Annotated in this window: 56 protein-coding genes (1 of these 56 cut by a window edge); 27 read left to right on the top strand and 29 right to left on the bottom strand. The window is 65.3% G+C overall.

Going from position 1 to position 56563, the window contains the following annotated elements; all coding sequences use genetic code 11:
* Together RBA41_RS26360 and RBA41_RS26355 are read right to left on the bottom strand one after the other, a co-directional pair.
* Positions 1 to 92: the 5' portion of a hypothetical protein gene (locus tag RBA41_RS26360; protein ID WP_306627285.1), read on the bottom strand. The gene continues 1141 nt to the left of window position 1, outside the view; only the first 92 of its 1233 coding nucleotides appear in the window; the start codon lies at positions 90 to 92; the stop codon falls past the left edge of the window.
* Complete coding sequence (locus RBA41_RS26355; protein ID WP_306627284.1) at positions 79 to 903, bottom strand: hypothetical protein; 825 nt, start codon at positions 901 to 903, stop codon at positions 79 to 81. Before RBA41_RS26355 ends, RBA41_RS26360 begins: the two co-directional genes overlap by 14 nt.
* Before the next feature lie 317 nt (positions 904 to 1220).
* Between RBA41_RS26355 and RBA41_RS26350 the strand changes: the two genes are divergently transcribed.
* Positions 1221 to 2798, top strand: coding sequence for a sigma 54-interacting transcriptional regulator (locus RBA41_RS26350; protein WP_306627283.1), 1578 nt, complete (start codon positions 1221 to 1223; stop codon positions 2796 to 2798).
* A gap of 10 nt (positions 2799 to 2808) precedes the next feature.
* Here the strand turns inward: RBA41_RS26350 and RBA41_RS26345 are convergent, their stop codons facing one another.
* Together RBA41_RS26345 and RBA41_RS26340 are read right to left on the bottom strand one after the other, a co-directional pair.
* Positions 2809 to 3432 (bottom strand): hypothetical protein, encoded by a 624-nt coding sequence (locus RBA41_RS26345; RefSeq protein ID WP_306627281.1) that lies wholly within the window; start codon positions 3430 to 3432, stop codon positions 2809 to 2811.
* Positions 3429 to 5579 (bottom strand): protein kinase domain-containing protein, encoded by a 2151-nt coding sequence (locus tag RBA41_RS26340; protein ID WP_306627280.1) that lies wholly within the window; start codon positions 5577 to 5579, stop codon positions 3429 to 3431. The genes RBA41_RS26345 and RBA41_RS26340 overlap by 4 nt, the downstream gene beginning before the upstream one ends.
* 177 nt (positions 5580 to 5756) lie before the next feature.
* Between RBA41_RS26340 and RBA41_RS26335 the strand changes: the two genes are divergently transcribed.
* Entirely contained in the window at positions 5757 to 6137 is a 381-nt protein-coding gene (locus RBA41_RS26335) for a hypothetical protein (protein ID WP_306627278.1), read from the top strand.
* Between the two features lie 21 nt (positions 6138 to 6158).
* Here the strand turns inward: RBA41_RS26335 and RBA41_RS26330 are convergent, their stop codons facing one another.
* Complete coding sequence (locus RBA41_RS26330) at positions 6159 to 6557, bottom strand: GFA family protein (protein ID WP_306627276.1); 399 nt, start codon at positions 6555 to 6557, stop codon at positions 6159 to 6161.
* Between the two features lie 130 nt (positions 6558 to 6687).
* Here RBA41_RS26330 and RBA41_RS26325 point away from each other — a divergent pair, with 130 nt between their 5' ends.
* Positions 6688 to 6942, top strand: a complete 255-nt coding sequence (locus RBA41_RS26325) for a hypothetical protein (protein WP_306627274.1) — start codon at positions 6688 to 6690, stop codon at positions 6940 to 6942.
* Between the two features lie 130 nt (positions 6943 to 7072).
* Positions 7073 to 9268 carry a hybrid sensor histidine kinase/response regulator gene (locus RBA41_RS26320; protein WP_306627273.1) on the top strand — a complete coding sequence of 732 codons (2196 nt, stop codon included), beginning with the start codon at positions 7073 to 7075 and terminating at the stop codon, positions 9266 to 9268.
* Here RBA41_RS26320 and RBA41_RS26315 read toward each other — a convergent pair.
* Positions 9234 to 10052, bottom strand: a complete 819-nt coding sequence (locus RBA41_RS26315) for a DUF72 domain-containing protein (RefSeq protein ID WP_306627272.1) — start codon at positions 10050 to 10052, stop codon at positions 9234 to 9236. The genes RBA41_RS26320 and RBA41_RS26315 overlap by 35 nt on opposite strands.
* A gap of 98 nt (positions 10053 to 10150) precedes the next feature.
* On the opposite strand from RBA41_RS26315, the gene trxC reads away from it, so the two are divergent.
* On the top strand, positions 10151 to 10594 hold the full coding sequence (gene trxC, locus RBA41_RS26310) for a thioredoxin TrxC (protein WP_306627270.1): 444 nt from the start codon (positions 10151 to 10153) through the stop codon (positions 10592 to 10594).
* A gap of 75 nt (positions 10595 to 10669) precedes the next feature.
* Entirely contained in the window at positions 10670 to 11047 is a 378-nt protein-coding gene (locus RBA41_RS26305) for a DUF4870 family protein (RefSeq protein ID WP_306627268.1), read from the top strand.
* Positions 11048 to 11128: 81 nt separating this feature from the next.
* On the opposite strand, the gene RBA41_RS26300 is transcribed toward RBA41_RS26305, so the two are convergent.
* From RBA41_RS26300 to phaC, 4 genes are all read right to left on the bottom strand, one after another.
* Positions 11129 to 12289, bottom strand: coding sequence for a cystathionine beta-lyase (locus tag RBA41_RS26300; protein ID WP_306627266.1), 1161 nt, complete (start codon positions 12287 to 12289; stop codon positions 11129 to 11131).
* A 60-nt stretch (positions 12290 to 12349) separates the two neighbouring features.
* The gene (rimO, locus tag RBA41_RS26295) at positions 12350 to 13729 is read right to left on the bottom strand and encodes a 30S ribosomal protein S12 methylthiotransferase RimO (protein ID WP_306627264.1); all 1380 of its coding nucleotides are present in this window, start codon (positions 13727 to 13729) and stop codon (positions 12350 to 12352) included.
* A gap of 183 nt (positions 13730 to 13912) precedes the next feature.
* Positions 13913 to 14467, bottom strand: a complete 555-nt coding sequence (gene phaR / locus RBA41_RS26290; RefSeq protein WP_306627262.1) for a polyhydroxyalkanoate synthesis repressor PhaR — start codon at positions 14465 to 14467, stop codon at positions 13913 to 13915.
* Positions 14468 to 14676: 209 nt separating this feature from the next.
* Positions 14677 to 16434, bottom strand: coding sequence for a class I poly(R)-hydroxyalkanoic acid synthase (phaC, locus tag RBA41_RS26285; RefSeq protein WP_374709601.1), 1758 nt, complete (start codon positions 16432 to 16434; stop codon positions 14677 to 14679).
* Here phaC and RBA41_RS26280 point away from each other — a divergent pair.
* Entirely contained in the window at positions 16433 to 16810 is a 378-nt protein-coding gene (locus RBA41_RS26280; RefSeq protein WP_306627260.1) for a hypothetical protein, read from the top strand. The two genes, phaC and RBA41_RS26280, sit on opposite strands and share 2 nt — an antisense overlap.
* Positions 16811 to 16821: 11 nt before the next feature.
* Here RBA41_RS26280 and pgeF read toward each other — a convergent pair whose 3' ends face one another.
* On the bottom strand, positions 16822 to 17610 hold the full coding sequence (gene pgeF, locus RBA41_RS26275) for a peptidoglycan editing factor PgeF (protein ID WP_306627258.1): 789 nt from the start codon (positions 17608 to 17610) through the stop codon (positions 16822 to 16824).
* On the bottom strand, positions 17610 to 18659 hold the full coding sequence (locus RBA41_RS26270; RefSeq protein WP_099879668.1) for an RluA family pseudouridine synthase: 1050 nt from the start codon (positions 18657 to 18659) through the stop codon (positions 17610 to 17612). Before RBA41_RS26270 ends, pgeF begins: the two co-directional genes overlap by 1 nt.
* Before the next feature lie 65 nt (positions 18660 to 18724).
* On the opposite strand from RBA41_RS26270, the gene RBA41_RS26265 reads away from it, so the two are divergent.
* Positions 18725 to 19555 carry an outer membrane protein assembly factor BamD gene (locus tag RBA41_RS26265; RefSeq protein ID WP_306627256.1) on the top strand — a complete coding sequence of 277 codons (831 nt, stop codon included), beginning with the start codon at positions 18725 to 18727 and terminating at the stop codon, positions 19553 to 19555.
* 71 nt (positions 19556 to 19626) lie between these two features.
* Here the strand turns inward: RBA41_RS26265 and yaaA are convergent, their stop codons facing one another.
* On the bottom strand, positions 19627 to 20397 hold the full coding sequence (gene yaaA / locus RBA41_RS26260) for a peroxide stress protein YaaA (RefSeq protein WP_306627254.1): 771 nt from the start codon (positions 20395 to 20397) through the stop codon (positions 19627 to 19629).
* 37 nt (positions 20398 to 20434) lie between these two features.
* On the opposite strand from yaaA, the gene RBA41_RS26255 reads away from it, so the two are divergent.
* The 3 genes from RBA41_RS26255 to RBA41_RS26245 all read left to right on the top strand — a co-directional run bounded on the left by RBA41_RS26255 (position 20435) and on the right by RBA41_RS26245 (position 23429).
* Positions 20435 to 20896, top strand: coding sequence for a putative toxin-antitoxin system toxin component, PIN family (locus RBA41_RS26255; protein ID WP_306627252.1), 462 nt, complete (start codon positions 20435 to 20437; stop codon positions 20894 to 20896).
* Between the two features lie 255 nt (positions 20897 to 21151).
* Positions 21152 to 22309: a pyridoxal phosphate-dependent aminotransferase gene (locus RBA41_RS26250; protein ID WP_306627250.1), complete on the top strand. Its 1158-nt coding sequence runs from the start codon at positions 21152 to 21154 to the stop codon at positions 22307 to 22309.
* Between the two features lie 22 nt (positions 22310 to 22331).
* Entirely contained in the window at positions 22332 to 23429 is a 1098-nt protein-coding gene (locus tag RBA41_RS26245) for an HD-GYP domain-containing protein (protein WP_306627248.1), read from the top strand.
* A gap of 1 nt (position 23430) precedes the next feature.
* Here RBA41_RS26245 and RBA41_RS26240 read toward each other — a convergent pair whose 3' ends face one another.
* The 16 genes from RBA41_RS26240 to RBA41_RS26165 form a co-directional block, all read right to left on the bottom strand.
* Positions 23431 to 24501 carry a tetratricopeptide repeat protein gene (locus RBA41_RS26240; RefSeq protein WP_306627246.1) on the bottom strand — a complete coding sequence of 357 codons (1071 nt, stop codon included), beginning with the start codon at positions 24499 to 24501 and terminating at the stop codon, positions 23431 to 23433.
* Positions 24498 to 25388 (bottom strand): ExeA family protein, encoded by an 891-nt coding sequence (locus tag RBA41_RS26235; RefSeq protein WP_306627244.1) that lies wholly within the window; start codon positions 25386 to 25388, stop codon positions 24498 to 24500. The genes RBA41_RS26240 and RBA41_RS26235 overlap by 4 nt, the downstream gene beginning before the upstream one ends.
* Before the next feature lies 1 nt (position 25389).
* Positions 25390 to 27177 carry a pilus (MSHA type) biogenesis protein MshL gene (mshL, locus tag RBA41_RS26230; protein WP_306627242.1) on the bottom strand — a complete coding sequence of 596 codons (1788 nt, stop codon included), beginning with the start codon at positions 27175 to 27177 and terminating at the stop codon, positions 25390 to 25392.
* An 8-nt stretch (positions 27178 to 27185) separates the two neighbouring features.
* Positions 27186 to 27566: a hypothetical protein gene (locus RBA41_RS26225; RefSeq protein ID WP_306627240.1), complete on the bottom strand. Its 381-nt coding sequence runs from the start codon at positions 27564 to 27566 to the stop codon at positions 27186 to 27188.
* The gene (locus tag RBA41_RS26220; protein ID WP_306627238.1) at positions 27551 to 28255 is read right to left on the bottom strand and encodes a type II secretion system protein M; all 705 of its coding nucleotides are present in this window, start codon (positions 28253 to 28255) and stop codon (positions 27551 to 27553) included. Before RBA41_RS26220 ends, RBA41_RS26225 begins: the two co-directional genes overlap by 16 nt.
* Entirely contained in the window at positions 28252 to 28971 is a 720-nt protein-coding gene (locus tag RBA41_RS26215; protein ID WP_306627236.1) for a hypothetical protein, read from the bottom strand. The genes RBA41_RS26220 and RBA41_RS26215 overlap by 4 nt, the downstream gene beginning before the upstream one ends.
* Entirely contained in the window at positions 28968 to 29909 is a 942-nt protein-coding gene (locus RBA41_RS26210; protein ID WP_306627234.1) for a type IV pilus biogenesis protein PilM, read from the bottom strand. The genes RBA41_RS26215 and RBA41_RS26210 overlap by 4 nt, the downstream gene beginning before the upstream one ends.
* Before the next feature lie 162 nt (positions 29910 to 30071).
* On the bottom strand, positions 30072 to 32279 hold the full coding sequence (locus RBA41_RS26205; RefSeq protein ID WP_374709609.1) for a DUF6701 domain-containing protein: 2208 nt from the start codon (positions 32277 to 32279) through the stop codon (positions 30072 to 30074).
* Positions 32280 to 33184: 905 nt separating this feature from the next.
* Complete coding sequence (locus tag RBA41_RS26200) at positions 33185 to 33631, bottom strand: agglutinin biogenesis protein MshP (protein WP_306627230.1); 447 nt, start codon at positions 33629 to 33631, stop codon at positions 33185 to 33187.
* Entirely contained in the window at positions 33628 to 34479 is an 852-nt protein-coding gene (locus RBA41_RS26195; RefSeq protein ID WP_306627229.1) for a type II secretion system protein, read from the bottom strand. The genes RBA41_RS26200 and RBA41_RS26195 overlap by 4 nt, the downstream gene beginning before the upstream one ends.
* The gene (locus tag RBA41_RS26190) at positions 34476 to 35090 is read right to left on the bottom strand and encodes a type IV pilus modification PilV family protein (protein ID WP_306627227.1); all 615 of its coding nucleotides are present in this window, start codon (positions 35088 to 35090) and stop codon (positions 34476 to 34478) included. The genes RBA41_RS26195 and RBA41_RS26190 overlap by 4 nt, the downstream gene beginning before the upstream one ends.
* On the bottom strand, positions 35080 to 35718 hold the full coding sequence (locus tag RBA41_RS26185; RefSeq protein ID WP_306627226.1) for a pilus assembly FimT family protein: 639 nt from the start codon (positions 35716 to 35718) through the stop codon (positions 35080 to 35082). Before RBA41_RS26185 ends, RBA41_RS26190 begins: the two co-directional genes overlap by 11 nt.
* Positions 35719 to 35728: 10 nt before the next feature.
* On the bottom strand, positions 35729 to 36253 hold the full coding sequence (locus RBA41_RS26180; protein WP_306627225.1) for a type II secretion system protein: 525 nt from the start codon (positions 36251 to 36253) through the stop codon (positions 35729 to 35731).
* 80 nt (positions 36254 to 36333) lie between these two features.
* The gene (locus tag RBA41_RS26175; protein ID WP_306627224.1) at positions 36334 to 36855 is read right to left on the bottom strand and encodes a type II secretion system protein; all 522 of its coding nucleotides are present in this window, start codon (positions 36853 to 36855) and stop codon (positions 36334 to 36336) included.
* Positions 36852 to 38087, bottom strand: coding sequence for a type II secretion system F family protein (locus tag RBA41_RS26170; protein WP_306627222.1), 1236 nt, complete (start codon positions 38085 to 38087; stop codon positions 36852 to 36854). Before RBA41_RS26170 ends, RBA41_RS26175 begins: the two co-directional genes overlap by 4 nt.
* A gap of 3 nt (positions 38088 to 38090) precedes the next feature.
* On the bottom strand, positions 38091 to 39794 hold the full coding sequence (locus RBA41_RS26165) for a GspE/PulE family protein (protein WP_306627220.1): 1704 nt from the start codon (positions 39792 to 39794) through the stop codon (positions 38091 to 38093).
* Between the two features lie 212 nt (positions 39795 to 40006).
* Here RBA41_RS26165 and RBA41_RS26160 point away from each other — a divergent pair, with 212 nt between their 5' ends.
* The 16 genes from RBA41_RS26160 (at position 40007) to RBA41_RS26085 (ending at position 56454) form a co-directional block, all read left to right on the top strand.
* Positions 40007 to 40723: an ABC transporter ATP-binding protein gene (locus RBA41_RS26160; protein WP_306627218.1), complete on the top strand. Its 717-nt coding sequence runs from the start codon at positions 40007 to 40009 to the stop codon at positions 40721 to 40723.
* Positions 40711 to 41637, top strand: coding sequence for an ExeA family protein (locus RBA41_RS26155; protein ID WP_306627216.1), 927 nt, complete (start codon positions 40711 to 40713; stop codon positions 41635 to 41637). The genes RBA41_RS26160 and RBA41_RS26155 overlap by 13 nt, the downstream gene beginning before the upstream one ends.
* Positions 41638 to 41704: 67 nt before the next feature.
* Positions 41705 to 43546 carry a type II secretion system protein GspD gene (locus RBA41_RS26150; RefSeq protein WP_306627214.1) on the top strand — a complete coding sequence of 614 codons (1842 nt, stop codon included), beginning with the start codon at positions 41705 to 41707 and terminating at the stop codon, positions 43544 to 43546.
* A gap of 2 nt (positions 43547 to 43548) precedes the next feature.
* Positions 43549 to 44883, top strand: a complete 1335-nt coding sequence (locus RBA41_RS26145) for a tetratricopeptide repeat protein (protein ID WP_306627212.1) — start codon at positions 43549 to 43551, stop codon at positions 44881 to 44883.
* Between the two features lie 4 nt (positions 44884 to 44887).
* On the top strand, positions 44888 to 46591 hold the full coding sequence (locus RBA41_RS26140; protein ID WP_306627210.1) for a GspE/PulE family protein: 1704 nt from the start codon (positions 44888 to 44890) through the stop codon (positions 46589 to 46591).
* On the top strand, positions 46591 to 47796 hold the full coding sequence (locus tag RBA41_RS26135; protein WP_306627209.1) for a type II secretion system F family protein: 1206 nt from the start codon (positions 46591 to 46593) through the stop codon (positions 47794 to 47796). The genes RBA41_RS26140 and RBA41_RS26135 overlap by 1 nt, the downstream gene beginning before the upstream one ends.
* 2 nt (positions 47797 to 47798) lie before the next feature.
* Positions 47799 to 49367, top strand: coding sequence for a hypothetical protein (locus RBA41_RS26130; protein ID WP_306627207.1), 1569 nt, complete (start codon positions 47799 to 47801; stop codon positions 49365 to 49367).
* Positions 49355 to 50041: a hypothetical protein gene (locus tag RBA41_RS26125; RefSeq protein WP_306627205.1), complete on the top strand. Its 687-nt coding sequence runs from the start codon at positions 49355 to 49357 to the stop codon at positions 50039 to 50041. The genes RBA41_RS26130 and RBA41_RS26125 overlap by 13 nt, the downstream gene beginning before the upstream one ends.
* A complete protein-coding gene (locus RBA41_RS26120) occupies positions 50038 to 50430 on the top strand; it encodes a hypothetical protein (protein ID WP_306627203.1) in 393 nt (130 codons plus the stop codon). Before RBA41_RS26125 ends, RBA41_RS26120 begins: the two co-directional genes overlap by 4 nt.
* A complete protein-coding gene (locus RBA41_RS26115; protein WP_306627201.1) occupies positions 50427 to 51134 on the top strand; it encodes a type II secretion system protein in 708 nt (235 codons plus the stop codon). Before RBA41_RS26120 ends, RBA41_RS26115 begins: the two co-directional genes overlap by 4 nt.
* A gap of 3 nt (positions 51135 to 51137) precedes the next feature.
* A complete protein-coding gene (locus tag RBA41_RS26110; RefSeq protein ID WP_306627199.1) occupies positions 51138 to 51875 on the top strand; it encodes an ABC transporter permease in 738 nt (245 codons plus the stop codon).
* Entirely contained in the window at positions 51875 to 52570 is a 696-nt protein-coding gene (locus tag RBA41_RS26105) for a hypothetical protein (protein WP_306627197.1), read from the top strand. Before RBA41_RS26110 ends, RBA41_RS26105 begins: the two co-directional genes overlap by 1 nt.
* 45 nt (positions 52571 to 52615) lie before the next feature.
* Positions 52616 to 53167 (top strand): prepilin-type N-terminal cleavage/methylation domain-containing protein, encoded by a 552-nt coding sequence (locus RBA41_RS26100; RefSeq protein ID WP_166881289.1) that lies wholly within the window; start codon positions 52616 to 52618, stop codon positions 53165 to 53167.
* Between the two features lie 17 nt (positions 53168 to 53184).
* Positions 53185 to 53886 (top strand): histidine phosphatase family protein, encoded by a 702-nt coding sequence (locus RBA41_RS26095; RefSeq protein WP_306627195.1) that lies wholly within the window; start codon positions 53185 to 53187, stop codon positions 53884 to 53886.
* Between the two features lie 226 nt (positions 53887 to 54112).
* Positions 54113 to 55198, top strand: coding sequence for a phosphotransferase (locus tag RBA41_RS26090; protein WP_306627193.1), 1086 nt, complete (start codon positions 54113 to 54115; stop codon positions 55196 to 55198).
* Positions 55195 to 56454: an acyl-CoA dehydrogenase family protein gene (locus RBA41_RS26085; RefSeq protein ID WP_306627191.1), complete on the top strand. Its 1260-nt coding sequence runs from the start codon at positions 55195 to 55197 to the stop codon at positions 56452 to 56454. The genes RBA41_RS26090 and RBA41_RS26085 overlap by 4 nt, the downstream gene beginning before the upstream one ends.
* The last annotated feature ends 109 nt before the right edge of the window (positions 56455 to 56563 follow it).

Raw genomic sequence — 56563 nt, 5'->3', positions numbered from 1 at the left:
CTGGCGCCGACCGCGCTGGCGGCGCGCGCCGGCAGGTCCACCGCCATCGCCAGCAGCGCCATGCCGATCAGGATCCAGTCACGCAGCTTCAAGCATGACTCCATACGCGGTAATGCCGCTCGGCGGGGCTGATTTTTGCACCTTGCGGGCGGCGAACCACCCGGTCAGGCGGCCGTCCTGGCTGCTGATGATGGGACACGAGGCGCTCAGCATCGTGCCGCGCCCGTTTTCGCCCACCAGCGCCCCGCCGCCGGCCACCACGGCATTGCCGTGGGGCGCCGCCACCAGCGCGCTCGGGTAGCCGGTCAGCAGGCTGGTGTTCGATACGATGTGGGCTTCCAGCGCCACGTCCGGCCCGGTGCGGATGCCGATCACGAACGCGGTCACGCGGGCCTGGTCGGCCGCGTCGTGGTCGCGCCCGGAAGCGCTCCAGCCGCAGATCTTGCCGTCGGCGCCGATCAGCGGGTAGCTGGCCGTGAGCATGTTGCCGTTGACGGGGGAGGCGTAGTTGTCCTGGGCGCCGCCGCCGGTGCCGATCCAGCCGGCGCCGAGCTTGACGCTCACGCCCGGCTCCGACACCAGCGCGCTGGTGGCAGAAAATACTTGCTGCTCGACCTTGACCGGCACGCCGTCGCGGGTGATGCGGATGCCCACCGCGTACACCGCCAGCGGCACCGGGTCGGCCAGGCCGAAATCGCGGCCGGCCGCGGTCCAGCCGTTGAAGACGCCGGCGTGGTTGCGGGTCGGGTAGCAGGCGGTCAGCGTGTTCGAGGTGCCGCGGCCCATGTCGTAGGCGCCGCCGCCGGTCAGCGTAAAGCCGGGCGGCAGCCATACCTGGGCCGTCGGCCCGGTTGCCCGGGTGGCCACGCCAACAAATGCATAACTCTCGATCACGATACCCATGTTTCCAACTCTCTCCGGCGGTTTAGCCACTTGCAGCCCGACAAGGCCACGCTTAGGTACATAGCAACTCCCGTGCCACACTGATAAGTGCGAAAATGGCATGGCAATTCCCTGATTTACAAGGCAAAACATGTCAACGGGCATGTAAAGCGAGGGTTATTTACATGTTCAGGGGCAAGATGACGCGCATGCGCCCGGAGGGGAGATGACACGAAACGTGTAAAACACGTGTAAAGCGCAGTCCCTTTACATGTCAACAATTGCCGGGCTTGCTCTATAATTGGCAATTACTAAACGCTGTGCCATGGAGCCGAACGGTGAATGATGTTGATAACACGCTGACGACACAGCTTTTCTCGCAGAAAAATGGCATCACCAGTGCCTTGCTGGGCCTGACGATCCTGTGGCACCCGGAAACCGAGCGCATCGGCGAGCAGTTCATCGGACCGGCCGAGGAAGGCGCGATCGAGGTGTGCCGCTACGCTCCGCTGTTTTTCCGTCCCGGCCAGGATGGCATCGCGCTGGGCCACCGGGCGATCGCGCGCGCGCCGCTGATGGTGCGCCGTACCGCCGATGACGGCGTCGAACTGGCCGCGCCCGACAGCCGCATGGCGCTCGAAGTCAATGGCACGCTGCTGAGCGGCACGCGCAGTTTCACCCGCGAGGAGGTGGGCGCCGGCGTGGTGCTGGGCCTGGGCGGCCATGTGCTGCTGTGCCTGCACTGGATGACGAGTTTTCCCCGCCCTAACCTGTTTCCCGGCCTGCTGGGCGTGAGCAGCGGCGCCATCGCCACGCGCGAACTGATCCGCCAGGTGGCGGGCACCGACCTGGCCGTGCTGCTACTGGGCGAAACCGGTACCGGCAAGGATGTGGCCGCGCGCGCGATCCATCAGGCCAGCAAGCGCAGCGCCAATCCGCTGGTGGCGGTGAACATGGCGACCCTGAGCGAGTCGCTGGCCGCGGCCGACCTGTTCGGTGCGGCCAAGGGCGCGTACACGGGCGCGCAGGCGCCGCGCCAGGGACTGTTTGCCGAAGCCGATGGCGGCACCCTGTTCCTCGACGAGCTGGGCGACACGCCGGCCTCGGTGCAGCCGATGCTGCTGCGGGTGCTGGAAACGGGCTGCTACCGCCCGCTCGGCGCGAGCCAGGATGCGCGCACCACGGCGCGCCTGATCGCCGCCACCGACCAGGATCTGGACGCGCGCGGGTTCAACCAGCCTTTGCTGCGCCGCATGGAAGCGTTCGTGATCCGGGTGCCGACCTTGCGCGAGCGGCGCGAAGATATTGGGGTGCTGCTGCTGCACATGCTCAAGGGCTGCGGCTTGAAAGCCGAGGAGCTGGCCGCCTTTCCCCCGGCGCTGGTGAGCGAGATGTGCAATTACGACTGGCCGGGCAATATCCGCCAGCTGGCCAATGTGGCGCGGCGCATGGTGATGGCGCTGCAGGCGGGCGAGCGCCCGCTGCTGTCGCAGTATGTGCAGGCGCCGGCGCCGCTGCGCTCGGCCAGCGCCAGCCTGGCCGCCCCGAACGGGCAGCCGAACGGGCAGCCGCACGAACAGCCGCGCAGCGCCAGCCTGAAAGCGCCGCTCGATACCGCGCCGCGGCGCAAGCTGGCCGAGGTCAGCAACGACGACCTGCTCGGCGCGCTGGAAGAACACGGCTGGCAGATCAGCGGCGCGGCCCAGCAGCTGGGCCTGTCGCGGCCCTCGCTGTACAAGCTCATCGAAGCCCATCCGGCAATCCGCCCGGCGGCCCTGATTCCGCGCGACGAACTCGATGCCGCCCTGCGCGCCCATGGCGGCGACCTGGCCCTGTGCGCATCGCTCCTCAAAACCCCGAGCGAGGCGCTGCGCCGCCACTTGCGGGTGCTGGGCCTGGACGCCGGCACCAGCTAGCTTACCCGGATCAGGCCGGCAAGCTGCCGACCACCTCGCCTTCCGGCATGCACGCGACGACGCCGTCGGTGTCAGCCATGTCCGGCGGGGTGACGCCGGCGCCGACCACGCCTTCCGGATCGAACACGAACACGCGCGTGTCCTGCTTGCCGGAGCGGCGCGTGATCTCGACGGTCAGCACGAACGAGACTTCCCAGCGGCCGGTATCTTCGCCGACGGTGAGGAAGTTGTCCCATTTGCGCGACATCGTGTGGTATTTGCGCCCGTCATCCTCGCTCTCCCTGGCACGGGGCGGGCCGAATTCGTCGGGGGCGATCGCCACGCAGGCGCCGGCCACGCCGTCGAACGGCGACGGGCTGGCGTAGGTGGCCAGCTGGCCGGGGGCGATACAGACGATTTGCGGGCGGGTAATGAGGGAGCAATCGAGCACCTTGAACGACTCGAACCGCTCATAGCCGCCCGCACGCACCTTGATGTGCACCAGTTCGCCCATCGTGAAATAGATGGCGCCGGCGTAACGGCCGGTGAGCGGGTTGCCATCCCCATCCTTGCGGCTGAACTTCCATTCCAGCGTTTCGCCGATCTGGTTGATGTCGAAGTTTGCTTCAAGAAGCATCGATGTCGCTTTCTTCATTTATCACTTTCTGTGGTGGAATCAAAGTACCGCGGGTCGCGCCGCAGCGCGATCAGATCGGGCTCGGCGTTGATGAGATGGAGAGGATAACCTCGCTCGCGCGCCGCCGCCAGCTCCGCCAGGGCGCGGTCGCGCTCGCCCAGCAGCTCGTAAGCCATGAGCGCGCGAAAGCGCAGGTTGGGGTCTTCCGGCCGCATTTCCACCGCGCGCCGGGTATGCTCGAGCGCGGCGGCACGCTCGCCCAGGCGCGCGCCGTACAGCCCCATGCGCGACTGGAAGGTGGCGTCGCCCGGGGCATCGGTCAGCATCGGCTTGAGCATCCCGATCGCTTGCCGGTAAGCCTTGCGCGAATCTTCCTCGCGCCCCGGAATCCAGCGCAGGGTATCGCCCAGGTTCGCCCAGCGCAGGTAATCGGAGGTGGTCGCGAACGGGGGCGCGACGGCGCGCTCGAAGGCCTCGGCCGCGCCGACGTAATCGCCACGGTTGAACAGGGCATTGCCCAGATTGGTGTAGAGCCCGCCCGTCGGACGCACCTGCAAGCCTTGCTGCAACACTTGCAGGCTTTCATCCATGCGGTTCTGGCGCTGCAAGGCAAGGCTGAGGTTGGCGTAGGAACTGACCGTATCCGGTTGCAGCTTGATGCTATGCCGGAAAGCCGCTTCGGCGGCCTTGAGCTGACCCTGCTCGAAATACATGGTGCCCAGCAAATCCTGCAGCACGTGGTCGGCCGGATAGATCTTGATCGCATCGCGCAAGGTGCGTTCGGCCTCGGCATAGCGGCGCGAACGCGTCAGGGCGTTGCTCTTGGTAATCAGGCCGAACCAGTTGAGCGGGTCGAGCCGCAAGGCATGGTCGGCCAGCGACAGCGCCTCCGGCAGCCGGCGCTGGCCCGAGCGCACGGTCGACTGGGCCGCGTAGCCCAGCGCCAGCTGGGGGTTGAGCTTGATGGCCAGCTGGGCGCTGGCATCGGCGCGCCTGAGCCAGACGTCGTCGCGGTGTTCGCTGGTTTGCTTGAAGCAGTAGGCGAACGACAATCCCGCGGCGGCGGCGGCGTGATTCGGATCGCGCGCGAGAATGGCGCTGAAGCTGCGCTCGGCCAGGTCCAGGCTCTCGGGCCGTTCGAAGGTCCGCAGCGCCGTCAGTCCGGTCTGCATCGCCGTCGCTTCGGAAAAGAAGGGATCGTTGCGCTGGTACCAGTCGTTCAGCACACCGGTGCGCAGCACGCCGCCCACTCCGATCGCCAGCGCGGCCAGGACCATGGCAACGCGCACTTTCTTCTTGCCGAACAGCGTCGCCGCGCGTTCGCGCCCGCCGCCGTCGACCTCGCCGGGGACGGATGCGGGATTGAGCTGGCGCAGCACCGCATCCTGCACCGCCTGCATCGAGGCCAGCCGGTCCTCGACCTTGCGCGCCGTCATGGCGCGCACCAGCGCGATCACGCCCGGCGCGGTGTGCGGCGGAAACGGCCACAAGTCGGACGAAGATTGAATGTGGGCGGCGGCCAGCGCCAGCCCGCTCAGGTGCGAAAACGGCCGGGTACCGGTCAGCAACTCGTACATCACCACGCCGAGCGCATACACATCGCTTTGCGGGCTCAGGGTGGAACCCATCATCAGTTCCGGCGCCAGATAGGCGATAGTGCCCTCGGTCTGGTCGAAGGCGATCGATTCGGTCGCTTGCGGATCGATCTTGCGCGCCAGGCCGAAGTCCATGATGCGCACCTTGCCGGACGCTTCGAGCATCAGGTTGGCCGGCTTGATATCGCCGTGGATCAGTTGGGCCGCGTGGGCTTCGCGCATGGCGTCGGCCACCTGGGCCACGATGTCGAGAACTTTGTCTTGGGGCATCGGACCGCTCTTGCCCGCTTCGCGCAAGGTGCAGCCATCGACGAATTCCATGATGATCGACTGGTGGGCCGCATCGCCCTCGATCGAGAAGATGCGCACAAAGCTCGGATGGCGCAGGGACGCGGCCAGGCGCGCCTCGTCGAGCAGGTTTTCCGGCCGCGACGACAGCAATTGCGGTTTGAGTCGCTTGATGGCGATGGTACGCTGGAGCTTGGAATCCCAGGCCTCGTATACCTGCCCGAAGCCACCCTCACCCAACAGACGCTTCAGCCGATAATGACCCAGTTCTTGCTCATCCACCTGCAAATCGCGCTCCACGTCGTCTAGTTATGTAAACATTTCCATAGTGTACATGTAGGAAGGTGTCAATGACAAAAAAGTTTCGTATGATGTCATCGTTGTAACAAGCTGTAAGTAGCAGCGCCGCCACCTGCCATTTGCCTATAGTGATCGCATCGGAATGAGGAGTTTCCCGCCATGAAAAACCTGTTATTGATCGGTGTGCTGGCCGCGCTCGGCGGCTGTGCCACCTATCCTTCGTCACCCCGCTACGCCCAGCCGTCCGACCCGACCCAGTGGCGCGTGGTGTCCGTCACGCCGGTCGCGCCCGGCACAGGCGAGCGCGTGGCGGCCGCCTCGCCCACCGGTTCGCGCGTCGAGTATTCGTCGCGCCCGGTCACCGTGGTCGAGCGGGTGTATGTGCCGCAGCCCGTGTATGTGCCGGCGCCCGTGTACATCGAGGAACCGGCCTACTGGTATCCGCCCGTCTCGATCAGTCTCGGATTCGGCTTCGGGCGCTACTGGGGCCACGGCGGCCACGGGCGCGCGCATATCGGGCGCGGCTGGCGCCACCGCTGAGGCGTCGGCACGCGTTACAGCTTACAAATAGCCCGTTTCGGCGGGCGGCTTGTCCCACTCGTCGTTGCGTCCATCCACGTAGCGCACCGGCACCCAGGACAGTTCTTCGTCGGTGACGCCGTCCAGGCAGGCGACATTGACGCCGTAAAACTTGCCCAGGCGGGGCGACTGGCCGATGCCGAACGGCGGCACCCCGCAGTGGCGGCAAAACAGGTGATGCTCGACCCGGCGCTGGAACTGGTAATCGCTCAGCTCCGAGGCGCCGCACAGCAGGCGGAACGATTCCGGTTTCACGATCGCCGCCCACCAGCGGATCTTTTTGCATAAAGAGCAGTTGCAGCGCAAGGTTTCCAGGCTCAGGTCGATATCGGCCTCGAAGCGTACGGCGCCGCAATGGCAACTTCCAAGATACGTTTTCATCGTCGGTTCACCGCCGCGCGGTGTCGTCTGGTTGGATGGTTAGTTTCAGTCAAGCATTGAACGTGAGTGTAGCAGCAAGCCTGCCCGCCCGGCGTGGACATTCGCCATGCCAGCAGGTATGCTGTAGCGCATGAACATCAACCAGCAAATCGCCCTGACCCTGAGCACCGCCGCCAACGCGCGCGCGGCCAACTGGCGCGCCTGGGCGGCGCTGGCCGGCATGATCGTGACCATCGGCGGCATGGTGGCGATGATGTGGTTCCTGTCCACCCAGCCCACGCTCGACCTGCGCGGCTGGCTGTGCGGCGGCGCCAGCATGGCCGGACTGGCACTGTGGCGCGCGATGCTGCCGCTGGCCGTGGAGCACGAGCGGCGCGGACGCTGAAGCGATTTTCCTGACGCGGCGGCCGGTGCGGTAAAATCGCGCCCATTGTTCCCGCCACGTCCGATCCTCCATTCATACGTCCATTCATGCCAGCAAAGTCCCTCTTGCGCCGCAGCGGCGCCTCCCGTTGATGCGCCTGCGTTCCCACTACATCGTCCTGGCCCTCTCGATTGTCGTTCCGGTTGCCGTGTTCGGCGGCATTGCGCTGCACATCCTGCAGGACACCCAGCACAGCTCGGCCATCGGCCGCATCGAGCAAAGCGCCACGCTGACCGCGCGCGCCATCGACGCCGATATCTACCGGGCCCAGTCGGTGCTCAAGGTGCTGGGCCACTCGCACGCGCTGGCGCGCGGCGACCTGGCCCGCTTCTACGAGGAAGCGCGCGAGGCGAGCGCCGCGCCGGGCGGCTGGATCATCCTGTACGACACCAACGGCCAGCAACTGCTCAACACGCGCCGCGCCTACGGCGTCGACCTGCCCAGGCGCCCCGATCCGGAACAGGTGACGGCGATGCTCGCCTCGGGCCAGGGCCAGGTCACCGGCATCAAGTGGGGCGAAGTGCTGAAAAACCATTTCGTCATGGTCGAGCAACCAATCCAGACCCCGGCCGGCCAGCGTTACGTGATCGGGCAAGCGTTTTCGCCGGCCTTCTTTGCGCATTCGTTCGCCGGGCGCACCCTGCCGCCGGGCTGGCGCGTGGCGATCCTCGACCGCGCCGGCATCATCATCGCGCGCAGCGCGAACGCCGACAAATTCGTCGGCCTCACGGTCCGTCCCGCCACCCTGGCCGTCATCAACAAGACGCGCAGCGGCGTGTTCACGCATCTGTCGGGCGACAACACCGAAGTGGTCGACGCCTTCACCCGCTCCGAGCGCTCGGGCTGGTCGATCGTCATCGGCGCGCCGCTGGCCGAGATCGACGCGGCCGTGTGGCGCGGGGTGCCGGTGATGAGCGCCGGCCTGGTGATCGCCCTGATCGCGGCGCTGACCCTGGCCATGGTGGCCGGACGCCACCTGGTGCGCTTCGTGGCGCGCGCCTCGCAAGCCGCGGCCCTGCTCGGCCAGGGTGGCGAAGTAAACGCCCTGGCGCGCTCCGGCATCCATGAACTGGAAAGCCTGAACGAAGCGATCCGCGAAGCGAGCAAGCGCCTGCAGGCCGAAATGCGCTCGCGCTCCGACGCCGAGAACGAACGCAATGCGCTGCTGGTGTCGGAAAAAACCGCACGCGCCCGCGCCGAAGAACAGAACGCCGCCAAGGACGAGTTCCTGGCGATGCTCGGCCACGAGCTGCGCAACCCGCTCAGCGCGGTCGCCAGCGCCGTCTCGATCCTCGACAACGGACGCAATATCGACGACGCCATGGCCCAGCGCGCGCGCGACGTGCTGCGGCGCCAGACCGACCACCTGCGCAAGCTGGTCGACGACCTGCTCGAAGTGAACCGCGCCCTGATGGGCAAGCTGGAACTGGACAAGGCGCCGGTCGACCTGGCCGAGGTGCTGCAGCGCTGCGTCGACACGCTCAAGGCGAGCGGGCGCACGGCCGCCTTCACCGTGCGCCTCGATACCGTGCCGGCCACCGTCAGCGCCGATCCGACCCGCCTGCTGCAAGTGATCGACAACCTGCTCGACAACGCCATCAAATACAGTCCGGGCGGCGGCGAGATCGTGCTGTCGGTGCGCCACGTGGGCGACGCGGCCGAACTGAGCGTGCGCGATGCGGGGCTCGGCATCCCGGCCGACCTGCTGCCGCACGTGTTCGACATTTTCGTGCAGGGCAAGCAGAGCCTGCAGCGCGCCCATGGCGGGCTGGGGATCGGCCTGTCGCTGGTGCGCCGGCTGGTCGAACTGCATGGCGGCTTCGTGCGCATCGACAGCGAAGGCAGCGGCAAGGGCAGCACCGCCACCGTCACCCTGCCACGCCTGGCCGGGCACGCCGCCGTGGCGCCGGACGCGCCAGCGGCCCAATCGGCGCGCCTGCGCCGCGTGCTGCTGGTGGAAGACAACGCGGACGCGCGCGAGATGATGTCGATGCTGCTGCAGCTGCGCTCGTGCGAGGTGGTCAGCGCCGCCAGCGGGCCGGAAGCGATTGCCACGGCGCTGGCGGTGCAGCCGGAGCTGGCCTTTATCGATATCGGCCTGCCCGGCATGGACGGCTATGCGGTGGCGCGCGCGCTCAAGGCCGACGAGCGTACCGCCGGCATCGAACTCATTGCCCTGACCGGCTACGGCAGCGAAAAGGACCGCACCTTGGCGCTGGAGGCCGGGTTCGCCCGGCACTTCACCAAGCCGATCAGGCTGGAAGACCTGGATCTGGCGCTGTCGTAGGCGACACCTGGCCGGGCCGCGCAAGGCCGGGCCGCGCAAGGCCGAGCGCTGCGCGCAGCTCGAGCGCATTGGGCAGCGCCGCGCCGGACGCCGTGTTGTCAAAAATGCACCAGACATCGCGCCCGTGCGCCGCGTGGGTCGCCATGTCGCGCGCCAGCTGGGCCAGATAATCCGCCGAATAAGGCGAGTAGTAGATGCGCGGCGAGCCATGCAGGCGCACGTAGATGCTCTCCGTGGTCGGCACGTGCGGGCCCTCCTGGCCCTTGGCCGGGTCGGCGATCACGCGCGTGACCGCTGCGCGCCGCAGCAGCGCGCTGGCGTCTTCGCCGAACCAGGTCCGATGGCGCGCTTCGCAGGCGATCATGCAGCCGAAGGTGTCTTTCAGGCGCGCGAAAAAGTCGCTGGCGACGGCGGCATCGAAATCGAGCTTGGGCGGCAGCTGCACCAGCAGGCAACCGAGCTTGTCGCCGAGGGCGCCAGCTTGAGCCGCGAACTGGCTCAGCGGCGCATCGATGCCCACAAGGCGCGCATCGTGCGTGATGGTGCGCGGCAGCTTGACCGCGAAGCGGAACTCCGGCGGCACGCTATCCGCCCAGCGCGCGTAGGTCCTGGGCTGGTGCGGACGATAAAACGAGGAGTTGATTTCGACCGTGCCGAGCACGCGCGCATAGCGTTCCAGATGGCTGCCGCCGGTCTCGAACGCGCCCGCCGCCTCGCGTGAAATGGTCCAGCCGGCGCAGCCGATGCGCAGCGCGCCGGCGTTGTCATGTGTACGATTTGTCATGGTGAGAAAGTGTAGCAGCGCGCGGCGCGCGAGCCGAACACGGTTGGCGGCGCCCGGTCTACAATGGCGTTCTACCAATCAGTACGCAGGAGGATTTCATGACCGACCCCGTCCACATCGTCTGCCCGCATTGCGAAGCGGTCAACCGGCTCGCGCACGAGCGCCTGAACGACACCCCCGTGTGCGGCAAATGCGCGCGTGAGCTCTTCGTCGGCATGCCGATCGACGTCAACACGGAACGCTTCAACAAGCACATTGAGCGCAACGATATTCCCGTGCTGGTCGATTTCTGGGCCGAATGGTGCGGACCGTGCAAGATGATGGCGCCGGCTTACCAGCAGGCGGCCAGGCGGCTCGAACCGCGCATCCGGCTGCTCAAGGTCGATACCGAGCACCTGCAGGATCTGGCGGCGCGCTACAACATCCGCAGCATTCCCACCCTGGCGCTGTTCAGGAATGGCCGCGAAGTGGCGCGCCAGCCGGGCGCGATGGATGTGAATGGAATTGTTTCCTGGGTGGATGCACTGATGCGCCACGCATGATATGCATGCGAAACAAGCGGAGGGGATGCGGCGGGACTGCTACAATCGGGTCATATTGCTAAAGGAGCATGAATCATGACGCAAGACCTGGTACTCGATTCCAATCTGGAAGAACAAAAAAACATCGTGCGGATTCTGTATATCGTGCACGCGCTGACCCTGGTTTTCTCGCTGGGCCTGCTTTCGGTCGTGCCCTTGATCGCCAACTATATCAAGCGGCCGGATACGGAGGGCTCGTATTTGTACAGCCATCACAGCTGGATGATCCGCTCGTTCTGGTGGTTTTTCGTGTGGGCCGTCGTTGCTGCGTTTTTCGTCTTCACCTTGTGGTGGGTGTTCGGCCTTGGCATCCTCATCGGGTATGTGGTGGGTGGTCTGGCGTGGATCTGGAAGGCTTACCGCTTGTTGAAAGGGTATTTCGATCTGGAGAAGAATCGGGCGATGCCGGGTTAACCGATACCGTCGTTCCCGCCGCGTGCCGCCTTGGCGCGGGAAGTCGGTTCTGGCAATGCCAGAACCGACGAAGGTAGCGGCTCAAAGCCGCGCCAGCCCCTGCTCCAGGTCGGCAATCAGATCGTCGGCATCTTCCAGACCGATATTGAAGCGCACCAGCACCCCGGCATCCTTCCACTGCTTGCGCATCGCCTGCATCCGGTACGGCATGACCAGGCTGTTCGCCCCGCCCCAGCTGTAGCCGATGCCGAACAATGCCAGGCTATCGACGAAGCGGTCGGTCTGCTCCTCGCTGTAACGCGCATCGAACACCACCGAAAACAAACCGCCCGCGCCGGTAAAGTCGCGCTTCCAGTGCGCGTGCCCCGGGCAGTCGGCAAAGGCCGGATGCAGCACCCGCGCAATCTCCGGGCGCGCCTTGAGCCAGGCCGCCACTTTCCGGGCCGCCGCATCGTGCGCCTCGAAGCGCAGCTTCATGCTGCTCAGCCCGCGCAGCACCAGATACGCGTCGTCAGCGCTCACGCCCATGCCGAGGCGCATATGCGCCAGCGCAATGCGGTCGTTGAGCGCGCGCTCGCGCGTGATCACGGCGCCCATCAGCACGTCCGAGCCGCCCGACTGGTACTTGGTCAGCGCCTGCATGATGATGTCGACGCCATGCTCGAAGCCGCGCAGCGCCAGCCCGGCGGACCAGGTGTTGTCCAGCGCCACCAGCGCGCCTGCGGCGTGCGCCGCCTTGCAAATCGCCGGCAAATCGGGCACTTCCATCGAGACCGAGCCGGGCGCCTCGGTCCAGACCAGCTTCGTATTGGGCTGCATCAATTCTGCGATGCCGGCGCCGATCATCGGATCGTAATAACGCGCGGTGATGCCGAAATCCTGGCTGAGCCAGCGGCCCAGTTCGCGGTTCGGGTTGTACACATTATCGGGCAGCAGCACGTCGTCGCCGCTTTTGAGCAGCGCAAAATCGACCATGGCGATCGCCGCCAGCCCGCTCGGCGCCAGCAGGCAGAACTGGCCGTCCTCGATCGCGGCCAGCCGTGCTTCCAGGGTGAAGGTGGTCGGCGTGCCGTGCAGGCCGTAGGTGTAGGCGTTCTTCTCTTTCCAGTCGCCCGAGCGCATCGCCGCGACATCCTTGAACAGGACCGTCGAGGCATGATGGATCGGGGTGGGAAATGCCGCGAAGCCGGCGGGCGGCTCGTAGGCGTTATGAATCAGTTGGGTCTGGGGGGAAGTTTTCATCGGCTGGCGGGCTTTCCGGTGGCGGCGCGGCCACCGGGCGGCCGTGCCAGCCGTGGTGAACTAGACGACCGAGGCCCACAGATCGTGGGCGTCGGCGGCGGTGATGGTGACGTCGGCAAATTCGCCGACGGTGAGCTTCTTGCCCGGTACCAGCGAACGCTTGATGTGGACCACGCCGTCGATTTCCGGCGCGTCGGCCCACGAGCGGCCGATGGCTTCCTTGCCGCCGACTTCATCGACCAGCACGCGCATGGTCTTGCCGACCTTGGCCTGCAGGCGCTTGGCCGAGATTTCTTCCTGCAGCAGCATGACGCGGCCACGGCGTTCTTCGCGCACTTCTTCCGGCACGGGATTATCGAGCAGGTTGGCGGTGGCGCCTTCCACCGGGGAATACGCAAAGCAGCCGAGACGGTCGATCTGGGCTTCCTTGAGGAAGTCCAGCAGGTACTCGAATTCGGCCTCGGTTTCGCCCGGGAAGCCGGCGATGAAGGTCGAGCGGATCGTCAGGTCCGGATTCATGGCGCGCCAGGCCTGGATGCGGTCGAGGTTTTTCTCGCCGCTGGCCGGGCGCTTCATGCGCTTGAGTACGTCCGGATGGGCGTGCTGCATCGGAATGTCGAGGTAAGGCAGTACCGAGCCGCCGCTCATCATCGGAATGATCTGGTCGACGTGCGGGTACGGGTAGACGTAGTGCAGGCGCACCCAGGCGCCGAACTGGGCCGCCAGCTGGCCGAGCGCTTCGACCAGCTGCGTCATGTGGGTCTTGACCGGACGGCCGTTCCAGAAGCCGGAGCGGAACTTGACGTCGACGCCGTAGGCGCTGGTGTCCTGGGAGATGACGAGCAGTTCCTTGACGCCGGCCTTGAACAGGTTTTCGGCTTCCAGCATCAGGTCGGCGATCGGGCGCGAGACGAGGTCGCCGCGCATCGATGGAATGATGCAGAAACTGCAACGGTGATTGCAGCCTTCGGAAATCTTGAGGTAAGCGTAATGTTTCGGCGTGAGCTTGATGCCCTGCGACGGCACCAGGTCGAAGAACGGCTCATGCGGCTTGGGCAGGTGCAGGTGGACCGAGTCCATGACTTCGCCGAGGGCGTGAGGGCCGGTGACGGCCAGCACCTTCGGGTGTACCTTCATGATGATATCGTCGCCGGCAGCATCTTTTTTGGCGCCGAGGCAGCCGGTGACGATGACGCGGCCGTTTTCGGCCAGCGCTTCGCCGATGGCGTCGAGCGATTCCTGGACAGCGGCGTCGATGAAACCGCAGGTGTTGACGATGACGAGATCGGCGCCTTCGTACGACTTGGCGGTTTCGTAACCTTCGGCGCGCAGCTGGGTCAGGATCTGTTCGGAGTCGACCAGCGCTTTAGGGCAACCGAGCGAGACAAAGCCGACTTTTGGAGCGGCACCAGGAAGGGGAATACGACGAAGTTCGGACATGTTGGAGGCACAATAAGGCAGGGTAATCTGCGATTATACCTGTTTGGGCGGGGGAGTTGGTGGTTTGAACGTTCGCCACCCAACGCGCAATGGAATGCACTCATATCCCGTCGTTCCCGCGCCAAGGCGGCACTCGGCGGGAACGACGGAGGTTGAGGCGAGAGGTACCTAACTACCTCCGCCTCACTTCTTCTCTACCGGCGGAAACGGAAACGCCGCCCCAAAAATGCTCTTGCTCTGGCTCTGCATCTGTTCCTGCATCTGCACGAACAGATTTTTGCTCTGGTCGATGTAGTTATTCATCATCCCCTGCATCATCGGTCCCTGCACATTCATGAACTGGGTCCACATTTCCGGACTGAACGGCTTGCCCTCGAACGCCCCGGTCGAACCGGTGGTGAACTTGTTCTGGATATCCGTGAATGCCTGGACGTTTTTCTCCAGGTAAGACCCCATCATCCCCTGCATGGCATGGCCGTAATAGCGGATGATCTGCGACAGCACACCGCTCGAGAACATCGGAGCGCCGTTCGCTTCCTCTTCCAGAATGATCTGAAGCAAGATGCTGCGGGTCAGGTCTTCGTTCGTCTTGGCATCGATCACGGTGAATTCGTCCGCGTCGAGCACCAGCTGCTTGACGTCGGTCAGCGTGATATACGAACTGGTCTGGGTATCGTACAGACGACGATTCGGGTACTTCTTGATCAGGCGTTCCGTACTCTTTTTTGCACTACTCATCTCAAGGTTCCACTTATTGCGCCGCAGCGCATGTTGACTGATCACGAAAAAAAAGCGGACCGGGGTCCGCTCCTGACAGGCCTGCTTTTTGCATTATAGAGTGGATATTCGCAAAAATACCACTTTACCGGTTCGCGTGCAGCAAATAGTGCGCCGCACCCAAACGATAAATGCAGGGCAACCCCCGTTGCCCTGCCCCATTGCCTGCCTCAGTCCGCCCGGACCTTGACGTAACGCCCCGGCGCCGGCTCGATCGGCTGGTAGGCCTTGCTGCCCGCCTTGGCCGGCGCCTTGACTTCCTTGCCGCCGTGTTCAGCCAGGAAAGCGGCCCATTCCGGCCACCAGCTTCCCTTGTGCTCGGTCGCGCCGTCGAACCATTCCTGCGCCGACGCCGCCGCCACCTTGGCCTTGGCCTTGCCTTTGCCCTTGGGCGCGGCAGAGGCGTCGTTGGTCCAGTAGCTGCGCTTGTTCTTCGAGGCCGGGTTGATCACGCCGGCAATATGCCCGGACGCGCCCATCACAAAGCGGTTGGCCTGCGCATTCTTCGGGTTGAGAATGTGCATCGAGCCATACGCCGAACTCCAGGGAACAATATGATCTTCCTTGGAACCGTACACGAATACCGGCGCCTCGATCGCGCCCAGGTCGACCGGCACCCCGGCCACGGTCAGCTTGCCCGGCTCCTTGAGGCTGTTTTCCAGGTACGTATTGCGCAGATACCAGCAAAACATCGGCCCCGGCAGGTTGGTGCTGTCGGAATTCCAATACAGCAAGTCGAACGGTGGCGGTTCCTTGCCCTTCAGATAGTTCGACTGCACGTAATTCCACACCAGGTCGTTTGGACGCAGCGACGAGAAGGTCGTGGCCAGGTCGCGCCCCGGCATCAGCCCGCCCTTGGCCAGCGCTTTTTCGCGCATCGCCACCTGGGTTTCGTCGATGAACACTTCCAGCACGCCCGTATCCTCGAAGTCGAGCAAGGTGGTCAGCAAGGTCAGGCTGGCCGCCGGCTGCTCGCCGCGCGCCGCCAGCACCGCCAGCGCCGTGCTCATGATGGTGCCGCCGACGCAGAAACCGAAGGCGTTGACCTTGTCGGCCCCGGAAATGGCGCGCGTGACTTCGATCGCCTTGATCGCGCCATTCTCGACGTAATCATCCCAGGTGGTCGCGCCCATCGAGGCATCGGGATTGCGCCACGACACCAGGAACACCGTGTGGCCCTGCTCCACCGTGTAGCGCACCACCGAGTTTTCCGGCTGCAGATCGAGGATGTAAAACTTGTTGATGCAAGGCGGCATCATGAGCAAGGGCACCTGGTGCACGGTCGGCGTGGCCGGGGTGTACTGGATCAGCTGGAACAGCTCGTTTTCAAACACCACCTGGCCCGGCGTGGTGGCGACGTTGCGGCCCACCTCGAAAGCCGACTCGTCCGACAGCGAAATGCGCCCTTTCTGCATATCGGTCAGCATATTGCTCAGGCCACGGGTGAGGCTTTCACCCTTGGTTTCGATGAGTTGTTGCTGCGCTTCCGGGTTCGTCGCCAGGAAATTGGCCGGCGACATGGCGTCGACCATCTGCTGCACCGCGAAGCGGATCTTTTGCCGTTCGCGCGGGCCGGTCTCGACGGCTTCGGCCATGGCGGTCAGAAACTCGGCATTTAACAGGTATGATGCGGCACTAAATGCGGACATCGGATTGGACAACCATTCCGGCGCGGCAAAGCGGCGGTCGGTGAGCGAGGGAGTTTTCCCTGCAAGAAATTCTTGCCATAATCCGGCGGCTTTTTGCAGGTAATCGTTGCGCAACGATTCCATTGCCTGTGGCGGAATAGTTGCGCCGGCGTCCTTGAGCAGGCCGGCCACCGGACTGGCGCCCTGCGGCGTCGCCCCGAACATCGCCTGCCAGGCGGAGGGATCGGTCATTTGGGACATCCATGCGGAGGCCATCGCTTGCGGGTCGGGCATATTCATGTTTGCGTTCATTGTTTCAATCTTTTCCAAGGAAAGTTGTATGTGGCTTGTCGCTATTGCATGGATCTACGTAGTTGGCCTGATGGCATTTACCGAGCACAGTATTGTCGCAGGGATTATGACGTTTTTGGGCTATTGTGTGTTGCCTTTGTCAATAGTCTGGTACATCGCCGGGTCCAAGATGCGGCGCATGAAGATCGCACAGAAAGAAGAAATGGCGCGCCGCCGACGCGCGGGACGCGGGGCGGATGGCCAGGACGTCACCGGCGAGCGCGAGCATCATCGCTCGTCGCGCGACCGCAGCGATAGCGACAGCGGCGACAGCGACAGCAGCAGTGACAGCGGCGGTGGCGACGGCGGTTCGGGCGGCGACTGACGCTGCCGGCCTCACTTAATCCAGATCAGGCTGGCCTGGCGGCCGGTCACCTGGTCGCGCCGGTACGAATAGAAGCGGCCGCGCTCGCTGGCAGTGCAATACGTTCCGCCCGAAACATCGGTCACGTTATCGCGCGCCAGCACGATGCGCGCCAGCCAGTAGATATCGGCCAGATACTTGCCCGGACGGCCAGGAAACGGCGCGAAACACTGCGCGGTCTGGCTGGCTTCATCAGCGCCGTGCGTCCCGGCCATAAAGCTATCGAACACATCGCTGCCAACCTCGAACTGGGTCGGACCGATGGCCGGCCCCAGCCAGGCGGTAATTTCGCCGGCGCCGGCCGCGCGCATGGCCGCCACGGTCTCCCGCAGCACCCCGCCGGCCAGCCCGCGCCAGCCCGCGTGCGCGGCGCCCACCACCTTGCCATCCCTTGAAGCGAACAGCACCGGCAGGCAATCGGCCGTCATGATTGCGCACACCATGCCGGGCACGCTGGCGATGCTGGCGTCGCCAACCTGCACCGGCTGACCCGGCCGCACGGTGGCGGCGTCGACCACGGCCACCCCATGCACCTGCGACATCCAGGCCGGCTCGCCCGGCAGCGCCTGGCGCAGGCGTGCACGGTTCAGGCCGACCAGCACCGGATCGTCGCCGACATGGTTGCCCAGGTTCAGCCCACCGCCGCCGGCCCCGTCGTCATACGGTGCCGGACTGACGCCGCCGACCCGGGTGGTGGCGATGGCGCTAATGCCGGCCGGCATATCCGGCCAGTCGGGCGCGATGAAGTGTACGCCGAGCATCACACCTGCTCGGGCTCGGGAATGCCGGCGCGCTCGATCAGCTCGGCGAAATCATCGGCCAGCGGCACGATCCATTCCATGTCCTCGCCCGTGGCCGGATGCACCAGGCCCAGACGGCGCGCCTGCAGCGCCTGGCGCGGGAATACCGGCGTGAGGTGCTGCTTGCCGTACACGGCGTCGCCCACCAGCGCGAAGCCGATCGAGAGCATGTGCACGCGGATCTGGTGGGTGCGGCCGGTCTCGAGCTGGCATTGAACCAGACTGACGGGACGACGGTCCAACATACCGGTGGCGATGCGCTGGTAGTGGGTAATGGCCGGCTTGGCCGAGAAATTGGTCGACACGGCCATCTTGACCCGGTCTTTCGGGTGGCGGCCCATCGACGCATCGATGGTGCTGCTCAGCTGCGGCGTGCCCCAGACCAGCGCAAAATACTCGCGCTTGACGCTGCGCGCCTGCAGCTGGCGCACCAGGTCGGTTTGCGCCGCCAGGGTTTTGCCGATGACCATCAGGCCGCTGGTGTCCTTGTCGAGCCGGTGCACGATACCCGCGCGCGGCACGCCGGCCAGTTGCGGGCAGTGGTGCAGCAAGCCGTTGAGCAGGGTCCCGGCCCAGTTGCCGGCGCCCGGATGCACGACCAGGCCGGCCGGTTTGTTGATGACGATGATATGCTCGTCCTCGAAAACGATGTTCAGTTCCATCGCTTCAGGCGTGTAGGCCTCGTCTTCCGGCGCACTTTGTGGCAGGATGACGACCGCTTCGTCGCCATACGCGGTGTCTTTGCCGCGTGCGGGCTTGCCGTCGACCAGCACATGGCCCGCTTCGAACCACAGCTGCAGGCGGCTGCGCGAAAATTGCGGGACCAGGCCGGCAATGACCTTGTCCAGACGGTGGCCGCAGGCGTCCGGCGTCAGTTCGAGGTGGATCGGGGACAGGTCGATGCCGACGGCGGGCAGGACGTATTCGTCGCCGGCCTCGTCATCGATGTCGATCTCCAGATCGGGGTCTAAGGGCAAATCCGCCGAATTCGGCGTTGGAGTTAATATCACAGCAGTCCCATCGGCTATAATCAGCCTTTCGTTGAATCTCAGTTAATACTCTCTTGCAAAAAGTTATGCAAAAAAAATTATCGCGTGTTGTTGCCAATACTGTTGCTACTACTCTTCTGCTCGGTTTGTCCGCTTGCAGCTTGTTGCCGGAAAAAACCGACGAGACCAAAAACTGGCCGGTGACGAAATTATACGCTGAGGCACGCGAAGAAATGGCGGGTGGTCACTACGAGGCGGCAATCAAGCTGTTCGAGCGCCTCGAAACCAACTACCCGTTCGGTAATTATGCAGCGCAGGCGCAGATGGAAATTGCCTACGCTCACTACAAGAGCCAGGACCAGGCACAGGCGCTGGCCGCAGTGGAGCGCTTCATCAAGCTGCACCCGAACCATCCCAACGTCGACTATATGTATTACCTGCGCGGGCTGATCAACTTCAACGACCAGATCGGCTTCCTGAGCTTCGTCTACGAGCAGGACCCGACCGAACGCGACCCGAAAGCGACGCGCGAAGCGTTTGCCGCCTTCAAGGCGCTGGTCGACAAGTTTCCAGATAGCATCTACGCGGCCGATTCGATTGCCCGCATGAAGTATCTGGTGAATGCGATGGCGCAGTACGAAGTGCACGTGGCCAACTACTACCACGACCGCGGCGCCTACCTGGCCTCGCTGAACCGTGCGATGGCGGCGGTGTCGGACTACCAGGATGCGCCGGCGCGCGAAGAGGCGCTGTTCCTGATGATGCGCAACTACGACAAGCTGGGCATGCCCGAGCTGCGCGACGACACCAAGCGCATTTTCGTGCGCAACTACCCGAACAGCAAGTACCTCGACCCGAACGCCGGCGAGAAATCGTGGTGGAAATTCTGGGCCAAGTCGAACCGTCCGGCGCGCTGAGGCAGATGCAAAAAAACCGGGGAAACCCGGTTTTTTGTTGGTGCAGCCCAAAGACATGGAAGTAATTGGCGTCAGACCTCGACCTTGCGCCGGAACATCCACGTGCGCTCGTCCGAATCGTGCTTGTCGAACGCATAGCCGTCGACCTTGAAACTCTTGAGCTTCTCGGCGTCGACAATGCCCTTGACCGCCGCGTAGCGCGCCATCAGCCCGCGCGCCCGCTTGGCGAAGAAGGAAATGATCTTGTATTTGCCGCCCTTCCAGTCCTCGAACACCGGCGTGACCACCGGCACCGACAGCAGCTTGGGCTTGACCGACTTGAAATACTCTTGCGACGCCAGGTTGACCAGTACTTTGGCCCCCTTGGCGGCAATCGCCTCGTTCAGCGCGCCGGTCACCGTCTCGCCCCAGAACGCATACAGGTCCTTGCCCTGCGGCGTGGCCAGCTTGGTGCCCATTTCCAGCCGGTGCGGATGAATCAGGTCGAGCGGACGCAGCACGCCGTACAGGCCGGATAAAATACGCACGCTGTGCTGCGCGTAATCGAGCTGGCCCGGCTTGAGCGAACGCGCGTCGAAGCCGGCGTACACGTCGCCGTTGAAGGCCATGATGGCCTGGCGCGCCTCGCTGGTGTCCTTGCTCCAGCTGGCATAGCGGCCGACGTTGAGGTCGGCCAGGGTGTCGGACAAGTGCATCAGGCTGGCCAGTTCGGCCGGCGAATAGTGGCGCAGCACGTCGATCAGCGCGCCGGAACGGTCGAGAAAATCGGGCGTGGTGTGCAGTTTGGTGGTCGGGGGCGTTTCCAGGTCCAGCGATTTGGCGGGCGACAAGACAATCAGCATAAGATTCAATCAACTTACTACGAATAAACAGACCAATATGATACCCGCTCCAGCCAAACGCATCGTGCTCGACACCAATGTCTGCCTCGACCTGTTCGTCTTCCACGATCCGCGCTGGGCCAGCCTGCTGGCCGCCGTCGAGAGCGGCGCGGTCGAAGCCATCACACGGGCCGATTGTCGCGAGGAATATCTGGTGGTGTTGCACTACAAGCACCTGCCGCTCGACGAAGCCTCCCGCCCGCTCGCGGCGGCGCGTTTCGATGCATTGATCACCGTCGTCGCGCCCGACGCCAAACCGGTGCGCCTGCCGGTCTGCACCGACCGCGACGACCAGAAGTTCCTGGAACTGGCACGCGACGCCGGTGCCGACATCCTCGTCACCAAGGACAAGGCGCTGCTCAAACTGGCGCGCAAGACGGCCCAGGCCGGCATGTTCCGCATCATGCTGCCCGAAGCCTGGGTCAAGCTGGCGGCGGCGGAGCCGGCAATGCCCGTCTGACTGTTCCCTTTCAGCTACTGCTGAGCCCGTCAGCGACGCTCTCCGATTTCACGCGCACGGCATGCCCGTTAAAAAGCTGCTCTACATTCGCTAATATGTGATCAGCCCGATCTGCTGTCGCTTCGGCCGGCACAGCCAGCCGACACTGCGGCCCGCGCAGCCCTCCGCGCCGGCAAGCAAGTTCGTATTTGCTAGCCGGGCCGGAGGGATGCCACTACGCTAAAATAGTTGTCCGCTTAACTTTCCGAACGCTCCATGTCCACTCCCGTCCTGCACACCCGCCTGCCCGCCGTCGGCACCACCGTCTTTTCGCTGATGTCGGCGCTGGCCAGCGAGCATGGTGCGGTCAACCTGGGCCAGGGCTTTCCCGATTTCGCCTGCGAAGCGGCCCTGCTCGACCATGTCGACGCCGCCATGCGCGCCGGCCATAACCAGTATCCGATGATGACCGGCGTGCCCGCGCTGCGCGACGCCATCGCCGCCAAGATCGCCGCCGTCTACGGTGCCCGGTACAACGCCGCCAGCGAGATCACCGTCACCGCCGGCGCCACCCAGGCCCTGACCACCGCCATCCTGTGCTGCGTGCACCCGGGCGATGAAGTGATCGTCATCGAACCGGCCTACGACAGCTACCTGCCCGCCATCACCCTGGCCGGCGGCGTGCCGGTGCCGGTCGCCATGGAGCTCGGCGAGCAAGGCTACACGGTGCCGTGGGACCAGATCGCGGCAGCCGTCACGCCGCGCACGCGCCTGATCGTCATCAACACCCCGCACAACCCGACCGGCTCGATCCTGCGCGCGGCCGACCTGCGGGCCCTCTCCGACATCGTGCGCGGCAGCGACATAGTGATCCTGTCCGACGAAGTCTACGAACACATGGTCTACGACGGCGAGCGCCACGAGTCGGTGTGCCGCTATCCGGAACTGGCCGAGCGCAGCTTTGTCGTATCGAGCTTCGGCAAGACCTACCACGTCACCGGCTGGAAAATCGGTTACGTCGCCGCGCCCGCCAGCCTGATGGCGGAGTTCCGCAAGGTGCACCAATATAATGTCTTCAGCGTCAACACGCCCATGCAGCACGGCCTGGCCACCTACATGGCCGACCCGGCGCCGTACCGCGATCTGCCGGCGTTTTACCAGCGCAAGCGCGACCTGTTCCGCGACGGTCTGAAAGGCTCGCGCTTCACGTTGTTGCCAGCCGACGGAACTTATTTTCAGTGCGTCAAGTATGAGGCGATTTCGCCTATACTGGAGTCGGATTTTGCACAATGGCTGACCACCGAAATCAAGGTCGCCGCCATTCCCGTGTCCGCGTTTTACAGCCAGGGCCGGGAGTCGGGGATTGTGCGTTTTTGCTTCGCCAAGAAAGACGAAACCTTGCGCCTGGCGCTGGAGCGCCTCGCAAGACTGTGATTCACCGGGCTGGAAGACGATCATGGCAATCAGGCGCATCACCTTGGCAGATCTGGCATTCGGCGAACCCTTGCGCTGGGATATTTTCAGCACGCCCTCGTCGAATCGTCCGCTGCTGCAGAAAGGCCAGGTCCTCGCGCCCGGCCAGCTGGACGACTGGATCGAAGCGGGCCTGTACGCCGAGGCCTCGTCGCCGGTATCGGTACTGCAATCGCTGAACCAGATCAACCGCCGCCTCGAACGCACCCTGATGGACCTGCGCGACCAGGGCAGCGCCGACCGCGAACTGCGCGCCATCGCCCAGGACCTGATCGACACCGTCGAACGGGGCGCCGACGTCGCCCTGGCGGCCATTTTCCTGAACCAGATCGCCGGCGCCTATGCCGTGCGCCATTGCACCGAAGCGGCCGTCGTGGCCTGCCTGATCGCGCACGCCATGCACAAGTCGCCCGTCGAAGTGCTGGTGATCACGGCGGCGGCCCTGAGCATGAACGTGGGCATGGTGCGCCAGGCCGACCTGTTCCAGAACAAGGATGGCGCACTGTCGCACGAAGAACGGGCGCTGGTGCGGCGCCATCCGTCGGCCAGCGTCGACATGCTGCGCTTCGCCGGCGTCAGCGACGAAGCCTGGCTCGACCTGGTGCTGATGCACCACGAGAATGACGACGGCAGCGGTTATCCGGCCGGCAAACTGGGCGATGAGATTTCGCAAAACGCCAAGCTGATCGGGCTGGCCGACCGCTATTGCGCCTTCGTTTCGGCGCGCAATTATCGGCGCTCCCTGCTGCCGCCGGTGGCGCTGGAGCGTTTATGCGCGGGTAACGAGATGCCGTACGACCAGATCGTGCTGGGGCACTTCGCCACGCAGATCGGCGCGTATCCGCCCGGCACGCTGGTGCGGCTGGAAAATGCGGAGCTGGGCGTGGTGTCGCGGCGCGACGAAGATGGCGCGGGGATGGCGGTGCATGTGCTGCGCGCGGCCGATGGCAAGGCCCTGGCCGAGGCGCAGCAGCGCGTGACCACCCAGCCGGGCTGCGCGATTGCGGAGGCACTGCATGAAGATCACGCGAAACTGCGGTTTCCGATGAAGCAGATCTGGGGCGAGCTGGCGAGCTTGTAGATCAGCGCCCCAGCGCCGCCGCCTTGCGCTCGACAAAACCCTGCAACTCGGGCGACAGATTGCCCGCCTCCCTGGCCCGCTGGAATGCCGCCAGCGCTTCCGGCAGCCGTTTCTCCGCTTCCAGCGAAATCCCCAGCCCCATCCACCACACACTGTTTTCCGGCGCGGCGCGCAGCGCGGCCTGATACTGTTCCACCGCTTCCGGATGGCGCCGCTCGCGCTGCAGCGCGCCGGCCAGGAAGGCGCGATACTCGCCATTGCCCCCGGCCGCCGGCAAGCTCGCCATGAGAGTCTCGATTCCGGATGCGCCGCCGTCGATCTGCAAGCGCGCCAGCAGCATTGCCATGGCGGGCTGTCTGACGTCCAGCGCCAGGCCGGCCTGCAGCAGGCGCATCGCCTCATCGGTGCGGCGCTGCTCGATCAGGATGCCGACCAGGGTCTGGCGTGCCGCCTCATGCCGCGCATCGATCGCGAGCGCAGCCTCAAGCTGGGCCACCGCCTCCGTCACGCGGCCGTCCTGCAAGCTGGCCAGGGCGCGCCGGTAGGCGCCCTCGGCGCCCTGCCCGGTCACCGCCTGCCGGCCTGCCTGCGGCGCCACCGCCACGCTGTCCACCGGCGTGTTGACGCGCGGCGCCGGGGACACGGGTTTTTCCTCGCGCACCGGTACGTTCCGCTCGCGCGGCGGAGGCGCTGGCGTCTGGGGCCGCGCAGCCGCCTTGTCCGGCACCACCGTGGCCGGCGGCGGCGGCGCGGTCGTCGCCACCGTCGCCACCTGCTGCGGCTGCGCCGTTTCCGGCATCGGCAACTGTTCCGCCGGCGTGATGACGACCGGCCGGATCGGCGCCGCTGGCGCCACCACCGCCACCGGCGCAGTGCCCGGCTGCTGCAGGTAGCGCCAGCCGTACACGCCGCCCGCGGTCAGGATGATCACCCCGGCCAGCGCGCCCATCACCACCGGCAGCGGCACGCTGCGCTCGCCCCGCCCCACCGGCCGGATATCGGCCGGCGCGCCATCGGCACCGGGAGAACCGCGTTTGTCGAGGTCCTGCAGCATCTTGTTGATCAGACTCATGTGTTCAAGGCCCAGGTTAGTCCGCCGCCCGCCGCCAGGCTCAACGCCAGCGCGGCAAACCAGGGCCACCGACGGCGCCTGGCGGAAATCGTGTCGCGCACCGCTGCGCCCACGTGGCGGCGGCTCACTTGCTGCTTGCCCTGCCCGTAGCACAGCATCAGCGCCTTGTGCGCGAGGATGTTGACCAGCCGCGGAATGCCGCCGCTGGCCGCGTACAGCGCGCCCACCGCCTGCCGGCTGAACAGGCGCGCGCCGGTGAACCCGGCCACGCGCAGACGGTGCGCCAGGTAATACTCCACATCGTCCCGCGTCAGCGGTCCCAGATGGTAGTGAAACGTGATGCGCTGGGCCAGCTGGCGGATCGATTCCAGGGCCAGATTGCGGTTCAGTTCGGGCTGGCCGAACAGGACGATCTGCAGCAGCTTGCGTTTTTCGGTTTCCAGGTTGGTCAGCAGGCGCAGCGCTTCCAGGCTTTCGATGGGAATCGCCTGCGCTTCGTCCAGGCACAGCAGCACGCGCTTGCCGTTGCTGGCCAGCCCCATCAGCCTGTGGGTGATGGCCTTGAGCAGCTGGTGCTGGTCGACATCCTTGTCGAGCAGCAACGCCAGTTCGTCAGCCAGGGCCAGCATCAGGGTGCGCGGTTCCAGATACGGATTGGGAATGTAGGCGGTCACGAAGTCGTCGCCCAGGGTCGCCATGAACTTGCGGCACAGCAGCGTCTTGCCGGTGCCGACTTCGCCGGTGATCTTGATGAAGCCTTCGCCACTGCGGGCGGCCACCAGCAGGGTATTGAGCGCTTCCTGCGAATGCGCGCTGGTGAAAAAGAAACTCGTGTCCGGCGTAATGCCGAACGGGACTTCGCGCAGGCCGAAGTGCGAGGTGTACATGTCAGCGGCGCCCTGCCGCGTTCGGGTCCAGATCGTCGAAGCGGCGGCTGGTGTCGAGCAAATCCTGGTTCCAGCCGTTGGGGCCGTCGACGATGGTCGGCTTGATCAGCACCACCAGTTCGCGCTTCTGGTTGACGTTGGCCTTGTTGCGGAACAAGCCGCCGATCACCGGCAGGCTGCCCGCGCCGGGAACCTGCGAGCCATCGGCGGTCGAGGATTGGCGCATCAAGCCGCCAATGGCGACCACCCGCCCATCCTGCCCGCGCACCATGCTGTCGATTTCCGACGTCGACGAGGCCGCCAGCGGCAGGGTCAGGTTGCCGGCGCTGCCCAGGCTGACGGACTTGTTGACCGTGGTCACCTGGCTGACCGAGGGGTGCACGTGCAGCAAGATATTGCCCTTGTCATCGATCTGCGGAGTCACGTCGAGCACCACGCCGGAAAAGAACGGTTGCAAGGTCACGCTCGGGCTGACGGTATTGTTGTTGTCGCCCGTGCTGGTGGTGGTCGACACGCCGGTCACGTAAAACTCGTCGGTGCCGATCTTGAGCACGGCTTTCTGGTTGTTGATCGTGGCAATGCGCGGGCTCGACAGCACGTGCACGGTGCCTTGCGATTCCAGGAAGGAAATCAGTGCGGCGAAATTGCTGGTCTGGAAGGCCAGCCCGAACATCGATCCGGCCGTGGCCGCCGCATTCGAGAGCAGGAAGCCGGTGCTGGCGGCAATGGTCTTGCCGTCGCTGATGATCGGCGGCTGGCCGGTCCCGAACGGCAGTGGCTGGAGCGTGGTGCCGGGCGTGAGGAAACCGGTCGAGACGCGGTTGCCGTGCGAGCCGGGGAAGGAGGCGAACGAGGCCCAGTTGATGCCGCTCTGGTAGCTGTCGTTCAGTTCCACTTCGAGGATCTTGGCTTCCAGGATCACCTGGCGCCCGACCGACAGCTGGGTCGCTTTCAGGAACAGGTCGACATTGCGCAGTTCCTCCGGCATGGCGCGGATCACCACCACGCCCGACTGCGGATTGACCACCACCGTGCGGCCATCCTCTTTCGAGCCGACAATCGCGGCGATCGACGCCTTGAGCTCGACCCAGAAGTCGCTGTCCGAGGTGGTGCTGACGTTGCTGCTGTCGGACCGCTCGACCGTGGCGCCGCCGTTCTGGCCGCTATTGTTGTTGCTGCTGTTATTGTTGCCCTGCCCCGAGCTGCCGCTGCCGCCGCCGCTGGTGCTGGTGCCGGCATTGGCGACCGAGGTGGAGGTCACGCGCAGGTTGGACTTGCCCTTGCGGTTGCCCACCAGATAGTTGACCTGGAACATGCGCGTCTGCATGGTGAGCGGCTTGATCGAGACGCGGTTACCCTCGATCCGGTATTCGTAGCCGTACATTTCGCGCACGGCGTCGAGCGCTTCGGCCAGGGTCACGTCCTTCAGGCTGGCGCTGATGTTACCGCTGACTTCGGGATGGACCAGCATGTTGTAGCGCGTGCCGGTGGCGATCGAATTGAAGAATTGCTGCGCCGGCACATTGTTGAAGCTGACGTTGAAGCGCTCTTCCAGCGCCTGGCGCGACTTGGGCAACTGCCCGGCCAGCGCCGCGACGGGCGGCAGCAGGGCCGCCGCCACCGCGTCGTCGGGCCGCGCCGTGGCGGGCGCGGACCGCGCGGCGGCCGCCACCTGGGCGGTGATGTTCTCGTACGTGTCGCGCTTGGGCGTGGCGTTGCAGCCAGCCAGGATGACGGCGCTTGCCATCACGGATGCCATCACGAGGTGTTCCACACGTTGTTTTTGCATGCTCTTTGTCAGTCTCTCTCGTTATGCCGCTGCGGCGGTGGGGCCGGCGGGTACAGCCGCAATACGCGGCGGCTCGTGCCGTCCACCAGGACAACTTCGGTTTGCGTCATCTGGGCCACGCGCGCGCCCTTGAAAAGACCGCCCAGGCGCACGGTCTGGCCGTCGATCACGGCCACGTGGCGCCCGCCGGGCGCGATCAGCACCGACTGCAGTTGCGGCAGCGCGTTCGCCACCGGCGCCGCCGGCGCGTCAGCCGGGCTACCGGCCGGGATGTAGAAACGCGCCGGCGGACGGGTCGGGTCGGCCAGCGGCTGGGCCGTGGCGGCCGCCGCCTGCAGCGCCAGCGCGGCCATGCACAGCAATCGGCGCGGGTTCACAGCGTCATCCATTTCTTGTCCAGGCTCAGCGTGTACAGGGTCAGGCTCAGGCGCGCCTCGGGATAGGTGTCGACCTCCATGTGGGCCGCGCCCCAGTACAGCTGGAGCGGCATGGCTTCGAGCGCATCCATGTAATTGACCATGTCCAGGTAATTGCCGCGCACCGTCACCTCGACCCCGTGCGCGTAGATGGCGCGGCTGGAGACGGCCAGGGACGCCGTGGCCGGGGCCGCGGCTTCGGCACCGGCCGGGCCCGCGGCGGCGTCGAAGGAACCGTCGAACGACGCCACCGGCAAGCTTTTCAGGCCCACCAGGCGCAGGCGGCCATTCGATTTCAGGATCGATTCGAGCAGCGGCGCGATGCGTTCCGGCGCCACCAGGCTGCTGTGCGCCGTGCGCAGCTGGTTCGACAGCGTGGCGCTGGCGTTCCTGATCGCCGCCAGGCGCGCCTTGCCGGCCAGGTCCGGGTCGACCGCGTGCGCCTGCACCATGGCGGTGATCTCGGCATCGATGCCCTGCATATTGTTTTGCTGCTGGCTGATCTGGTTGCGCAAGGTTTTCTGGCGCACGAACAGCGGGTCGAACAGCATGGCGAACATGATGAAGACGATCACGCCGACCGTGGCGCCGAACACCATGGCGCGCTCGCGCACGCTCATCGCATCGATTTTCAGTTGCAGCTTGAGCAGGCGCGCTTTCATTTGGCGGCCTCCGGCGTGAGCCTGGCCGCCACTGCCGCCAGCTCGGCGGGCGCAGCCGATGCCGGGGCCCCGGCCACGCGTTCAGGCGGCAGATCCTGCAGGGTGAAATCGATATACGGCGCCAGCTGGGACGGGTCGGGCGACTCCTTGCCATCGACCTGCAACCGGGCGCGGCTGATCTGCAGGCTGGAAAAGCTCTTGCCCCGCATGGCCGGCTCGCGCGTGAGCCGGCTGACGTAGGCCGGCACCAGGTTGGCATCGAGCGCCCTGCCCTGCAAGGCGATATGCGATCCGACGCCGCCGATGCGCACCCCGGTCAGCCACAGGTCGCCCGCCGACTGCCGTGCCAGCGCCTTGAAGTAGCGCGAAAAACCCTTGCGCGAGTTGGCCATCGTGTCGCTGTTGAGCATCGAGGAGACGGCGTTGAGCGACGCCAGGTCGGCTTCGGCACTGGCGATCTCGTTTTCCAGTTGCTTGCTCTTCTGGCGCGGGGCGAATTCCGCCATGACCGTGGCCTGGCGCGCCTTCTTCAGTTCGAGCTGTTCGGCACCGGCCGCCGCTTCCGCTTCGAGCACGCGCACGCTGTGGCGCCCCATCAATGCCAGCGCCAGCGCGCCGGCCACCAGCACGCCGAGCGCGATCAGCATGGCGCCGGACGTGAAGATCTTCTTCTGCGTGAGAAATTCGGGGTTGAATAGATTGATCTGCTGGCTCAAGAGGCGGCCTCCTCTTGCCGCAACGCCGCGCCCAGGGTCAGGAAGAAGCGCTGCTGCTGGGCAAGCGCAGCCAGTTCCGGCACGCTCCCCAGGTCCAGCACCGTGGCCAGGTCGAGCGATTCGACCTTGGTGTACAGATTGCTGGACAAATATTCGTCGAGGCCGCCCGCGCCGGTCGGCGCCAGCACCAGTTTCGAGACATTGATGAAATTGTATTGACGGTCGAAATGGTCGAGCGAGCGTTGCAGCTCGAGGGTGATCTTGTCGTAGCACACGTGCTTGCGGTCGTGATCGCTGTCGAGCAATTGTTCGAGCGTCACATCGATGCGGCGCGCCAGGTACAGCTCGCCCTTGTAGGTCACGGTCAGCAAGCCGCCTTCGTTACTGAACGAGAGCATGGCCACGCCACGCCCTTCCGGTTCGACCAGGGCCGAGATATTCCGCTGCGCCATTTCGGGAATGTCGATCACGGCCAGCGGCACGCCGGCGTCGACAAAGCGGTTCTGGCGCGTTTCGATCAGGCTGTTGCGCGCGGCCACGGCGAACAGGGACTGGCTGCGCCCCTGGGCCTTATCGGTGGGAATGTCGAGCACGTCGATGCTGGCCTGGTCGGCGGGAAAGTCGAGCATGTCCTTCAGGCGCCAGCGCACGGCGGTGCGCAGCTCGTCGGCCGGCACATTGGGCGACTCCACCGACAGCAACTGGTATTCGCCGGCGCCGAGAATGGTCGTGCAGCGGAAACTGCCGGCGTGCAAGTCCTTGCCCGTCTTTTCCAGCATGTCCGGGCCGCCGCTCTTCTCGGCCGGATGAAACGATGCCAGGGTCACGCGCGGCATGCCCTCGGCCTGGCGCTTGATGCGGGCGGCAAACACGCCCTCGCCATGCAGGGCGATTGCCAGCAAGCCATCCTTCTTCCTTGATTTCGAGAAAAATCCCATGCCCGCAATCTATATCAATACCGCGCGCGAAGTTCGCACGGTAGCGTCTTGATTATATTCAAGTTTCACCGCGATTTAACACGAAATTTGCGATCAGCAACTGAAACCGTCTTATTTCCACCGCATAGTCATAGCAGGATGGAATGTTCTTTACGCGCCCCATCAGAAAACCTCGCGGATGTAGATCAGCGGGGTCGATTTGTACACGCCGAAGGTCAATTTGCCGGCCGCGGGCGGCAGCCAGGCCGGCTGGCCGACGCTCACGTTCACGCTGCCGGTCTTGTTGGTCGCGGCGAACTTGAACTTCACCAGGCCGTTGACCATCGACGAGCTCGCAAGCGTGGTCTTGGGATCGGGAAACGGCGTCGCCGCGCTGCACGCGGCCATGCTTTTCAGGCACTGCGAATAGCTCAGTGTCAGCTGGGCGGCAGTGACGCTGTGCGGGAACGTCACCACCCCCGAGGCCGGCACCGGCGTGGCGACGATGCTGATACTGTCGGTACGGCTGTCGGCCCAGCGGCCGTCGGTGGCGCTGGTGCCGGTCCAGTACTGGGCGCGCATGACCACGGGCAGCGCCAGCAGTTCCGAACCGAAGGCGTTTTCGATCAGCAGGCGCCCGCGCACGATCTTGGTGGCGCCCTCCACCGACAGGCCGGAACGGCCCGAGGTCACCAGGTCGGCGTCGCTGGCGCGCAGGTAAATATCGACCGGCGCCATGCTGCTTGCGGCAAAATCGAAGCTGGGCCAGGCGCTGCCGCTGCCCTGCACGAAGACGGTGGCGGCGTTGGCGATCGGGCTCGGGGTGAGCGTGCCCGAAGGCGACTGGGTCAGCCCGCCCAGGGCGGTGTAGGCCAACAGCTTGGGCGATTTCACGAACTTGCCCTGATAAAACCTGGTAACTTCGCCGGCGGCGTTGTAGGCCGTCACGATGGTCTGGATCGGCTGCTTCGAGTAATGCAGGCCGATATTCTGGCAATTGAGCGGATGCGGCGCGGCGCAGGTGATCGCAATCGGCACGGTGGTACGGAAATGGTCCGGATAAAAACGGCCCAGCGCCACGCCGTCGCTGGCGACATCCTCGACACCGAGATAATTGCTGTTTTTCATGTGCACGTTCACATTGACGATGCCGACCTCGGCGAACGTGAAATCGCCGCCCGTGGCCGCGCCCGCGCTGAAGGCGCCGAAACTGCCTTCCACCTTGCGCACCGGGTCGCCCGGGCCGGTCATCATCTCGGCGAACGGCAAGGTTTCCGAATTGGTGTCGCCGGGAATGGCGTAATTGGTCGAATCGATGGTCGCCGTAGTGAGCAGCTCGACTTCCTGCGGCGTCGTTTCCTTGCCAAAATTGGGCGTCGGGGCGCTGTTAGCCGCCTGCGCCACCACGTTCAGCGTGAAGCCGGCGCCGGCTTTCCAGAAGCGGCCGATGTCGGCCGTCATGTCGTCGGCGGCCACCGTACCGGCGGGATTGCTCAACGGCGTACTCAGGGCAAATTTATACGGCCGCACCACGAACTGCCCGCTGGTGCTGGTCAGGGCCAGGGCAGTAGCCGTTTCCGACAGAAATAATTCGATCATCCCGACGTCGCCATACACAAACTGCATCAGCGCGCTGCTGGGCGAGCCGGTCGCGAACGCCATGGCGATCCCTTGCCACTGGGTCGCGCTTTGCAAGGCCGTGCTGGAAATGCAGGCTTTCAGCGCCACGCCCTTCAGCCTGGCCACGCCGCCGGCGCTGGTGGTGGGATTAACGCAGCGAAACGAGAATTGCAGGGTCGGCGTGGTCGACGGCGGCACGGCCGGTTTGAAGTTGTTATCCACAAAAGTCACGTACACGGGCGACTGCACGCCCGCCTGCAAGGTCGGCACGCTGAGCAGATTGCATTTACCCGCCGTGCCGAAGGCAACCCCGACTTCGCACGGATTGTCGGTGAACACATAGCGCGCGCTGCTGAAGGTGATCGTATTGCTGGCGCTGTTATTGCCCATGTCATTATCGAACTGCAAGCCGCTGGCGGTCGCGCTGCTGGTCATGCTGTTCGGCGCCGTCAGGTCGATCCTGGCCGTGATCGACAGCGCCGGCGCCGACTCGCCCACCTCCAGCGATTTGGCGCTGGTACAGGTCACCACCTGGCCGCTGGCGCCGCAGCTCCAGCCGGTGCCGGACGAGGACAGGTAGCTCAGGCCATTGGCCAGGGTATGCTTCACCGTGATCGGCCCGGCGTCCGGCAAGGGACCCTGGTTGGTCACGGTATGCACCAGGTTGACGTTGTTGCCGCGCGCCGGCGTGCCCGTCAGGGCAATCGCCAGCGACAGGTCGGCCACGTCGACGTTCGGCACCGAGACGATTTCCGCGTTCAGCAAGACCATGTCCTGGCCCGATTCGTACAGCATGGTGGCGGTGGTCTGGCCGGCGAACAGCTTGGGACTGGCCAGCAGGTAGGAATCGAAGTCGATCCCGTACGACGCGTTGTCGACCGTGCCGCCGATATTGCTGGTGGAATTGAACTGGTTGCCGGTCGGATTGGCGCCATCGACCATCTCCGCGCCGTTGAACTTGAGGTTCTCGCCGCCGCCGGAGAGCGAGCTGTCGCCTTCCCAGGTCACGTGGGCGATGCGGCCGGTGGCGCTGCCCAGCGGCGATGGCGTCCTGAAGTTGCTCAGGTTCAGGCTCACCTTGATATTGTCGGTGCCGAAGGTGCGGATGTACTGGAAACCCTCGTACAGGTTGAGCACGCGAAATGCTTCGTTCGGATCCGAGTAGATCGCCACCAGCGAAAAGCCGCCCACCACGCCTTCCACCGCGCAGTACGGGGTACCGTTGGTGATCGTCAGGTTGGAAAATGCGTAGTCGGCGTTGCGCTTGGCCGTCACTTGCGCCGTCACGTCGACCGCGCCGGAAAAATAATTGTAGCCGATGGTCGCGGTGGTGAAGCGGCGGTTGGCCGGCGCGCTCAGCGCCACGCCATCCATGCTCACGCCGTAATCGGGCGTGCTGCTCGACCCGGCCCAGTACAGGTGCGCGCTGACGATCTTGGCGGTGGCGGGAATGCCGGTCAGCTTGGCGACCAGCGCATTGTTGGTGATGTTGCAAGGAGCGCTGCCGTTGGCGCCCGTGCGCATGGTCTTTTGCGTGCCGGTGAAGTTGAGCCGGCCGGCATAACTCTTGAACAGGGCGATCGGCGTGTCGGCCCGGGCCGGCAGGCTGGCCAGCAGCAGGCCGGCGCCGCACCCCATGGCCAGCGCGGCGCGCCAGAATCTGTCGATGCGCTGCGTCATGGCTGCCCCGGCTCGCTGAATTCGACATGCACCACGCGCTGCACATAGTCGATGTTATTGGTCGGACTCGGGCAGGCACCCGGGCCCGGCGTGTTGCAGGCGGTGCTACGGAGCGTGTAGCGCTGCAGCTTGCTGACCGCATCTAACGTGCGCGTGCAGATCACCGTGACCTTCATGCGCGCCAGGGTACTGTCGGCCGGCATGGGAAAGGTGCTGGTGGCGCAGGCGCCATTGGCGCGCGTGACCTGGTACACGCCCCATTCGGCGCCGGCGCGCGCCGACAAATAGGCGCGCGTGCCCTGCAGGTCGAGCGCCGAACTGGTTTGGGCGCTGGTGGCCAGGGTCACCATCGCCACCGCCAGCCCGGCCAGCACCACCAGCAGGAAAATGGCGGTGACCAGGCTCACGCCGCGCATGCGCTCCAGGTTCGGAAAGCGTTTCATGGGTTGTTATCCACGTGCACCTGCTGGATCAGGCGGATCGGGCCATCGCTGCCATTGGCCCGGTGCAGGGTGAGGGTCATGCGCACCAGCGCCGAGCGCGTGTTGCCGACCAAGAAATAATTGAATTCGCAGGATGCCACATTGGTCGCCAGGATCGCCGGCGCGGCGCTCGGCACCGCCTCCTGCACCGCCTTGAAGCCGTAGTTGGCGTGGCGGTACAGCATGCCGTTGGCGCAGCTGTAGGTGACCGGCTGGCCGATGACCTGGAAGCGGTGCAGCGGATGGGCCATAGGCGGGTTTTGCGCCGCGAACGGATTGGCCGCCAGCGTGACCAGCTTGTTGGCGGCGTCCACCGCCGTCACCTGGGCGCGGTTGGTCGGCACCGCCGCGTACACATTGGCAAGATCGCCTTCGATGGCCATGTTGTTGACCACCACCGTGTCGCCCGCCACGATCTGCTGGGTCCCGACCTGCAACGGGCCGACCACGCGAAAGTTGACGTCGGTGGCGACGGCGAAGTTCAGGTGCTCGCCGGATTCGACATCCTCGGCGGCGAGGTAGCGCCCACCCGTCTTGGTGGGCACGAATTCGATCGAGGTGCCCGCTGCGCTCGAGGGCCCCGTCACGCGCACCGTGTTCGGCAGCGCCAGGCGGATTTCGCGCACCATGCGCCGCACGGCCGTGTCGGCCACGTCGGTCAGCTCGGCGCGGCCGGCGCTGTCGACATAATTTTGCACCGGCAGGCGCAGGAAAGTGGCGACGATGCCGCCCAGGATGCCGGTGATGACGATCACGACGATCGCCTCGACCAGGGTAAAACCCGCTTGATGTGAACGTGGCGGCATCATGGCGGCGAATTCGGTGCGTAGCGCGCGCGGTAGCCGTCCAGCACCACCGTTTCGACATTGTTGTACGACACCGCCACCCGGATCCACAGGGCCTCCGATGGCGGCAGGCCGGCGCCCGCCGGGCCCAGCAGATTGGTGGGCGTCACGGTCAGCCTGGCGGTGTAGCCCGGCAAGGGGATTTCCATTCCGGCCGCGTCGCTCAGCTTGCCGGAAGTGACGAACGCTTCGGTGGCGCTGCCGTAGGCGGCCACATAATCGTTGACGTTGTCGAACGGGCGCGTGCCGCCGGCTTCGTTGCCGACGTTCTCGACCAGGGTGGCGCAGCCGGTTGGGCCGATCGCCGCGCTGGTGGCCGAGTCGACCCGGTCGTCGGTGGCGTCGCAGAAGGTGAAGCGGGCCAGCTGGACTTCTTCCATCAAGCCTTCGGCCAGCATCAGCGCCTGCTTGCGCACCAGCGGGTCGGCGCTGACCCGGGTGGTCAGGTTCATGGCGTTGAGGATGCCGGCCAGGCCGACGCCGATGATCACCATGAAGATGATCAGCTCGACAAAGCTGATGCCGCGCTGGTAAGCGAGGGTGCGCGGGCGGATGGCGGCGCGCTCAGTGCACATGGCCGGTATCGGCTTCCACCACCAGGGCGACGCTGCTGGCGCCGGACTTGACGGTCATGGTCAACCTGGCAAACGCGGCCGCGCCCACGTTGGCGGGACGGCCCAGCGCATCGTAGGAAAAGAAAGCGGTCGCGGGACTGGTCGCGTAGGTGACGCCGGGCGGATTGCCTTCGCAGGCCCAGCTGGTCGAATTGGTGCAGCGGGCCAGCGTATTGGTGCTGGCCGTATTGTTGGCGGAGGGCGACATGACGCGCCGGTCGGCGGGACAGCTGCCGTCGGCCACGTACACGAAGCACAGGGCCACGCTGTTGCCGTCGAGGCGCACGTACACGAGACGGTTCTGCGCGACCGCCACTTTCTGGCCGTAGCGGATCAGGGAGCGGGCTTGTTCGGTGAAGGCGGCCGCGTCGTACACGGCGCGGTCGAAATAGCGGGTGGCCGCGGCGGCGGCCAGGACGCCGACGATCACCATGACGGTGATCAGCTCGACCAGCGTGAAACCGTGCTGGAAGTGCTTGCCTTGGCGCCGCAGGATGCCGCTCATGGAAAAGTTGCCGGCAGGACTGGCGCACTGGACAGCGGCCTTGGCCGCGATGCCTGTCGTTCCGTGCGCCAGTGTGCCAGTCACTCGGTACGGCTTAGCAGGACGTGGCTTTGACGGTGATCACCGGCGGAGTCGCATCGGTGGCTGGAGCCACTGCCGCGACGGCTGGCTTGTAGTGCACGTAGCAGTTCAAGCCCTTGACGGTACCCGCCACGCTCAGCGGCACAATGGCGACTTCGCCGGCGATGGTGGTCGGCGTGTTGGCCGAGCTTTGCGCGGTGGTGATCAGCTCGTAGTCGGTTTCTTTCAGGCCGGCCGCTTCGAGCAGGGCGGCATTGCCGGTAGGATAGCCGTTAGCGACCGTCACCGAGGTGCCTTCGAGCGACACGGTGGCGGTTGGGGCGATCAGGTACTTGCCGTGCACCATGGCCGAGACGGCTTCCAGCGATCCCTTGGCCGCCTTCATGGTGGCAGCGCGGGCGTCACCGCCGAGGTCGGCGAATTTTGGCAGCGCGGTGGCGGCGAGGATACCGAGAATGACGATCACAACGATCAGTTCGATCAGGGTGAAGCCAGCTTGAGCAGTGCGAATGAACTTACCGTGGGATTGCATTTTCATGTGGATCTCCAAATTCGATTTAAGCAGTGAAATATGAGGCGCGTAACAGAAACACGACTACCGTATTCTTTAACGGCGGTTTAACTATTAACTTGAGTAAGGGCAACGGTCCGGGTTTCTGGCGTACCACTCTGCTTGGCGGGGATTATGGGCAAGCGAGTGAATTCTACCTTGAAGTTGATGCGCTTCGCAGTGCCACGTGGAAATTTTTTTTCCCCACTTATCAAGTACACCAAAGTTTTGCTTTTACGGTCGAAATACCAGTTGCCGGGAGCGACCTGGGCCGGGGTCGGCGCGAAGTATTCGCCGGCATAATTGCGCGGCTTTTCGGCCAGCCAGTCGATCGGGTTTTCCCCAATGAGAGCGGGAATTTCCGCCTCTTTTCCACGGGCTTGCAACTGGCCGATCTTGAGCACCAGCGCGCTGCGCAGCACGCCGGCGAGCTGCTCCACGGCGGCCAGTTCGGCCTGTTCTCGATAGTAGAGCAAGCGTTGTAAAAGCACACCGGTCAACACCGCCACCACCACCGTGCACACCGCCATTTCCAGCAGCGAAAAGCCGCGTGCGCGCGATAAGCTTGATGGGGTGGCAATCTGTCTCATTTATGCAAAGCGGCTTTGCCCAGATCCCAGATCGGCAGGAAGATGCCCAGCGCCAGCACCAGCACCATCGCCCCCAGGAACACGATCATGATCGGCTCGATCTGGGCCGACAGGGTTTTCAGTTCGTAATCGACTTCGCGCTCGTACATCTGCCCGATTTCATCCATCAGGTCGTCGAGCGAGCCGGTTTCCTCGCCCACCGCGACCATCTGCAGCACGATCGGGGTAAATACCCCGGCCGCCACCGCCGTGCGCAAGATGCTCTCGCCGCGCTCGACGCCATCGCGCATCTGCTCCACGCGAGAGGACAGATAGGCATTGTCGACCGTTTGCGACACCACCGTGAGCGCCTGCACCATCGGCACCCCGCTCTTCATCGACAGCGCGAAACTGCGCGCAAAGCGCGCCATGGTGCCTTTCAGGATGATCTTGCCGGCAATCGGGATGCGCAGGCGCACCCGGTCCCACCACATGCGGCCCTCTGTGGAATTGATGTAGCTGCGCCAGCCGAAAAACGCCACCACCGAAAAGCCCAGCAGCGCCGGCCAGAAACGCACCATGAAGTTCGAGCTGCCGATCAGGATGCGCGTCATCAGCGGCAACTGCGAATTGAAGCTCTCGAACACCTTCACGAACTGGGGAATGACGAAAATGTTCACCACGATCATCGCCAGCAGCATGGCGATCATGACAAAGGTCGGGTAGCGCGTGGCGGTTTTCACCCGTTCGCGCATGTCGCGGTCGAATTCGAGGTGGTCGAACAGGCGCAGGAACACGTCTTCCAGGCGTCCCGTCATTTCGCCCACGCGCACCATCGACAGGTAAAAGTTGGAAAACACGTCCGGATGGCGGCGCATCGCCGCCGACAGTTCGCGTCCGGAATCGAGCGACTCGCGCAAGTCCTTGATGACCTTGCCGAACGACTTGCTGATGGCCGATTCCTGCAGCCCGGCCAGCCCGCGCATGATGGGCACGCCGGATTTGAGCAAGGTGTAGAGTTGACGGCTGAACAACTGCACATCCATCGAGGTGACTTTTTTCTCGAACATGCGGTCGAGCCAGCTCTCCTCCTCGCCGCTGCTGGTGACGGCGCGGCTGGTCGGGCTGATCTCGAGCGGCGTGACGCCGTTGCCGAACAGCTGGTCGGCCACGGCCCCGCTGTCGGCGCCCTCCAGCACGCCTTGCATCAGCTCGCCTTTGGCATTGCGTCCCTTGTAGGCGAAGAACGGCACGGTTTATTCCTCGATCTGGTTACTGATGCGCATCGCTTCGGACACCGTGGTGCGGCCCTGCACGGCCAGCTGCACGGCGTGGCGGCGCAAGGTTTCGCCCTGCATCTCGGCGTGCGCCGCTTTCAGGAAGTGGGCCGGATCGGGATGGTTGGCCGCGTCCACCACGGCGCGCGTCATTTCCAGCAGCTCGTACACGCCGGTACGGCCGCGGTAACCCATGCCGTTGCAATGCGAACATCCTTTGCCGTGGAAAAACTGCGTGCTCTCGGCATGCTCGTGCAATTCCGCGCGCAGCCATTCGCGCTCAAGCGGCGTCAACTGGTAAGTGGTGGTGCAGCTTTCGCAAATCACCCGCACCAGGCGCTGCGCCAGCACCGCCTGCAGCGAACTGCCCACCATGTAGCGCGGCACGCCCATGTCCATCAGGCGCAGCGGGGTGCTGGCGGCATCGTTGGTGTGCAAGGTGGAAAGCACCAGGTGACCGGTCATGGCGGCGCGCAGGCCGATCTGGGCGGTTTCCTGGTCGCGCATCTCGCCGACGAGCACAATGTCCGGATCCTGGCGCAGTGCCGAGCGCAACACGCGCGCGAACGACAGGTCGATTTTCTCGTTGACCTGGACCTGGTTGATGCCGGCCAGGCGGTACTCGACCGGGTCTTCCACCGTGATCAGCTTTTTCTCGACGGAATTGAGTTCCGCCAGCGCGCTGTACAGGGTGGTGGTCTTGCCGCTACCCGTGGGGCCGGTGACCAGCACCAGGCCGTTGGGGCGCTGCACGATGGCGCGGAATTTTTCCACCAGGCGCGCCGGCATGCCGATCGCGTCCAGCCGCAACGTCGTGCCGCCCTGGTTCAGCAGCCGCATGACGACCGACTCGCCGTACTGGGTCGGCATGGTCGAAATCCGCACGTCGATGCGCTGCTGCTTGACCTTGACGGCGAAGCGGCCATCCTGCGGCAAGCGCTTTTCGGAAATGTCGAGGTCGGACATGAGTTTCAGGCGCAGCGCCAGCGGCGTGGCGATCTTGATATCGGCCTCGGTCTGCAAGTGCAGCACGCCATCGATGCGGAAACGGATCTGCAGCCGCGTTTCCTGCGGTTCGATATGGATGTCCGAGGCGCGCACCTGGGTGGCGTCGTCGAACACCGATTGCAGCAGCTTGACGATGGGCGCCTCTTCCAGGCCCGGATTGGCGGCCAGGGTGCCGAAGTCGACGAAGGTGTCGCCCAGATCCTGTTCCAGCTCGCGCGCGAAGTCGGTGATCTCGTCGGTGCGGCGATAGATGCGGTCGATCGCGGCCAGCACCTCGGTTTCATTGACCACGGCCAGCTCGATATTGCGTTTGACCAGGCGCGCGATCTCGTCGTAGGCGAACAGGTCGGTCGGGTCGGACATGCCGATCAGCAGCGCGCCGCGCCGGTCTTCGAGCGCGATGGCGCGGAATCGCCGGGCCTGGGTTTCCGGCAACTGGCGCACGATGTCCGGGTTGGTGTTGTAAAACTTGAGGTTAATGTACGGAATGTCGAGCTGCTTGGCGAGCGCGCCCGAAATCTGTTCCTCGGTCACGAAACCGTTTTCGATAAACACCCGGCCCAGTTTGCGGCCGGTGCGTTTCTGGTCCTGCAACGCCGCACCCAGCTGTTCTTCGGATAACAGGTTTTGCTGGACGAGGATTTCGCCGAGGCGGACTTTTTCTGGGCGTGCCATGAAGACCCTTGTTGGTTTGCTTGTCGAGTGAATAAGACGCTTGTTGCGCGTACAAAACCGTCGAACTATTCTATTCCAGAAACACTCGTTTTTTACATTCACAATGATTTTGTGTCGTACTAACGTGCAACCATTGTGCAAGCGACACTGAATGCGCTACAGTCGGAGCGTCGCTCCCTGTCAACCTTGCCACCTCTGCCAACATTGTCAACATGAGCACACCCGCGCTGCGCTTCCGCCAGCTAGTCAAACGCTACGCCGGCGCGCCGGTGCTGGAAGGCATCGATCTCGACATCGCGGCGGGCGAATGCGTCGGCCTGGTGGGCATCAATGGCGCCGGCAAGACCAGCCTGCTGAAATGCCTGTTCGACTTCGTCTCGTTCGAGTCCGGCAGCATCGATATCTTCGGCCACGGCCACCGCCTCGCGCAAGCGCGCCGTCCCCTCGCCTTCCTGCCCGAACGCTTCATGCCGCCCTACTACCTCACCGGTGCCGAATTCCTGACATACATGGCCAAACTGCACGGCAACGCCTACGACGTCCACGCCGCCCACGCCATGCTCGACGCGCTCGACCTCGACCACGCGGCGCTGTCGATGCCGGTACGCAAGCACTCCAAGGGCATGACCCAGAAGCTGGGCCTGGCCGCCTGCTTTCTCGCCGACAAACAAGCCTACGTCCTGGACGAGCCCATGAGCGGCCTCGACCCGAAAGCGCGCGCCCGCCTGAAAGAGCGCCTGTTGCACGCGCGCAGCCAGGGTGCCACCGTGTTTTTCAGCTCGCACGCACTGGCCGACATCGAAGAGCTGTGCGACCGCATGGCCATCCTGCACGGCGGCCGGCTGCGCTTCATCGGCACGCCCGCGGCCTGCCGCGATGCCTACGGCGCGGCCACGCTGGAACAGGCCTTCCTCGCATGCGTGCACTAAATCCCATGTACCACCAGCACTTCGGCCTGCGCCAGTCGCCCTTCGGCATCACGCCCAACCCCGCTTTCTTCTATGCCGGCAATACGCGTGGCGAGATTCTCGACGCCCTGCTCTACGCGGTCGAACACGGCGAAGGCATCATCAAGGTCACGGGCGAAGTCGGCAGCGGCAAGACCATGCTGTGCCGCATGCTGGAAAACCAGCTGCCGCCGCATATCGACGTGATCTACCTCGCCAATCCCACACTGAAAAACACCGAGGTCGCCTACGCCATCGCCGGCGAACTTGAACTGGACGTGACCGGCAAGCGCATCGACGAAGTCACGCGCATGCTGCAGGCCGACCTGATCGCCCGCCACAGCGCCGGCAGGCAGGTGGTGCTGCTGGTCGAGGAAGCCCAGGCCATGCCGCTCGAGACGCTGGAAGAGGTGCGCCTGTTCTCCAACCTGGAAACGGCGCGCCACAAGCTGCTGCAGATCGTGCTGTTCGGCCAGCCCGAGCTCGACGAGCACCTGAACCTGGCCAGCATGCGCCAGTTCAAGGAACGCATCACCCACAACTTCGTGGTGCCGGCCATGCCGCCCGAGGTGATTCCCGACTTCCTGGCATTCCGCCTGCATGCGGCCGGCTACAACGGCCCGGCCGTGTTCAGCGCCGCCGCAAGCAGACAGATCGCGCGCGTGTCGCAAGGCATCGTGCGTCGCATCAATATCCTGGCGGACAAAGCCCTGATGGCCGCCTACATCGACGAATCCGACCTGGTCGAAGCGCGCCACGCCAAAGCGGCCATCGCCGACTGCGCCTTTGCCGGCAGCGGCCGCCCCACGCGCAGGACACTGGCCCTGGCCGGCCTCGGCGCGGCCATGCTGGCGTTGCTGGCGTGGCTCCTTTCGCGCAGCATCTTCTTCCATTAGACGTGCAGCAATTGCCCCACGCTTACTTTTCCGCCATTATTGTGTCTTGGCACTCAAGAGCGCACCAATGACCCTGACTAAATCCGTTTCCCCCTGGAGTACCGCAGGCACCGCCATCTGTTGCGCCTTGTTGAGCGCGTGTGCCACGCCCACCCTGCCCGGTTCGCCGTCGCACGTGACGCAGGCGCCCCCGGCGGCCGGACGGATTCCCGACCCGGTCATGCACAGCGCGCCGCTGCCGCCGCCCAAGGCCACGCCCAAGGCTGAAACCTACAGCGTCACGGTGCACAAGGTGCCGGTGCAGTCGCTGCTGTTTGCGCTGGCGCGCGACGCCCGCCTGAATGTCGACATTCACCCGGGCATCGAAGGCACGGTGACCCTCAACGCGCTCGACCAGACCCTGCCGCAGCTCCTGACCCGCATTTCGCGCCAGGTGGACATGCGCTACGAAATCGACGGCGCCACCCTGACCGTGCTGCCGGATACGCCGGTGTGGCGTAATTACAAGGTCGACTACGTCAACATGGCGCGCAGCACCAACAGCAGCGTCAACATCGCCACCCAGATTTCGACCACCGGTGGCGGTTCCAGCAGCCCAACGATCACCAACCCCAACGGCAGCACCAGCGGCGGCGCGGCCGGGTCGGGCGCATCGGGCGGGTCGGGCAACAATAATTCGACGACCTCGGTCACCAACCGCTCGGAAAACAACTTCTGGGGCAGCCTGGAAAAAAATATCCGCGACATGCTGCGCGACACCACGCTGGGCGATGCGCCGAGCACGATCTCGTCGGCCGCGCCCCCGCCGGCGCCCGGCGCCGCCGCGGCGCAGCCGGCCCAGCCCACGCCGCAGGCCGTGCCCGACAACGTGCTGGCCGCCTTCAACGCCTCGTCCAGCGAGCGCCAGCGCAACGCGCCGTCGGTGATCGTCAACGCCGAAGGCGGCCTGCTGGCGGTGCGCGCGACCGGGCGCCAGCACGAAAAGATCCAGCAATTTCTCGACATCGTGCTCGGCAGCGCCAAGCGCCAGGTGCTGATCGAAGCGACCATCATCGAAGTGCGGCTGTCCGACCAGTACCAGCAGGGCATCAACTGGAGCCGCCTGCACGGCGGGCTGACCCTGACCCAGAGGCCGGTCGGCCCCACGCTGCCCGGCTCGAACGTGGCCATCGGCACCACGCCGGGGCTGTTTTCGATCAATTACATCAACCCCACCTCGGCGCTGGGCAACATCACCACCGCGATCCAGCTGCTCGAATCGTTCGGCAAGGTCAAAGTGCTGTCCAGCCCCAAGATCAGCGTGCTGAACAACCAGACCGCGATGCTGAAAGTGGTCGACAACAACGTCTTCTTCACCATCAAGGTCACGCCCGCCGTGATCGGCGTGAACGGCAACGTCACCACCCCCGCCACCTACGAATCGAAGCTCGAAACGGTGCCGGTCGGCTTCGTGATGAGCGTCACGCCCCAGATTGCCGACTCGGACGAAGTCACCCTCAACGTGCGCCCGACGATCACCCGCATCGTCGGCTACGTGACCGACCCCAACCCGGCGCTGGCCGCCGAAAAGGTGACCAGCCAGGTGCCGGTGATCCAGGCGCGCGAAGTCGAATCGATCCTGAAGGTCTACAGCGGCGACATTTCCGTGCTGGGCGGGCTGATGCAGGACTCGGTCGACAATGCCAAGGATGCGGTGCCGGGCGCGGGCGTGCTGCCGGTGATCGGCAATTTCTTCTCGTACCGTAATGAAAAAGTCAGCAAGACGGAGCTGGTGATCTTCATCCGGCCGGTGGTGGTGAAAAATGCCAGCATCAACGGCGACTACAAGGATTACCGCTACCTGCTGCCCGACACCAGCGGCGCCGTGTCGGAGCCGTACTCCGAACCCGTGCGCGGAAAGGTGAACTGACCATGAGCCTCCTGATGCAGGCCCTCAAGAAAGCCGAGCGCGCCAAGCAAAACCATGCGCCCGACGAGGAACTGGCCAAGCCGTCCGAAGCCTACGACGAGGTACTGGCGCTGGCGCCGCATGAGCAGGCCACATCGGCCGAGCCGCTGACCCTGTCGCCGCTCGACGCGGCGCCGGCCGCCGCGCGCGCCGAACCGTCCATCGATGTCGCGCCCGAGGCGCCGCGCATGGCCATTCCGGACCCGCAGGCCGAACCGCCAGCGGCACCGCCACGGCGTGCGCGCAACGCCCCGCCACCGCCGCCGCCACGGGTCAAGGCCCGGAAGCGCGCCATGGCGCGCATGGACGCGCGCACCATCCGCATTGCGGTCCTCGGCAGCATCGCCCTGCTGATCGCCGCCGTGTTCGCGTATATTTACTGGAACGCCGTGTACGGTCCCGGTTCCAGCCGCCACCTGCCGATGGTGCCGATGCCGGGCCAGAACCAGAGTACCGCGCCAGACCCCGGCGCCGCCGTGCCCGGCGTGCCCGTCATCGCCGCCCAGCCCGGTGCGGACGTTCCCATTCAGGCGGCGCAGCCGGCCCAGCCCTACGTTGCGCAAACGCCGCCGCCCTCCTCGCGCGACCAGATTCCCCCGGACGAAGCGATGCGCCTGCAGCAGTTGCAGCAGGGGCAGCAACCAGCACCGCCGCCGCAGGCCGCGCCGCGCGCGGCGGCAGCGGCGCCCGACAGCAGCGGCATCCGCGTGGCACGCGTTAGCAAGCCGGAGCAGATCAATCCCTCGCTCCAGAACGGTTTTACGGCCTACAACAATGGCGACCTGCCAGCCGCGCGCCAGAGCTACCAGACCGTGCTGCGGCAAGACGCGAACAACCGCGACGCCCTGCTCGGCATGGCCGCCCTCGCCGCCCGCGACAACCAGGCCGAGCAGGCTGCAAGCATCTACGCGCGCCTGCTCGAGCTCGACCCCAACGACAACGACGCGCTGGCCGGCCTGACCAGCGTGCGCCAGGGCGATCCGGCCCAGTCCGAAGGGCGCCTGCGCCGCGTGGTCGAACGCAATCCGGAATCGGGCCCGCTGCTGTTCGCCCTGGGCAACCTGTACGCGCGCCAGGGGCGCTGGCCCGAAGCCCAGCAGCATTATTTCCGCGCCTATTCCGCCAGTCCCAGCAATGCCGACTACGCCTTCAACCTGGCCATCGGCCTGGACCGCCTGAACCAGGGCAAGCTGGCGCTGACCTATTACCAGCGCGCGGTGGAACTGGCGCAGCGCGGCGCTGTCAATTTCGACCGCGCCGCGGCCGCCACCCGCGCACGCGAACTGGGCGGGCAATAGCCGCATGTCGGAACATGTAAAATTCCCCCTCGGCAAACTGCTGATCCAGAAAGGGGTCATCAGCGAAGACCAGCTGCGCATCGCGCTGATCGAACAAAAGCGCAGCAGCGAGCCGCTCGGCAAACTCTTGATCACGCTCGGTTTCGTCACCGAAGCGACGGTGCGCGAAGCGCTGTCGGAAAACCTGAACCAGCAAAGCGCCGACCTGACCAGCCTGGTGGTCGACGCCATCGCGTTAAAACTCATTCCGAAGGATGTGGCCAAGCGCTACCGCGTGTTCCCGATCGTCTACGAGCGCGATACCGACAACCTGATCCTGGCCATGGCCGACACCAGCAACATCGTCGCGCTGGACCAGATCAGCGCCATGCTGGTCAAGGGCATCACGATCGCGCCGGTGCTGGTCAACGAATCGGATATCGCGCGCGCCATCGACCAGTATTACGGCTTCGAGCTGTCGATCGACGGCATCTTGCTCGAGATTGAAACCGGCGAAGTCAATTACGCCGCCATGGCCGCCACCACCGACGAATACAGCCAGCCGATGGTGCGCCTGATGGACGCGCTGCTGGCCGATGCAGTGCAGAATGGCGCCTCCGACATTCACTTCGAGCCGGAACAGAGTTTTCTGCGCATCCGCTACCGCATCGACGGCATCCTGCGCCAGATCCGCAGCCTGCACAAATCGTACTGGCCGGCGATGGCGGTGCGCCTGAAGGTGATGAGCAATATGAACATCGCCGAATCGCGCGCGCCGCAGGACGGACGCATTTCGATCAAGTTCTCGGGGCGCCAGATCGACTTCCGGGCCTCGGCCCAACCGACCACGCACGGCGAAAATTTTGTCCTGCGCGTGCTCGATCGCCAGAAGGGACTGGTGCCGCTGGACGGCCTGGGACTGGGCGAGGACGAACTGCACCTGCTCAAACTGATGATCGCCCGTCCGCACGGCGTCATTCTCGTCACCGGGCCGACCGGCAGCGGCAAGACCACCACCCTGTACTCGATCCTGAACCACATCAACACCGAGAGCGTCAACATCATGACCTTGGAAGACCCGGTCGAGTACCCGATGAACATGATCCGCCAGACCTCGATCAACGAATCGGCCAAGATGGGCTTTGCCGACGGCATCCGCTCGATGATGCGCCAGGACCCGGATATCATTTTGGTGGGCGAAGTGCGCGACAGGGAAACCGCCGAAATGGCGTTTTCGGCCGCCATGACCGGCCACCAGGTCTACACCACCCTGCACACCAATTCGGCCATCGGCTCGGTCTCGCGCCTGCTCGACATCGGCATCCTGCCCGACATCATGGCCGGCAACATCATCGGCATCATCGCCCAGCGCCTGGTGCGGCGCCTGTGCCAGGCGTGCAAGACCGAATCGCTTGCCGACGCGACGGAGCGCCGCTTGCTTGGCCTCTCCGCCGAGGACCCGGCGGCCACCATCTGCCAGGCGGCCGGCTGCGAAGCCTGCGGCCACCAGGGCTACAAGGGCCGCATGGCGATCATGGAACTGCTCAAGGTGAACGCCGACATCGACGAAGCCATCGCCCGCCGCGCCTCGCTGCGCGAACTGAAAGAGACCGCGCGCGCCGCCGGCTTTCGCTCGCTGGTCGACGACGGCATGCGCCGCGTGCTGGAGGGCGCCACCTCGCTCGACGAAGTGGCGCGCGTGGTCGACCTGACCGACAGGCTGGCCTGATGCCGCTGTACGCCTACCGCGCGATGGACCTGGCCGGCCAGATGGTGCCCGGCGCGATGGACGCGACCAACAGCGCCGACCTGGAACTGCGCCTGCGCCGCATGGAGCTCGACCTGATCGACTTCCGCGTGGCCGGACAGAGGGCGGTCGCCTTCGGCAAGCGCGTGGTGCGGCGCGCGGATTTGATCAACTTCTGCTTCCACATGGAGCAGCTCACCGCCGCCGGCGTGCCGATCCTGGAAGGCCTGGGCGACCTGCGCGACTCCCTTGACCACCCGCGCTTTCGCGAAATCGTCACCGACCTGATCGAGTCAATCGAAGGCGGCCTGACCCTGTCCGAAGCGCTGCGCCACCATGACGAAGTGTTCGACAACACCTTCACCAGCCTCATTACCGCCGGCGAATCGAGCGGCAAACTGGCCGAGGTATTCCGCAACCTGTCCGACAGCCTGAAATGGCAGGACGAACTGGCCGCCCAGACCAAGAAAATCATCACCTACCCGATCGTGGTCGCGGTCGTGGTGCTGGGCGTGACCTTCTTCCTGATGATCGTGCTGGTGCCGCAACTGACCTCGTTCATCAAGAACATGGGCGGCGAACTGCCGTTTCATACCAGGGCCCTGATCGCGGTCTCGAATGTCTTCATCCACTACTGGTATGCCTTGCTCGCCCTGCCGCTGCTGGCCTGGTTCGGCGGGCGGGCATGGCTGCGCCGCAGCGACAGCGCGCGCATGCTGGCCGACGGCCTGAAACTGCGCCTGCCCCTGATCGGGCCCGTGCTGCACAAGATCATCCTGGCGCGCTTCGCCACCTTTTTCGGGCTGATGTACGGCTCCGGCATCACCATCCTCGAATGCATCCGCCTGTCGGAAGGCATCGTCGCCAACCGCGTGGTGGCCGCCGGTCTGCAGCGCGCCGCGCAATTGATCTCCGACGGCCAGAGCGTCACGCTGGCGTTCCAGAACAGCGGCATCTTCCCGCCGCTGGTGCTGCGCATGCTGCGCGTGGGCGAGGCCACCGGCTCGCTCGACAACGCCCTGCGCAACGTCAGCTACTTCTATAATCGCGAAGTGAAGGAAATGATCGAGCGCGTGCAGTCGCTCATCGAACCGGCCATGACGGTCACGCTCGGCCTGCTGCTGGGATGGATCATGCTGTCCGTGCTGGGACCGATCTACGACACCATGAGCCAGTTGAAAACGTAAGGATGGCAGTGCTGCCCAAACAATTATTCTATGTGACGAACGACCGGCTGTGCGCCTTCGACTGGCGCGCCGGGGCGCTTGCGCCCGGGCCCTGCTTTCCGGCCGACCGTGACGGCATGGAAGCCTTTGCGCGCTACCTCGACGGCGCGCAAGGCACGCGCGCCTGCCTCGTGGCCGACCTGGTCGAAGAAGACTTCCAGCGCTGCCTGCTGCCGCACGTGGGCGGCCGCGCCGGGCGCACCCTGGTCGAACGGCGCCTCTCGCATGCCTTTCGCGACACGCCGTTCCGCCATGCCGACATCCAGGACCGCGACAGCGAAGGCCGGCGCGACGACCACACCGTGTTCTCGGCCCTGACCAACGCCGCCATGGTGCAGCCGTGGGTGGCCGTGATGGAGCAGAACAGAATCCCCCTGGCCGGCCTGTACTCGGCCGCCCACCTGTCGGCGAAGCTGGTGCGGCGCATGGGCATCGCCCAGGACCATCTGCTGCTGATCGCCGAACAGGGGGGCGGCCTGCGCCAGAGCTATTTCCAGGGCCCGTACCTGAAATTTTCCCGCCTGACGGTGCTGGCCGCGCACGACGATGTCATCGACGCCACTGCGTCAGAGACGGCCAAGATGCAGCAGTTCCTGACCAGCACCCGCCTGCTGGGACGCGGCGACATGCTGCACGTGGTGGTGCTCGCGCCCCCGGCGCGCGTGGCCGCGCTGGAACAGCGCTGCGAAGACGATCAGGAACTCGCCTATCACTTCATCGACATCGACAGCGCCTGCGCGCGCCTGAAACTGGCGGGCGGCGTGGACACGGCCGAACAGCTTTTGCTTGGCCTCTTGGGTCGCGACTCCCTGCCCAGCCAGTACCCGCCTGGTGCCGCCGGCCGCTTTTACCAGCTCTGGCGCGCGCGCCTGGCGCTCAACTGCGCCAGCGCCGCGATCGCCGCCGTCGGCGCCGTCTGGCTGCTGGCCAGCGCGTGGGGCAGCGTGCGCGATGGCCAGGAAGCCACGCGCCTGCTGGCCGAGGCGGCGCAGCACGACGCGCGCTACCGCGCCATCATGGCCAGCTTGCCGCCGACGGCTGCGCGCAGCGCCAACATGAAGGCCGCGGTGCAGCTCGACCGCCTGCTCGGCGCCACCGCCCCCGCCCCGGCGCCGCTGGTGGCGCTGGTGAGCCGCTCGCTGGAACGCGCACCCGCGATCCGCCTGCTGGCGCTCGACTGGCAGGTGCAGCAGCCGGCGCTGGCCCAGACTGGCGCCGGCGCCAGTCTGGTCGCACCAGCCGCCGGCGACACCACCGACCCGATCGCGGCCAGCGTGGTCGGCCTGCCGTCGGCGCCGGTGCAGGTGCTGCGCATCGATGGCGAAATCGAGGTCGGCCCATCGGACTACCGCGCCATTGTCGACAGCGTGAACCAGTTCGCGCTCGACATGGCCGGCAATCCCGGCGTGGCGGTGCACATCGTCGAAGCGCCGCTCGATGTGCGCCAGAGCGTCAAGTTAAGCGGCAAGACCGACGCTGGCGACACCGGCGTCAAGCCGCGCTTCGTCATCAACCTGACATGGAAACCATGATGGCCAAGCCGAACGCCCTGCGTGCCAAGCCGGCCGACGCCAACCTACCCACCTGGCGCGACGAACTCGGCATGATCGCCGCGCCCGCCAGGCTGTGCGCCGGCGTGCTGGGCGCCGCCGTGCTGCTGGTGGGCGCGGCCACCTGGTACGGCGCGCAGAAGGCGGCAGCGCTGGCGCAGGCGGCCCAGGTACGCGGCGCGGCGGCCAGCCGCTTCCAGAATGTGGAATCGGAAAAGCAGGACATCGCCATCTACCAGCCGCGCTTCATGGAACTGCAGGCGGGCGGCCTGATTGGCGACGAAAACCGGCTGGCATGGATCGAGACGATCAAATCGATCCAGGGCACGCGCAAGCTGGTCTCGGCCAGCTACGACATCGAACCCCAGCAGGCGCTTGTTCTCGGTGCCCCGATGGCGCTGGGCGACTACCAGCTGCGCGGCAGCCGCATGCGCGTCGAACTCGGGCTGGTGCACGAACTGGACCTGTTCCACTTCATCGACGACCTGCGCGGCGCCGGGCGCTTCACGGTCCAGGACTGCAAGCTGAAACGCACCGACGCACCGGCCGAATCGATCGGCGTGGCGCGCCTGGCGGCCGACTGCACCCTGATCTGGCTGACGCTCGGCGCCACGCCGCAGCCGGATGCGCCAGCGCTTGCGAAAGGATCGCCATGAAATCCAGGCTCGCCGCCTGCCTGCCGCTCGTCGCCGCCCTCACCGCCCACGCACAGACGGCGCCGATGGGGCGCCTGTTCACGACGCCGGCCGAACGCCATCAGCTCGATATCCAGCGCGGCCTGGTCGCCGCACCGCCAGTGCCGGTGGTGGAAGCGGCGCCCGTGCCGCAGCCGCTGACCGTGAACGGCTTCGTGCGGCGCAGCAGCGGCAAGTCGACCGTGTGGGTGAACAACGAGGCCCAGGAAGGCGCGCGCAACCGCTTCAGCGGGCCGGCGCAGGCGCCGCGCGTGACGCTGACGCTGCCCTCGGGCCGGAAGGTCGTGCTCAAACCCGGGCAGAGCGTGGACATGAACGCCGGCACCGTCACCGACGTCGACCAGCCATGACGCGCGCGCAGCGGGGATTCAGCCTGGTCGAAATGGCGGTGGTGCTGGTGATCGTCGGGCTGATGATCGGCGGGCTACTGACCCCGCTGGCGGTGCAGATGGAACAGCGCAAGATCGGCGACACCCAGAAAACCATGGACGAAGCGCGCGAAGCGCTGATGGGTTTCGCGCTGCGCAACGGCTACCTGCCCTGCCCCGCCGTCTCGCCGGTCAACGGCCTGGAAGACCGCAACGGCGCCACCTGCCGCGACGGCAAGCGCCAGGGCGTGCTGCCGTGGGCCACGCTGGGCCTGCCCAAGCTCGATAGCTGGGGACGCGCGTTCCACTACAGCGTCACGCCGGCCTACAGCAACAGCCAGACCATGTTCACGCTGCAGACCGCGCGCGACATCACCATCGGCACGCGCGATGCGCGCGGCAACCTGGTGGCGGCGACCGGCATCAACGATATTCCGGCGGTGATCGTCTCGCACGGGAAAAACGGCGCCGGCGGCTTTGGCGACACGGGAGTGCGCAGCCTCGATACGAGCAGCACCAACGTCGACGAACGCACCAACGCCGGCAGTGCCGGCATCGCCTTCGTGGCGCGCACGCCGAGCGAGAGCCCCACCGCGCCGGGCGGCGAGTACGACGACCTGGTGATCTGGCTTTCGCCGAATGTGCTGTTCAACCGCATGGTTGCCGCCGGAACGCTGCCGCGCTAGGCCATGCTGGGACCCATCTTCACGATTGCCACATACACCGTGCTCGAAGCGCTGCGCAACCGCATCGCCTGGGTGCTGGGCGGCCTGGCCATCGGCGCGGTCGCGCTGGGCGGCTTCGTGGGCCAACTGGCGCTCACCGAAAGCGCCGCGCTGCAAGCAGCGCTGCTGGCCGCCTTGCTGCGGGTGTGCTGCGTGCTGCTGGTGGCAGGTTTCGTGGCCACCAGCGTGGTGCGCGAAGCGGCCGACAAGGGCCAGGAACTGCTGCTCGCCCTGGCCATACCGCGCGCCGCCTACGTGCTGGGCAAGCTGGCCGGATTCGGCCTGGTGGCGCTGCTGCCGGCACTGCTGTTCGGGGCGATGGCATTGATGCTCGCGCCGCCCGCATGGTGCGCCGCGTGGGCCGTCTCGCTGTGGTGCGAACTGTGGATCGTTGCCGCATTTTGCCTGCTGTGCGTGCTCACGCTCGGGCAGGTCATGGCGGCGCTGGCGGCCACCTTGGCGTTCTATCTGCTGGCGCGGGCGATCGGCAGCCTGCAAGCCATGGCGCAGGATGCGGCGCAACTGCCGCGCATGGCCATCGACGCGCTGGCGGCCGTGCTGCCGCACCTGGACCAGTTCACGCGCAGCGAGTGGCTGGTGTACGGCGGCGCCCAGCTGGCGCCGCTGCTGGCGCAGAGCGCGATCTATGTCACCTTGCTGGGGGCCGCCGCGCTGTTCGATTTTTACCGCAAGGACCTGTGATGGCCGCGCGCGTGCCGCTGCCGGTGACGCTGCTGCTGGTGGCCGCGCTGGCGCTCCAGGTGGGCTACCGGGCCGCGCGCGCGCCGCAGCCCCCGACTGCGGCCGGCCTGGGACAAGCGCCCCCGCTGGCCGTGCTGCGCCTGGCCAGCCTGGGCGAACCGGTGGCGCTGGCCAAGGCCATGACCCTGTACGTGCAAGGCCAGGACGAGGCGGCCACGCCGCTGGGCGCCATCGATTACAGCGCCTTGCGCACGTGGCTGGAGCGCATCGTCGACCTCGACCCGCGCGGCCAGGCGCCGCTGCTGGCGGCGAGCCAGGTGTACGGCGCCAGCGCCGACCCGGCGCGCACCCGCATCATGCTCGATTTCGTGCACCAGCGTTTTGGCGAAGACCCCGACCGGCGCTGGCCATGGCTGGCCCATGCGGCGCTGGTGGCGCGCCACCGGCTGCACGATCCCGCGCTGGCGCGCCAGTATGCGCACGCGATCCGCACCCGTACGACAAACGCGGTCCTGCCCGCGTGGGCGCGCCAGATGGAGCTGTTCATCCTCGACGACATGGGCGAGGACGAAAGTGCCATGGCGCTGATCGGCGCCATGCTGGCCAGCGGCCAGGTCAGCGATCCGCGCGAGCTCGCGTTGCTGGAACGGCGCCTGCACAACATTTCGGCGCGCCAGCGCCGGGCCCATCCTTGATACGCTAGAATAATACGCAGCTGCCGTCACAACAGAGAGAGCCCCATGCAACGACAACAAGGATTCACCCTCGTCGAAATCGCCATCGTGCTGGTGATCATCGGCCTGCTGCTGGGCGGCGTGCTCAAGGGCCAGGGGCTGATCGACAGCGCCAAGGTCAAGAACATCATCCAGCAATCGAACTCGCTGTCGGCGGCGGTGAACGCCTACCAGGACAAATTCCGCGCCCTGCCAGGCGACGACGTGCTGGCCACCACCCACGTGGCCGGCGCCACGGCCAACGGCAACGGCGACGGCCAGATCACCGAATACCTGTCGGCGCCGCAGCACCTGGCGCTGTCCGGCTTCATCACCGGCGCCTACAACGGCACCACCGATTTCATGACCAGCGCCCAGGGCGGCGCGGTCTACATCTACAACGACGCGGTGGGCGGGCGCAGCGGCAATGGCTTGCGCTTCGACAACCTCCCCGACTCCTTCGCCCAGCAGCTCGACAGCAAGCTCGACGATGGCGTCGCCACCACCGGCGCCGTGCGCGCGACCGCCCCGTACACCAACACCGGCAGCATCGTCACCCGCACCGCCCTGTTTTTCTGAACCGACCACAAGAACCCATGTCCCCTACATCCCAGCGCCGGCGCATCTTCCTGATGCGCCATGGCAGCGTTACCTATTTCGATGCCGCAGGAAAACCCTTTCTTCCCGAATCCGTCCCGCTCAACGAACAGGGCTGCGCGCAAGCCCGTGCGGCCGGACAAGCCTTCGCCGCCGAAGGCGTCCAGTTCGACCGGGTCATCGTCTCCGGCCTGCCGCGCACGGTGGAAACGGCGACCCGCGTGCTGGGGGCGACCGGCCAGGGGATCGACATCGAGATCTGGCCCGAGTTTGAAGAAATCCGCGGCGGGCGCCTGTCGACGATTGCCGACGCCGACCTCAAGGACGCGTTTACGGGTGCGTTTGAAGGCATGGTGGGCGAAGACAAGCGCTTCCTGGGGGGCGAATCGGTGGGGCAGCTGATGGACCGGATCCACCCGGCGGTCACGCGCCTGCGGGGTCAGGACGACTGGGACACGGCCTTGCTGGTGCTCCATGGCGGCGTGAACTGCGCGATTTTATCGTTGGCGCTGACGGGCCAGCGCATGTTCCTCGGTGGGCTGTCGCAAACGGCCGGCTGCATCAACGCGCTCGACGTCGGTGATGCCGAGGCCGACTGGGTAGTACGCTTCGTCAACTACTCCCCGCCCGCCCCGCTGCAAACCGACACCCGCAGCACCACGATGGAACAGCTGTACGACCAATACCGCCTCTCGCGCTGACTGCCCCCCAAACAACATTTCTTAACCGGGGTCAGACCTCCGACTCGAAACATTTCCTAACCGGGGTCAGACCTCCGACTCGAAACATTTCCTAACCGGGGTCAGACCTCCGACTCGAAACATTTCTTAATTGAGCTCTGACCCCGGTTGTGCGGTGGTGGAAAAATTAGTACGGTCGTTCTATTCATGCGCTAGAATAGATCTCACATAACCAGCAGGAGACAAGATGTTCGAGGAAATGATGGGGACCAAGCCGGTCTCGGAGCGCCAGAAATTCGACGTCGATGCCCTCGACGCTTATCTGCGCGCCCATGTGGAGGGCTATCCCGGCGGCCCGCTTGAAGTGGCCCAGTTCAAGGGCGGGCAGTCCAATCCCACCTTCAAGATCAGCGCCGGCGGCCAGCATTATGTGCTGCGCACCAAGCCCGGACCGGCCGCCAAGCTGCTCCCGTCCGCCCACGCCATCGAGCGCGAATTCCGCGTCATGGATGCCTTGCAAAAGGCCGGCTTTCCCGCCGCCCGCCAGTACGCGCTGTGCACCGACGAGTCGGTCATCGGCCGCGCATTCTACGTGATGGAATTCGTCGATGGCCGCGTGCTGTGGGATCAATCCCTGCCGGGCATGACGCCCGCCGAACGCGCCGCCATCTACGACGAACTGAACCGCGTCATCGCCGCTCTCCACACGGTCGACTACGGCGCCATCGGCCTGGCCGATTACGGCAAACCCGGCAATTATTTCGCGCGCCAGATCGAACGCTGGACACGCCAGTACCAGGCCTCGGTCACGGAACCGATCGATGCCATGGACCAGCTGATCGCCTGGCTGCCGCACAATATTCCGCCCGGCGACGATACGGCCATCGTGCATGGCGACTTCCGCCTCGACAACATGATCTTCCACCCGACCGAGCCGCGCATCCTCGCCGTGCTCGACTGGGAACTGTCGACCCTGGGCCACCCGGCGGCGGATTTTTCCTACCATTGCATGAGCTGGCACATTGCTCCCGGCCAGTTCCGCGGCATCGCCGGTCTCGACCTGGACGCGCTCGGCATTCCCACCCAGGAAGCCTACATCGCCGCCTACGCTGCGCGCACCGGCAAGACCATCCGCATCGAGGATTTCAATTTTTACCTGGCCTACAATATGTTCCGCCTGGCCGGCATCATGCAAGGCATCATGAAACGCTACGTCGACGGCACCGCGTCCAGCGCGCAAGCCCTCGACAACGGCAAGGCCGCCCGGCCCATGGCCGAACTGGGCTGGCAGTACGCCCAGCGCGCCATTTCTCTTTCCAAGGAATCCACATGAACTTCGATTACTCCGACCGCTGCAAAGCGTTGCAGGCGCGCCTGCTCGCCTTCATGGACCAGCACGTCTATCCGAACGAGACCGCCTTCAAGCAGGAAGTCGACCGCAACGGCACGCACAAGGGCAACCGCTGGATTCCGACCGAGCTGATCGAGCGGCTCAAGCCGCTGGCGCGCGAACAGGGCCTGTGGAATCTGTTCCTGCCGAAATCGGACCGCGCGCCCGAGGGCTTGTCGAACCTCGATTACGCGCCGCTGTGCGAGATCATGGGCCGGGTCGGCTGGGCGCCGGAGGTGTTCAATTGCGCCGCCCCCGACACGGGCAATATGGAAACCATCGAGCGCTACGGCAGCGAAGAACACAAGCGCACCTGGCTCGAACCGCTGCTGCGCGGCGAGATCCGCTCGGCCTTTGCCATGACCGAGCCGGCCGTGGCCTCGTCCGACGCGACCAACATCGAAACGAGCATCGCGCGCGATGGCGATGACTATGTCATCAACGGACGCAAGTGGTGGATTTCGGGCGCGGGCGACCCGCGCTGCAAGATTTTCATCGTCATGGGCAAGACCGATCCGGAAGCGGCGCGCCATGCCCAGCAATCGATGATCCTGGTGCCGGCCGACACGCCCGGCATCACCATCGTGCGCCCGCTGCCCGTGTTCGGCTACGACGATGCCCCGCACGGCCACTGCGAAATCCTGTTCGAGAACGTGCGCGTGCCGGCGTCGAGCCTGCTGCTGGGCGAGGGCCGCGGTTTCGAGATCGCCCAGGGCCGCCTGGGGCCGGGCCGCATCCACCATTGCATGCGCGCCATCGGCGTGGCCGAGCGCGCGCTGGAACTGATGTGCCTGCGTCTGAACAGCCGCGTTGCCTTCGGCAAGAAGATTTCCGACCAGGGTGTGTGGCGCGAGCGCATCGCCGAGTCGCGCATCCAGATCGACACCGCGCGCCTGCTGACGCTCAAGACCGCGGCGCTGATGGATACCGTGGGCAACAAGCACGCCCAAGCCGAGATCGCCATGATCAAGGTGCTGGCGCCGAATGTGGCCCAGCAGGTGCTGGACTGGGCGATCCAGGCGCATGGCGCGGCCGGCGTGTCGGACGAGTTTCCGCTGGCCTACCAATGGGCCGGCAACCGCACCCTGCGCCTGGCCGACGGACCGGACGAAGTGCACCGCAACGCCATCGCCAAGATTGAACTGGCCAAGCACATCAAGCTGGGCGAAGACCTGTCGCTGCCGATCACCCGTTCCTGACCCGCACCGAACTTCCGGCAATGTTTCTTAACCGGGGTCAGAGCTCCCAATCGGAACACTTTTGTTTCTAATCGGAGCTCTGACCCCGGTTAGGAAACGTTTCGAATCG

This window comes from Massilia scottii (genome assembly GCF_030846495.1).
Lineage (GTDB): Bacteria > Pseudomonadota > Gammaproteobacteria > Burkholderiales > Burkholderiaceae_D > Telluria_A > Telluria_A violaceinigra.
This window is presented reverse-complemented; position numbering and strand designations above follow the sequence as displayed.

Coding starts and splice junctions, on each gene's coding strand:
- RBA41_RS26175 (WP_306627224.1), bottom strand. CDS start 36,855: ATGAGACAGATTGCCACCCCATCAAGCTTATCGCGCGCACGCGGCTTT.
- RBA41_RS26335 (WP_306627278.1), top strand. CDS start 5,757: ATGAAAAACCTGTTATTGATCGGTGTGCTGGCCGCGCTCGGCGGCTGT.
- trxC (WP_306627270.1), top strand. CDS start 10,151: ATGACCGACCCCGTCCACATCGTCTGCCCGCATTGCGAAGCGGTCAAC.
- RBA41_RS26240 (WP_306627246.1), bottom strand. CDS start 24,501: ATGAGTCTGATCAACAAGATGCTGCAGGACCTCGACAAACGCGGTTCT.
- RBA41_RS26130 (WP_306627207.1), top strand. CDS start 47,799: ATGGCAGTGCTGCCCAAACAATTATTCTATGTGACGAACGACCGGCTG.
- RBA41_RS26140 (WP_306627210.1), top strand. CDS start 44,888: ATGTCGGAACATGTAAAATTCCCCCTCGGCAAACTGCTGATCCAGAAA.
- RBA41_RS26255 (WP_306627252.1), top strand. CDS start 20,435: ATGATACCCGCTCCAGCCAAACGCATCGTGCTCGACACCAATGTCTGC.
- rimO (WP_306627264.1), bottom strand. CDS start 13,729: ATGTCCGAACTTCGTCGTATTCCCCTTCCTGGTGCCGCTCCAAAAGTC.
- phaR (WP_306627262.1), bottom strand. CDS start 14,467: ATGAGTAGTGCAAAAAAGAGTACGGAACGCCTGATCAAGAAGTACCCG.
- RBA41_RS26120 (WP_306627203.1), top strand. CDS start 50,038: ATGAAATCCAGGCTCGCCGCCTGCCTGCCGCTCGTCGCCGCCCTCACC.
- RBA41_RS26115 (WP_306627201.1), top strand. CDS start 50,427: ATGACGCGCGCGCAGCGGGGATTCAGCCTGGTCGAAATGGCGGTGGTG.
- RBA41_RS26125 (WP_306627205.1), top strand. CDS start 49,355: ATGGAAACCATGATGGCCAAGCCGAACGCCCTGCGTGCCAAGCCGGCC.
- RBA41_RS26195 (WP_306627229.1), bottom strand. CDS start 34,479: ATGATGCCGCCACGTTCACATCAAGCGGGTTTTACCCTGGTCGAGGCG.
- RBA41_RS26210 (WP_306627234.1), bottom strand. CDS start 29,909: ATGGGATTTTTCTCGAAATCAAGGAAGAAGGATGGCTTGCTGGCAATC.
- RBA41_RS26225 (WP_306627240.1), bottom strand. CDS start 27,566: ATGGATGACGCTGTGAACCCGCGCCGATTGCTGTGCATGGCCGCGCTG.
- RBA41_RS26220 (WP_306627238.1), bottom strand. CDS start 28,255: ATGAAAGCGCGCCTGCTCAAGCTGCAACTGAAAATCGATGCGATGAGC.
- RBA41_RS26265 (WP_306627256.1), top strand. CDS start 18,725: ATGCAAAAAAAATTATCGCGTGTTGTTGCCAATACTGTTGCTACTACT.
- RBA41_RS26345 (WP_306627281.1), bottom strand. CDS start 3,432: ATGAAGAAAGCGACATCGATGCTTCTTGAAGCAAACTTCGACATCAAC.
- RBA41_RS26305 (WP_306627268.1), top strand. CDS start 10,670: ATGACGCAAGACCTGGTACTCGATTCCAATCTGGAAGAACAAAAAAAC.
- RBA41_RS26190 (WP_306627227.1), bottom strand. CDS start 35,090: ATGTGCACTGAGCGCGCCGCCATCCGCCCGCGCACCCTCGCTTACCAG.
- RBA41_RS26355 (WP_306627284.1), bottom strand. CDS start 903: ATGGGTATCGTGATCGAGAGTTATGCATTTGTTGGCGTGGCCACCCGG.
- RBA41_RS26235 (WP_306627244.1), bottom strand. CDS start 25,388: ATGTACACCTCGCACTTCGGCCTGCGCGAAGTCCCGTTCGGCATTACG.
- RBA41_RS26160 (WP_306627218.1), top strand. CDS start 40,007: ATGAGCACACCCGCGCTGCGCTTCCGCCAGCTAGTCAAACGCTACGCC.
- mshL (WP_306627242.1), bottom strand. CDS start 27,177: ATGCAAAAACAACGTGTGGAACACCTCGTGATGGCATCCGTGATGGCA.
- RBA41_RS26200 (WP_306627230.1), bottom strand. CDS start 33,631: ATGAAACGCTTTCCGAACCTGGAGCGCATGCGCGGCGTGAGCCTGGTC.
- RBA41_RS26280 (WP_306627260.1), top strand. CDS start 16,433: ATGTTTGCGTTCATTGTTTCAATCTTTTCCAAGGAAAGTTGTATGTGG.
- RBA41_RS26095 (WP_306627195.1), top strand. CDS start 53,185: ATGTCCCCTACATCCCAGCGCCGGCGCATCTTCCTGATGCGCCATGGC.
- RBA41_RS26100 (WP_166881289.1), top strand. CDS start 52,616: ATGCAACGACAACAAGGATTCACCCTCGTCGAAATCGCCATCGTGCTG.
- RBA41_RS26315 (WP_306627272.1), bottom strand. CDS start 10,052: ATGACAAATCGTACACATGACAACGCCGGCGCGCTGCGCATCGGCTGC.
- RBA41_RS26250 (WP_306627250.1), top strand. CDS start 21,152: ATGTCCACTCCCGTCCTGCACACCCGCCTGCCCGCCGTCGGCACCACC.
- RBA41_RS26320 (WP_306627273.1), top strand. CDS start 7,073: ATGCGCCTGCGTTCCCACTACATCGTCCTGGCCCTCTCGATTGTCGTT.
- RBA41_RS26150 (WP_306627214.1), top strand. CDS start 41,705: ATGACCCTGACTAAATCCGTTTCCCCCTGGAGTACCGCAGGCACCGCC.
- RBA41_RS26110 (WP_306627199.1), top strand. CDS start 51,138: ATGCTGGGACCCATCTTCACGATTGCCACATACACCGTGCTCGAAGCG.
- RBA41_RS26105 (WP_306627197.1), top strand. CDS start 51,875: ATGGCCGCGCGCGTGCCGCTGCCGGTGACGCTGCTGCTGGTGGCCGCG.
- RBA41_RS26325 (WP_306627274.1), top strand. CDS start 6,688: ATGAACATCAACCAGCAAATCGCCCTGACCCTGAGCACCGCCGCCAAC.
- RBA41_RS26135 (WP_306627209.1), top strand. CDS start 46,591: ATGCCGCTGTACGCCTACCGCGCGATGGACCTGGCCGGCCAGATGGTG.
- RBA41_RS26205 (WP_374709609.1), bottom strand. CDS start 32,279: ATGGTCTTGCTGAACGCGGAAATCGTCTCGGTGCCGAACGTCGACGTG.
- phaC (WP_374709601.1), bottom strand. CDS start 16,434: ATGAATATGCCCGACCCGCAAGCGATGGCCTCCGCATGGATGTCCCAA.
- RBA41_RS26085 (WP_306627191.1), top strand. CDS start 55,195: ATGAACTTCGATTACTCCGACCGCTGCAAAGCGTTGCAGGCGCGCCTG.
- RBA41_RS26090 (WP_306627193.1), top strand. CDS start 54,113: ATGTTCGAGGAAATGATGGGGACCAAGCCGGTCTCGGAGCGCCAGAAA.
- RBA41_RS26330 (WP_306627276.1), bottom strand. CDS start 6,557: ATGAAAACGTATCTTGGAAGTTGCCATTGCGGCGCCGTACGCTTCGAG.
- RBA41_RS26245 (WP_306627248.1), top strand. CDS start 22,332: ATGGCAATCAGGCGCATCACCTTGGCAGATCTGGCATTCGGCGAACCC.
- pgeF (WP_306627258.1), bottom strand. CDS start 17,610: ATGCTCGGCGTACACTTCATCGCGCCCGACTGGCCGGATATGCCGGCC.
- RBA41_RS26145 (WP_306627212.1), top strand. CDS start 43,549: ATGAGCCTCCTGATGCAGGCCCTCAAGAAAGCCGAGCGCGCCAAGCAA.
- RBA41_RS26180 (WP_306627225.1), bottom strand. CDS start 36,253: ATGAAAATGCAATCCCACGGTAAGTTCATTCGCACTGCTCAAGCTGGC.
- RBA41_RS26165 (WP_306627220.1), bottom strand. CDS start 39,794: ATGGCACGCCCAGAAAAAGTCCGCCTCGGCGAAATCCTCGTCCAGCAA.
- yaaA (WP_306627254.1), bottom strand. CDS start 20,397: ATGCTGATTGTCTTGTCGCCCGCCAAATCGCTGGACCTGGAAACGCCC.
- RBA41_RS26155 (WP_306627216.1), top strand. CDS start 40,711: ATGCGTGCACTAAATCCCATGTACCACCAGCACTTCGGCCTGCGCCAG.
- RBA41_RS26300 (WP_306627266.1), bottom strand. CDS start 12,289: ATGAAAACTTCCCCCCAGACCCAACTGATTCATAACGCCTACGAGCCG.